This is a genomic window from Microbacterium sp. ARD32, assembly GCF_031844385.1.
In the GTDB taxonomy this organism is placed as follows: Bacteria; Actinomycetota; Actinomycetes; order Actinomycetales; family Microbacteriaceae; genus Microbacterium.
Map to the genome: position 1 here is coordinate 1,363,390 of NZ_JAUZVD010000001.1, position 56,804 is coordinate 1,420,193.

Genomic DNA, 56,804 nt, shown 5'->3' on the forward strand with positions numbered 1-56,804 from the left:
CCGCGCGCGAGGAGTACGCGCAAGAGATCGACGTGTCGCCGGGGCGTCTGGTTCCCGACCGGTCTCTGCTGGCCGCCGTGCTCGCCTCCCCGCAGAGCAGATCCGCGCTCGCTGCGCTGAAGGAGTTCAACGGCCGTGCCAGCCGCACTCAGCTGGATCGCTGGTGGACGGCGATCGAGCAGGGCCGCTCCACCGAGGACCTTCCCCGCGAGAGGGTTCCCAGCGACGCGCTGCCGCCGCCGCGCGCCTGGTCGGATCGCAACCCGGATGCCGACCTTCGGCTCAAGGCCGCGCGGCCCGTGGTGGAGGCGATCGCCGAGGACCTGCACATGCCCACGGAGAACCTGCTCACCCCCGAGTACCTGCGCCGGGTCGCCTGGCAGCCGCCGGCTCTGACCGCCGACGCCATCGGGGACGCACTCACCGCGCTCGGCGCACGCCCCTGGCAGGTTGAACACACCGCACAGAAGATCGCGGATGCCTTTGTAGAGGGACCGCAAAGCGATTCCGACGCACTGCAAACTGCTTCGTAGGTTCGAACCAACCGATTCCTGCGGCCTCCAGCGCCCTTCTAGGCTGGGGGCATCCCCAACCAATGGAGGCAGGAGTGGCCGAGATCTCGGACGTCTTCTTCGTCGATGGAGTGCGCACGCCGTTCGGGCGCGCCGGCGAAAAAGGAATGTATTGGAACACCCGCGCGGACGACCTCGCCGTCAAGGCGACGATCGGCTTGATGGAGCGCAACTCCGTCCCCGCGGACCGCATCGATGACGTCGCCATCGCCGCGACCTCCCAGACCGGCGACCAGGGGCTGACGCTCGGCCGTTCGGTGGCCATCCTCGCAGGGCTGCCGCAGACCGTTCCCGGTCTTGCGATCGAGCGCATGTGCGCCGGGGCGATGACCAGCGTGACGACGATGGGGGCTTCCATCGGCGTGGGCATGTACGACCTCGCCATCGCCGGCGGCGTGGAGCACATGGGCCACCATCCGATCGGCAGCAACGCCGACCCGAATCCGCGCTTCGTCGCCGAGAAGATGGTGGATCCGGGCGCGCTGAACATGGGCGTCACGGCGGAGCGCATCTTCGATCGGTTCCCGCACCTCACCAAGGAGCGCTCCGACCGCTTCGGGATGCTCAGCCAGCACAAGGTGCAGGCGGCGTACGACGCCGGAAAGATCCAGCCCGACCTCGTGCCCGTCGCCGTCAAGGACGCCGACGGCGCCTGGGGCCTGGCGACAGAGGATGAGGGCCGTCGCCCGCAGACGACGATGGAGGACCTCGCCGGGCTGAAGACGCCCTTCCGCCCGCACGGGCGCGTCACAGCGGGCACCTCGTCGCCGCTGACGGACGGAGCGACGATGTCGCTGCTGGCCGGCGGCGGCGCGGTCAAGGAGTTCGGGCTGACTCCGAAGATGCGGATGGTCTCCTTCGCGTTCGCGGGCGTGCAGCCCGAGATCATGGGCATCGGCCCGATCCCCTCCACCGAGAAGGCCCTCAGAAAGGCCGGCCTCACCATCGATGACATCGGACTGTTCGAGCTCAACGAGGCGTTCGCCATCCAGGTGATCTCGTTGCTCGACCACTTCGGCATCGCCGACGACGACCCGCGCGTCAACCAGTGGGGCGGCGCGATCGCCCTCGGGCATCCGCTCGCCGCCACCGGCGTGCGCCTGATGATCCAGCTCGCCGCCCAGTTCGCCGAGCGACCCGATGTCCGGTACGGGCTCACCGCGATGTGCGTGGGACTCGGCCAGGGCGGTTCCGTCATCTGGGAGAACCCCTTCTACGACGGCAAGAAGAAGCGCAAGTAAGGGCGGCGAGCAATGACGAACTACGACGAGATCGACTTCGCGCCCATCATGGCCGTCACCGAGGGGGAGGTCGTCACGCACTCCCCCGTGCGCGACATCCGCCTCGCCTCCGGCAAGGTGCTCGCGCTGATCACACTCGACAACGGACGCGACCACACCCGCCCCAACACGCTCGGCCCCGCAACCCTCGCCGAGCTCGGCGAGACTCTCGCCGAGCTGACGGCACGCGCTGCAGCGGGAGAGATCCACGCCGTCGGCATCACCGGCAAGCAGTACATCCTGGCCGCCGGCGCCGACCTGTCCGACATCAGCCGCGTCGGCTCGAAGGACAACGCGCGTCTGATCGCGCAGCTGGGCCACAAGGTGCTCGGCTCGCTGTCGGAGCTGGGCGTTCCCTCTTTCGCGTTCGTGAACGGTCTCGCGCTCGGCGGGGGCATGGAGATCGCGCTGAACTCCACCTACCGCACGGTGGACGCGTCGGCGGCGGCGCTGGCCCTCCCCGAGGTGTTCCTCGGCATCATCCCGGGCTGGGGAGGCGCGTATCTGGTTCCGAACCTGATCGGCATCGAGAACGCCCTCGAAGTGGTCATCTCCAATCCGCTGAAGCAGAACCGGATGCTGAAGCCCCAGCAGGCATTCGAACTCGGGCTCTTCGATGCCATCTATCCCGCTGCGAACTTCCTGGAGGATTCTCTCTCCTGGGCCGACGAGGTGCTCGGCGGCAGGAAGGTGGAGCGCAAGAACGCCCCGGGCAAGATCGAGCGCACGGTCAAGTGGCCCGTCGCCATCAAGATGGCCCGAGGCATGCTGGAATCCAAGATCGGCACCGTGCCGCGCTCGCCGTACGTTGCACTCGACCTGCTGGACAAGGCGCGCAGCGGCACGAAGGCCGAGGGATTCGCCCGCGAGGACGAGGCGCTGGCCGATCTCGTCACCGGCGACCAGTTCGCCGCGTCGATGTACGCGTTCGATCTGGTGCAGAAGCGCGCCAAGCGCCCGGTCGGGGCGCCCGACAAGGCGCTGGCGAAGAAGGTCACCAAGGTCGGCATCATCGGCGCAGGTCTCATGGCCAGCCAGTTCGCGCTGCTGTTCGTGCGCAAGCTGCAGGTTCCGGTCCTCATCACCGACGTCGACCAGGCGCGCGTCGACAAGGGCGTGGCGTACATCCACGAGGAGATCGGCAAGCTCGAGGCCAAGGGCCGACTGGACCGCGACACCGCCAACAAGCTCCGCAGTCTGGTCACCGGCACCACCGACAAGTCCCTGTACGCGGACTGCGACTTCGTGATCGAGGCCGTCTTCGAGGAGGTCGGCGTCAAGCAGCAGGTGTTCGGCGAGATCGAGCAGATCGTCGCCGAGGATGCGATTCTCGCGACCAACACCTCGTCGCTGTCGGTCGCCGAGATCGGCTCGAAGCTCGCCCACCCCGAGCGCCTGGTCGGTTTCCACTTCTTCAACCCGGTCGCGGTGATGCCGCTGATCGAGATCGTGAAGACGGATGCCACGACGGATGCCGCTCTCTCGACCGCCTTCGTGGTGGCGAAGGGCCTGGGCAAGAACGCGGTTCTCACGGCCGATGCGCCCGGCTTCGTCGTCAACCGTCTGCTTGCGAAGGTCATGGGCGAGGCGGCGCGTGCCGTGTACGAGGGCACGCCGGTCGCCGACGTCGAGACCGCGTTCGGTCCGCTGGGTCTGCCGATGGGACCGTTCCAGCTGATCGACCTGGTCGGATGGAAGGTGGCCGCGCACGTGCAGGACACCATGGTGCGCGCCTTCCCCGACCGCTTCTACGCGAACGACAACTTCCACGCGCTCGCCGAGCTGGATGCCGTGGTGGAGAAGGATAAGGGCGGCCGGGTGACCGGCTGGACCAAGGCCGCCGAGAAGGTGCTGAAGGGTCAGACGGGCACAACTCCGGCATCCGCCGACACGATCCTCCGCCGCGTCCAGGACGGCCTGGCGCAGGAGGTCAAGCTGATGCTCGACGAGGGCGTGGTGCCCGAGGTCGAGGACATCGATCTGTGCCTCATCCTCGGCGCCGGCTGGCCGTTCATCGACGGCGGCGCGTCGCCGTATCTGGATCGCGAGGGTGCTTCGGAGCGCGTGTTCGGCGACACGTTCCACCATCCGCCGATTCGCGGCATCGCGCACAGCTGATCCGCCTGCAGCGAGCGGGCCGCCTCCACTCCGGGGCGGCCCGCTCTGCCGCTCCTTGAGAGCGCGCTATCATTTGAACATGTTCAGTTCCGAGTTGACGCCGAAGGCCGAGCAGACGCGGGCCCGCATCCGGGATGCGGCGATGAGATCCTTCATGCAACGGGGCTACGCGGACACGACGATCCGTGAGATCGCGGCACAGGCCGGTGTCTCAGTGGGGAACGCGTACTACTACTTCCCCTCCAAGACCCACCTTGTTCAGGAGCTCTATCAGCAGGTGCAGCGGGACCACGCCCGCGCCGCCGTGCCGAAGCTGGCAGAGGGCACGGGGCTGATCGACCGGCTGCGCATCGTCTTCGAGACGGGACTGGATACCCTCGAGCCCTATCGCCGCGTGGCACCGGGCTTCCTCGCCGCCATGATCGCGCCGGACTCCCCCATCAACCCGCTCGCGCGCGAGTCGACCGCGGCCAGAGAGCAGACCCGCAGTCTGTTCCAGCGCGCCGTCGCAGGGGCCGAGCACCGACTTCCCGAGGACATCGCAGAGCGTCTGCCGGATGCACTTTTCGTCGCGTTTCTCGCGCTGGTGATGAGGTGGACCTACGACGCCGATGATCAGGAGCGCACGAGGCGGCTGCTGAGCACCGCCCTGAGACTGCTCGCGACGGCGCTGCCGTTCGTCCGGCTTCCGGGTGTCCGCAACGTGACGCGCGATCTGCTCGAGCAGATCGGCGAGGTGCGCGCGTGAGCGCGGATGACGATCGGAGGCCGAGCGCCGCGTCGCCGCGCACAGCCGATCAGCCGATGGCCTTCACACGGGAGGAGTTCCGGGTGGGCTCGCTGGCTGCGTGGGGCAGCTTCATCGGGCTCCTCCTCGCCGCGGAGATCATCCTGGCTGTCGTCACCGACATCCGCTCGGCAGGAATGGGGATGCCGTTCTTCGGACTGCTCCCTCTGATGCTGCTCGTCTCCCTGATCGTCGCCGCTCCGGTCTCCGGCCTCGCTCTGCTCCTCGCCGCGCCCCTGGTGCGGCGTCTGGCGTGGCGGCTGCGCACCATCCGCTCGATCTGGATCCACGTGGGCGTGTTCGCACTGCTGGGCGCTGTCGTCGGAGCGCTCACGATCACCGTGATGCAGATCGGCTTCGCGATCGCGGGCAGCGCCTCGGACCTGGCGCTGTTCGGCCGGTACTGCCTGCTCGCGGCTGCGTTCACCGCCGCATCCACCACGATCGGTTGGGGCACGGCGATGCGCGCCGCCCGCCGCTGGGATCGCCGCCGCCGGGTCGTCGCGAGCATGCGTGGATTCGAGGACGGCACCTCGGGAGAGCAGGCCGTCATCGAGCGGCCCGGCCTCCGCAATACCTGAGCGGACGCCTCGGCGGAGCAGCCGAGCTCAGCGACCCTCGTGAATCGGCAGCTCGATGGCTCCGGTTCCGCCCGCCTGCCGGGCGAACGGCACGCGCCTGCCGAGCACCTGGGCGACCACGTCCTGTGCGATCTTGGACGCGGTCAGCCCGGCATCCTGCAGCACCTCCTCGCGCGAGGCGTGGTCGATGAACTCGTCCGGCAGACCCAGCTCGTCGACGGCGGTGTCGATGCCGGCCTCGCGGAGCACCTGCCGCACGCGGGTGCCGACACCGCCGACGCGGATCCCGTCCTCGAGGGTGATGACCAGGCGATGACGCGCCGCCAGGTGCAGCACGGAGGGCTGCACGGGAATCGCCCAGCGAGGGTCGACGACCGTCGCGCCGATGCCCTGTGCTCGCAGCCGACCCGCCACGTCGAGGGCGAGCTCGGTGAAGGGTCCGATACCCACCAGCAGCACGTCCTCGGTCTCGTCACGGGAGAGGACGTCGACCCCGTCGGACAGACGCTCCAGCGCGGGGATGTCGTCGGGCACGGAGCCCTTCGGATAGCGGATGACCGTCGGGGCGTCATCGACCGCGACTGCTTCGTCGAGCAGCTCCTGCAACCGGGTCGCGTCGCGTGGCGCGGCGATGCGGATGCCGGGCACGAGCTGCAGCATGGCCAGGTCCCAGACGCCATGGTGACTGGGCCCGTCGGGCCCGGTCACACCGGCCCGGTCGAGCACGAAGGTGACGCCCGCCCTGTGCAGGGCGACGTCCATCAGCACCTGATCGAACGCACGGTTCATGAAGGTCGCGTAGATGGCGACCACCGGATGCAGACCGCCGAACGCCAGGCCCGCGGCAGAGGCGACCGCGTGCTGCTCGGCGATGCCGACGTCGTACACGCGGTCGGGATAGCGCTCCGCGAACGGCGCCAGGCCGGTCGGACGCAGCATCGCCGCCGTCATGGCGATCACCTTCTCGTCTCGAGTGCCCGCGTCGACGAGGGCGTCGGCGAACACCGACGTCCAGGATCGTCCCGCCGACGCGCCGAGGGCGCCACCGGTCTTCGGGTCTATGCGCCCGACGGCATGGAACTGGTCCGCCTCATCATCGCGAGCAGGCTGGTACCCCCGGCCCTTCTCCGTGATGGCGTGCACGATGACCGGTGCTCCATAGTCCTTGGCCAGGCGCAGTGTCTCCAGCAGGGCCGGGATGTCGTGGCCGTCGACGGGTCCGAGGTATTTGATGTCGAGATTGGAATACAGTGCGACATTGTTCGTGAAGCGCGACAGGAAACCGCGAGTCCCGCCGCGGACGCCGCGGAACAGCGCGCGCCCTAAGGGTCCGAACGCACGGAACAGCCGGTCCGACCTGCGGTGCAGATCGCGATAGGCGCCTGCCGTGCGCACGCGGTTGAGATAGCGGGACATGCCGCCGATCGTCGGCGCATAGGAGCGTCCGTTGTCGTTGACGACGATCACGAGGTTGCGCTCATTGTCGTCCGAGATGTTGTTCAGCGCTTCCCAGGTCATCCCCCCGGTGAGGGCACCGTCGCCCACCACGGCGATCACGTGCCGGTCGGCACGCCCCGTGGCGGTCAGCGCGCGCGAGACCCCGTCTGCCCAGCTCAGCGAACTGGACGCATGCGACGACTCCACTACATCGTGCGGGCTCTCCGAGCGCTGCGGGTAGCCGGCGAGACCGCCGCGCGAGCGCAGCTGCGAGAAGTCCTGGCGCCCGGTCAGCAGCTTGTGCACGTAGGACTGGTGGCCGGTGTCGAAGATGAACGGATCATCCGGCGACGAGAAGACCCGGTGCAGCGCGATCGTCAGCTCGACCACGCCGAGGTTCGGACCGAGATGGCCGCCCGTGCGTGCCACGTTCTCGACCAGGAAGGTGCGGATCTCGGCGGCCAGCTCGGTGAGCTGCTCCGGCGAGAGCCGGTCGAGGTCTCGGGGCCCGGTGATGCTCGGCAGGATCGGCATGGACGCTCCTCCGCGACTCGGCGACTGCGCGGCCGGTGGGCTCACGCGAACCCTCTCAGTCTATCTCCGGGTGAATGAGTGTTCGGTGTGCGGGACGATCGGCGGTCCGGACGGCGCAGCCGACTTGCCCCATGCATCGATGGACTTCAATATAGGTGGATGTCGAATCCCGCGATCACCGTTCCGGACTCGCGGGTCGATCATCTGGGTCGAGCAGCTCGCCGACCTCGTGCGCGACCGCGCCACGCAAGGAAGAATCTCCCCATGAACGAGAAGAAGCCGTCCGTCCTGTTCGTCTGCATCCACAACGCCGGACGCTCCCAGATGGCTGCCGGCTTCCTGCGCCACCTCGCCGCCGATCGCATCGAGGTGCGCTCGGCGGGGTCGATCCCCGCCGAGCAGATCAATCCGGTGGCCGTCGAAGCCATGGCGGAGGTCGGCATCGACATCGCCGCCGGGGAGCCCAAGGTCCTCACGGCCGCGGCCGTGCAGGATTCCGACGTCGTCATCACGATGGGCTGCGGCGATGCCTGCCCGTTCTTCCCGGGCACCCGCTACGAGGACTGGAAGCTCGATGACCCCGCCGGGCAGGGCATCGCAGCGGTGCGCCTGATCCGCGACGAGATCCGGATCCGCGTCGAGGAGCTTGTCGGCGAGCTGCTGAAACCGCGGGGAGCTTCGGGGTGACGCCATCGGGCGGCCGCGGTTCAGGCGCCGGACCTCATGCCGATCTGCACCACCTGCTGCGCGGGCGTGCAGCAGCCGCCGGAGGACGTCTGCTCCGGCGCGTCGAACAGGCCGGATCCGCCGCAGACGCCGGTGTCGGGCAGCTCGAGCTCCACGGAGGCGGCCGCCTCGTGATCGCCCGCGAGTTCGGCGACCACGCTGCGGACCTGCTCGAAGCCGGTCAACGCCAGGAACGTCGGCGCGCGACCGTAGGATTTCGCCCCGACGATGTAGAAGCGCGGCTCCGGGTGGGCCAGGTCGACCGCGCCCGTGGCCCGCACGGACCCGCAGGAGTGGACGTTCGGGTCGATCTCGGTGGCCAGCCTCACCGGGGCCTGCAGGCGCGCGTCGAGATCGAGACGGACCTCTGAGAGGAAGGACACGTCCGGGCGGAACCCGGTCGCGACGACCACCCGATCCGCCGGCTCGAGCTTCCGCCCGTCCTCGGCCACCAAGACGACCCGGCCGTCATCGACGAGGAGCTGCTCGGTACGGAAGCCGGTGACGAGGTCGACGAGGCCGTCCTCCACGGCTCTCTTCGCCCGCTGGCCGAGCGCCCCTCGCTCGGGCAGCTCGTCGGCGGCCCCGGCGCCGAAGACGCTGCCGGCAGCACCGCGGCGCAGCACCCAGCTCACCCGGGTGGTCTGGTCGCGGCGCACGACCATGGCGAGGTCGCCGATCGCGGTCGCTGCCGAGTGTCCGCTGCCGATGACCACGACGTGCTTCCCGGCCAGCGCGGCCGCCTCGTCGCGGCTCGGCGTGCGATGGTCCAGGAGCCCGGCCTCGACGGCGGCCGTTTCGCCGAGGGCGGGGAGCCCGTCGGCTCCCGCGGGGCTCGGCGTCCGCCAGGTGCCGGAGGCGTCGATGACGGCCGTCGCCTCGATCCTCTCCTCCTCGCCGTCAGCGCGGAGGATGTGCACGATGAACGGCTGCTCGGCCCTGCCTGCGTCGATTGTGAGATCACGCCCCTTCCTGCCGACGCCGACGACGCGCGAGCCGTACCGGACGCGGGCGCCCAGCGCCTCGGCCAGCGGTGCCAGGTAGCCCTCGATCCACTGTGCTCCGGTCGGATAGCCGGTCTCGGCCGCGCTCCAGCCGGTCAGCTCGAGCAGCCGTCGCGACGCCGAGTCGACGAGCTCGGACCACGGCGAGAACAGGCGGACGTGGCCCCATTCGGCCACAGCCGACGCCGGGCCCTCGCCCGATTCCAGGACCAGCGGATCCATCCCGCGCTCGAGCAGATGAGCGGCGGCGGCCAGGCCCTGCGGACCGGCTCCGATGACGACGACGGGATGCACTTCGACCTCCATGTATTGACATTCTTCGATGAGTTGAGCCTGCCTCACGCATCGACAGATGTCAATGAGTGAGGCACAATGGAGGCATGAACGCTGCTCCGGCCACCGAAGCGACGACCGACGTCGCCCCCTGCTGCGTTCTCGGCGAGGCGGTCGACGATGCGCTCGCGCAAGATCTGGCCCGGGTGTTCAAGGCCCTCGGTGACCCGACCAGGGTCAAGCTCATGTCGCTCATCGCACACAGCAGTGAGGGCGAGATGTGCGTCTGCGACCTCACCGCGCCGGTCGGGCTGTCCCAGCCGACGGTCTCCCACCACATGAAGCTGCTCGTCGAGGCCCGCCTCGTCGAGCGCGAGCAGCGGGGCCGCTGGGCCTACTACCGGCCCACCGTCGGCACCCTCGCGTCCGCCGCCAAGGCACTCATCGCCTGACGGCAGCGTGTCGCCGGCCGCTGGAGCCGGCGTCGTGTCGGACCGGCCCGTGGCCGAGGCGTCGTCAAGAGCACTCGTTCCGCGTCGACTCAGAGCTTGCGGACACCGGCACGGGCGCGCCCCGCCAGGCCGAAGCCTGACGGGGCGCGTGCATGGACCGCGACGCGAGACTCGCCGGGCGTGTCAGGCGCCCGTTCGCCTCGTATCCGAGCCGATCGATCGGCTCAACTGACGGCAAGCTGCCGCAGCACGTACTGCAGGATGCCGCCGTTGCGGTAGTAGTCCGCCTCGCCGGGGGTGTCGATGCGCACGATCGCGTCGAAGGTGACGGCCGCGTGGCCCTCGGGCGAGAACTCGCTCGGGGTGGCGGTGACCTTCACGGTCTTCGGCGTCGTGCCCTCGTTCAGCTCGGTCAGACCCTCGATCGAGATGATCTCCGTGCCGTCCAGTCCGAGCGACTCCCAGGACTCCCCCGCGGGGAACTGCAGCGGGACGACGCCCATGCCGATCAGGTTGGAGCGGTGGATTCGCTCGAAGCTCTCTGCGATCACGGCCTTGACGCCCAGCAGGTTGGTGCCCTTGGCGGCCCAGTCGCGCGACGATCCGGAGCCGTACTCCTTGCCGCCGAAGACCACCAGCGGGATGCCCTGCTCCTGGTAGTTCACGCATGCGTCGTAGATGAACGCCTGCGGGCCGCCGGGCTGGGTGAAGTCGCGGGTGTAGCCCCCCTCGATCTGCTGTCCGTCGTTGACCGCCTTGACCAGCGTGTTCTTGAGGCGGATGTTCGCGAACGTGCCGCGGATCATCACCTCGTGGTTGCCGCGGCGCGAACCGAAGGAGTTGAAGTCCTTGCGCTCGACACCGTGCTCCTGGAGGTACTGGGCAGCAGGGGTGCCCGGCTTGATGGCACCGGCCGGCGAGATGTGATCAGTGGTGACGGAGTCGCCGAGTGCCGCCATGACGCGAGCGCCGCTGATGTCGGCGACCGGGGTGAGCTCCATGGTCATCCCGTCGAAGTACGGCGCCTTGCGCACATAGGTCGACTCGTCGTCCCACTCGAAGATCGGGCCCGTCGGGGTCGGCAGGCCGGTCCACCGCTCGTCGCCGTCGAACACCGTCGCGTACTGCTTGATGAACTGCTCGCGCGAGATCGACGAGTCGATGATCTCCTGGACCTCCTCGGACGTCGGCCAGATGTCCTTCAGGAACACGTCGTTGCCCTCGGTGTCCTGACCCAGCGCGTCGCTGTCGAAGTCGAAGTGCATCGAGCCGGCGAGGGCGTAGGCGATGACCAGCGGCGGCGAGGCCAGGTAGTTCATCTTCACGTCGGGGCTGATGCGGCCCTCGAAGTTGCGGTTTCCGGAGAGCACCGCGGTGACGGCCAGGTCGTGCTCGTTGACGGCGGCCGAGACCTCGTCGATCAGCGGGCCGGAGTTTCCGATGCAGACCGTGCAGCCGTAGCCGACCGTGTAGAAGCCGAGGCCCTCGAGGTCCTCGTTCAGACCCGACTTCTCGTAGTAGTCGGTGACCACCTTAGATCCGGGCGCCAGCGTCGTCTTCACCCAGGGCTTCTGCTTCAGGCCCTTCTGCAGCGCCTTGCGCGCGACCAGACCGGCCGCGACCATGACGGAGGGGTTCGACGTGTTGGTGCACGAGGTGATCGCCGCCAGCGTGACGGCGCCGTTGTCGAGGATGTATCCCTCTCCGGCCGGCGTGGTCACCGGAACCGGAGTGGACACGTTCGCGGGGGCCCCGCTGCTGATGTGCACCGGACGCGTCGTCGGCTCCTCGTCACCGGGGACCTGGCCCGGGTCGGAAGCGGGGAAGGAGTGCTTCGACTCCAGGTCGACGATGTCGTCGCTGGTCCTCGGCGTGGCGTAGCTGAGGATGTCCTTCTCGAACTGCGTCTTCGCCTCGGAGAGCAGGATGCGGTCCTGCGGACGCTTCGGCCCGGCGATCGACGGCACCACCGTGCCCAGGTCGAGCTCGAGGTACTCGCTGTACACCGGCTCCTTGGCCGCGTCGTGCCACATGCCCTGCGTCTTGGCGTACGCCTCCACGAGGTCGATCGTCTCGGCGCTGCGGCCAGTGAGGCGCAGGTAGTCGAGCGTGACGTCGTCGACAGGGAAGATCGCGGCGGTCGAACCGAATTCCGGCGACATGTTGCCGATCGTGGCACGGTTGGCCAGCGGGACGGATGCCACGCCGGCGCCGTAGAACTCGACGAACTTGCCGACCACGCCGTGCTGGCGCAGCATGTCGGTGATCGTCAGCACGACATCCGTCGCGGTGACGCCCGCGGGGATCTCGCCGGTGAGCTTGAAGCCGACCACGCGAGGGATCAGCATGGAGACGGGCTGGCCCAGCATCGCGGCCTCCGCCTCGATGCCGCCGACACCCCAGCCCAGTACGCCGAGGCCGTTGACCATGGTGGTGTGCGAGTCGGTGCCGACGAGCGTGTCGGGGTACGCGCGAAGCACGCCGTCGACGGTGCGGTCGTAGACCACCTTGGCCAGGTGCTCGATGTTCACCTGGTGCACGATGCCGGTTCCCGGGGGCACCACCTTGAAGTCGTCGAAGGCCGTCTGGCCCCAGCGCAGGAACTGGTAGCGCTCGCCGTTGCGCTCGTACTCGATCTCGACGTTGCGCTGCAGCGCGTTCTCGGCGCCGAACAGGTCGGCGATCACCGAGTGGTCGATGACCATCTCCGCCGGCGACAGCGGGTTGATCCGATTGGGGTCGCCGCCGAGAGCGGTGACGGCCTCGCGCATCGTGGCGAGGTCGACGATGCAGGGCACGCCGGTGAAGTCCTGCATGAGCACGCGGGCGGGCGTGAACTGGATCTCGGTGCTGGGCTCGGCCGCGGCATCCCAGGATCCGAGCGCCTCGATCTGCGCCTTCGTGACGTTCTTGCCGTCCTCCGTGCGCAGCTGGTTCTCGAGAAGCACCTTCAGGCTGAAGGGGAGCTTCTCATGACCGGCGACCGTGTCGATCCGGAAGATCTCGTAGTCGGTACTGCCGACCGTCAGGGTGCTCTTCGCACCGAAGCTGTTCACCGTGGACACGGATCCGTCTCCTTCTGTTCGGATGGGAGCGACAGGCGACTCCATCTTGCTCGCCTTCGGATGTCCGCGGCTAGCAAGGTTCCCCTTACCAGTGTGCTCCGCGGATTCGCTGGGCAGAAGCCCGAGATTTATCTTGATGTCGAGATAAATCTACCAGAGCTCAGCGGTCCTCGCGCGATGCGCCGCTCGGGTAGAGCACCCTAACCACCAGCCAGGTGACGGCGACCATCGGAGCGAACAGCGGCAATCCCATCACGAGCTTCAGCGTGCCGAGCAGGGTGACCTGGTCGGCGAGGTAGAGCGGCAGCTGCACACCCAGTCGCACGAAGAACAGAACGCCCCACGCGACACCGAGCCACAGGAACGCGCGCCGCTTGCGCTTGTCGCTGCGCCAGGCGGTGCCCTCCCCCATCAGGAACCCCACCGCCAGGCCGATCAGCGACCAGCCGACCAGTGCCGAGACGAGCATCGCGGTGCCGTACAGCGCGTTGGTGATCAGCCCCGGTACGAAGTTGTCCGCCCCGCGTCCGGTCCACAGCGCCAGGGCGGCCGCCGCGCCGGCGGCGACGAGGCCCCCGATCGCGGCCGACGGCGGCGACTTCTGCAGCAGCCTGACGACCGTGAACACCGCGGCGAGTCCGACCGACACGCCGAGCGAGAGCAGCAGCGGGTCCGGACGCACCGTGAAGATCACGACGAAGGCCAGGCTGGGCAGCACCGACTCCAGGATGCCGCGCCAGCCGCCCATGGCCGTCCAGACCACCTTCTGCGTGCTCTGGCCGCTGTCGGCATCCAGCCCCGCACGACGTGCGGCTCCGCCGAGCGCTGCGCCGATCAGATCGGAGGCCGACGGCTCGGCATCCGGCATCGCCTGCTCGCCGCCGGCGCGCGGGTCGGCGCCGCGATCGCGTCCGGCGGGAACCTCGTCGCCGGTCCGGCTCACGCCGTTCCCGGGGTGGACGGCATCTTCAGCGGGATGAGGTCGCGCGGCGGCATCGGCGATCCACCGCGGACCACCACGATCGAGCGGAACAGGTCCTCGACCTGCTCGGCCGCGGCCGGATCGGATGCCGCGTCCCCGCCGATCACGCCGCGCAGGAACCAGCGCGGGCCGTCGACGCCGATGAAGCGCGCCAGACGCATCTCCGACCCCTCGGCCGCCGCGGCGGGCACCTCGGCGAGCAGCTCCTTGCCCAGCGGGCCCTCGCGCTCCTCGACGCGGCCGCCCTGCGTGCGGATCTGGTCGCGCAGCTGTACTCGCGTCTCATCCCACAGCCCGCGTGAGCGCGGTGCCGCGAAGGGCTGCACCTGCAGCGACGAGCCGGCGTAGTCCAGGCCGACGGCGACGATGCGCTTGGTCTGCTCCTCCACCTCCAGGCGCAGGTTCAGGCCTTCGCGCGGCAACACCTTGATGCCACCGAGGTCGATGTACGGCCGCACGGGGTTCGCCTCCGCGTCGTCGAACGGTCCCGCCGTCGCACGGTCGGCCGGCGCCGACTTCAGCGTGGGTTCGATCTCTTCAGTCATTCGCTCTTTCCCTGGGTATAGCCGGTCGAACCGAATCCGCCTTCGCCGCGCACGCTGCTGGGCAGCTCGTCCACGGGTTCGAAGCGGGCCCTGACGACCGGCATGACGATCAGCTGCGCGATCCGATCACCGACCGCCACATCGTACGCGTGCTCGCTGTCGGTGTTCAGCAGGCTCACCTTGATCTCGCCGCGATAGCCGGCATCCACCGTCCCGGGCGAGTTGACCACCGTGATCCCGTGCTTGGCCGCCAGGCCGCTGCGAGGCACCACGAACGCGGCGTACCCCTCCGGCAGGGCGATGCGCACGCCGGTGCCGATCAGAGCGCGCTCCCCCGGCTGAAGCCGCACCGCCTCGGTGGCCACCAGATCGGCACCGGCGTCTCCGGGATTCGCGTAGAACGGCGTGTGCGCGGCGATAATGGGAACGGCAACGGAATGAGTCACCCCATGAGGCTAATGCAGAACACGCCGGCGCGAACCCGGGACGGCTATCGCGAGCGGCTGTCGCCGAGCCTGTGGATGCTCGTCACCATCGCCCTGGTCGGGCCGATGGTCTCACTGGTGTTCGCACCCGTCGCCGCCGCGCTCGCCGTGATGATCGGCGCGGGGGTGTCGCTGGCGCTCGTCGCGCTGAGTGTCCTGCTCGCCCCGGTCGTGGCGGTCCGGGGCAGCGAGCTGCACGCCGGACGCGCGCACGTCGACGCCCGCTGGCTGGGCGAGCCGGAGCCGTTCAGCGGCCAGGAGGCCAGGGACCGTCGCGGCCGCGACATCGCCCGCGACGGGTGGCACCTGATCCGCGGCGGCATCGACGGACTGGTGGTCGTGCCGATCACGGATCCGGATGACCCGATGCGCAGCTGGACGATCTCCACGCGCACACCCGACCGACTCGCGGCAGCCATCCGCCTCGCCCGCTCGGGCGTCTGAGCGTCGCGCCCGCTCCCGGGACTGAGCGCAGACAGCAGAACGCGCCCCGAGCCGAACGGCTGGGGGCGCGCATGTCATGAGTTCGTCAGGCGGCGCACTCCTTGCAGATCGGGCCCTCAGGGCCCTGGTGGTCCAGCTGGGAGCGGTGCTTCACGAGGAAGCAGCTCATGCAGGTGAACTCGTCCTGCTGCGCGGGGAGGACGACGACATCGAGCTCCACGTCGGACAGGTCAGCGCCCGCGAGCTCGAATCCGGGGTTGTCGGAGTCCTCGACGTCGCCGGCGCCGGACTGCGTGCTCGGCACACGCTCCTTGAGTGCCTCGATCGACTCGGAGTCGTCTTCGCTCTTGCGGGGCGCGTCGTAGTCGGTTGCCATGTGGTGAATCTCCACTTCCGTGGTGCGAGTGGGTTTGGGGGAGCTGATTCGGGTGTTCAGCGGGCGTCAGTTTGCACGAACGCGGACAATTTCGCAAATGCTCTTCATCCGCACGGGGAAACTCGCGGCGCGCCCAGCGTATTCCCGGGAGCGAGGGGGTCGTCGTGACAGCATGAACGCACACCCATCCAGAGGGGCAATCGGTATGGAAAACGTCACCATCGTCGGAACAGAGGCGGGAGTTCTCGTCCTCGCCACGGAGTCCGGGCAGCGCTTCGCGCTCCCCATCGACGACGTGCTCCACCGCGAGGTCCGTCGAGCGACCAGGGAGACCGAGACCGCGACCGCGCGTCTGGCCGCCAGCCCTCGTGACATCCAGATGCAGATCCGCGCCGGGCTGTCGGCGGCCGAGGTCGCCGCCCTGCTGGGTGTGAGCGAGTCCGACGTCGCACGTTTCGAGGGCCCCGTGCTCGCCGAGCGCGAGCACATCGTGAACCAGGCGCTGGCGGTTCCGGTACTGATCGGCAGCGAGGTCGAGCCGGACGCGCAGCCGACGTTCGGTGTCGCCGTGCGGGCGAAGCTGGCCGACCTGCACGCGAGCGACGAGCGCTGGGTCAGCTGGAAGGACGAGTCGGGCTGGACGATCAAGCTCGAGTTCACAGCGGACGAGGTCGAGCACGATGCGCGCTGGGCCTTCGACCCGCGGCGCAGCTCGCTCTCACCCCTGAACGCGGACGCGACGCAGCTGTCCCGCCAGGGAGCCCTGCCGGAGGGGCTGATCCCGCGCCTGCGCGCGGTCGACTCCGAGCGGGTCTCGCCGTACAAGGACGACACGCGCTTCGACTCCGGCGCCTTCGGCCCGCGACTGCTTCCCCGCCCCGAGGCCGAGCCGGAGGAGTCCGTGACTGCTCCTGAGCACTCCAGCGCGGCTGTGCAGCAGGCGGCGGCGCGACGCGCGCCCGAGGAGAGTCATCCGAATGCCGAGACCGCCGACCTGCTCGAGGCGCTGCGCCGGCGTCGCGGCCAGCGAGAGCCGGCTCCGCAGCCGAGCGAGGCGGACTCGGGCGATGGCGCACCGATCGCGCTCTTCGACGCCCCCGAGGAAGGGCTCGAGTCCCCGCCGGAGGCCGAGCCGCAGCCCGAGCCGTCGGATCAGCAGTCCGGTCGCCGCAGGCGGCGAAACGCGATGCCCAGCTGGGACGAGATCGTCTTCGGCGCCCGCACCGACGAGTGAGTCGTCCCGGAGCCGCTGACCGGGGACCTTCCTCGCTGGGTCGCTGACCGGGGACCTTCCTCGCTGCATCGCTGAGCCTGTCGAAGCGCCCCCGCACCGACGGGTGGTCAGCGCGCGAACGCGCCCATCCGGATCAGCGGCACCCGCCACTCCTCGGCCGACAGCGCACCGTGCTGGCCGACCATGCTGCGGCCGCGCTGGTCGGCGGCCTCGCCGTCGTACAGGGCATGGTTGCCCCGTGCGATCACGAGCAGGTCCCCGATGCGCGCACGAGCGGCATCCGTGACCACCGGACCGAAGAATCCGGCGTCGACCGCCTCCACACGGCTGACGACGTCGGCGAGACCCTCCAGATCGCGCCGCCACCGGCTCAGGATCGCGGACTGATCCGCATCCGGCTCCGCGTAGACGTGCTGCATCCGCGGTTCCCCGCCGATGTGCCGGATGCCGTCGTGCCAGCCGCCCGCGGCGTCGAGCACCAGCTGGCGCTGCGATGGCACGTCGATCATGCCGTGGTCCGCCGTCACCAGCACTCCCACGCCGTCGGGGATCCGGGATGAGAGCGCGGCATCGATGTCCTCGAGGGCCGCGACCCACTCCGCCGAGTCCAGTCCGTGCTTGTGCCCGGCCTTGTCCGCCTCGGGCAGGTAGCAGTACACCAGCGCGCCCTCGTGGGCTTCCGCGAGGGCCCATGCGGCCTCGACGCGGTCGGCGGGCGTCGCGCCGCCACGGAACTCGGCGCCGCGCAGGACCGCCTGCGAGAGCCCGGTGCCGGCGTGCGCGGGCACCCCCACCGTGAAAGCGGGATGCCCGGACTGCGCTGCACGCTCGAACACGGTCGGCACGGGCTGCCAGGCACGCGGGTCGATGCCGTTCCACTCGGTCAGCTGATTCACGAGTACGTCGCGCTCGGGATGCCGCACGCGATAGCCCACCATGCCGTGCTCGCCGGGAGCGGCACCGGTGAGCAGGCTGGTCAGTGCGGCGGCGGTCGTCGTCGGGAACACCGATGCCGCGACATCCCGCTTCGCCATCGCGGTGCTCAGAGTGCGGGCATGACCGGCATGAGCGCGCAGCGGCAGCGCACCCAGCCCGTCGACGACGACCAGCACGGCCGAACGCGCCGACGGCAGCTCTCCGGTGCCGCCGTGCAGCGCAGCGAGCAGCTGAGACGCCACCCCGGTGATGCTCCGCGTCGAATCGGGGCTGGACGGTAGCATGAGAGGCATCCGGGCCAGTCTTCCACAGCGGCCCGTCGCGGTGCATCCGAGCGCTGCCGCGAGTCCGTCCCGAGCGTCCCGCAGGAAGTCCATGCCAAAGCCCTCGTCATCCGAGCCCGTCCAGGAGCGCATCCAGGACATCGACCTCTCGCAGGAGATGCAGGGCTCGTTCCTCGAGTACGCCTATTCCGTCATCTACTCGCGCGCCCTGCCGGATGCCCGCGACGGACTCAAGCCGGTGCAGCGCCGCATCCTGTATCAGATGGCGGAGATGGGGCTGCGCCCCGACCGCGGTCACGTCAAGAGCGCCCGCGTGGTCGGCGAGGTGATGGGAAAGCTGCACCCGCACGGCGACTCCGCGATCTACGACGCCCTGGTGCGGCTGGCGCAGGACTTCGCGCTGCGCGTGCCGCTGGTCGACGGACACGGCAACTTCGGCTCGCTGGACGACGGCCCGGCGGCGTCCCGCTACACCGAGGCGCGCCTGGCCGCATCCGCTCTGGCGATGACGGAGAGCCTGGACGAGGACGTCGTCGACTTCGTGCCCAACTACGACGGGCAGTTCCAGCAGCCCGCCGTGCTCTCCGCGGCGTTCCCGAACCTGCTCGTCAACGGCGCCAGCGGCATCGCCGTGGGCATGGCCACGAACATGGCCCCGCACAACCTGATCGAAGTGGTCGCTGCCGCAACGCATCTGCTCGAGAACCCGGACGCCACGACCGCTGAGCTCATGGAGTTCGTGCCCGGCCCCGACTTCCCGTCCGGCGGCATCCTGATGGGCCTGGACGGCGTCAAGGACGCGTACGAGACCGGTAGGGGCGCGTTCAAGCTGCGGGCGAAGACCTCGATCGAGCCCCTCGGGCCGCGCAGGACGGGCATCGTCGTCACGGAGCTGCCCTACCAGGTGGGTCCGGAGCGCGTGATCGAGAAGCTGAAGGACGCCGTGGGCGCCAAGAAGCTGCAGGGCATCAGCGATGTGCAGGACCTCACCGACCGCAAGAACGGACTGCGCCTGGTCATCACCGTCAAGACCGGGTTCGACCCGGCCGCGGTGCTGGAGCAGCTGTTCCGGTACACGCCGCTGGAGGACTCCTTCTCGATCAACAACGTGGCGCTCGTCGACGGTCAGCCGCGCACCCTGGGCCTGAAGGAGCTGCTGCGGGTGTACCTGCAGCACCGCATCGAGGTCGTCGAGCGCCGCAGCCGCTATCGGCTGGCCCGCCGCAACGAGCGTCTGCACCTGGTGCGCGGTCTGCTGCTGGCGATCCTCGACATCGACGAGGTCATCCAGGTCATCCGCTCCTCGGACGACTCCGAGACCGCCCGGAACCGCCTGCAGCAGGTGTTCGACCTGGATGAGGTGCAGGCCGAGTACATCCTGGAGCTGCGCCTGCGGCGCCTGACCAAGTTCTCCCGTCTGGAGCTGGAGACCGAGCGCGACAAGCTGCTCGCCGAGATCGCCGAGCTGGAGAAGCTGCTCGGCGACCCCGCGCTCGTGCGCGCGCAGGTGGCGTCCGAGCTGGATGCCGTGGCCGAGCAGTTCGGCACGCACCGGCGCACCCTGCTGCTGAATGCCGCTCCCCCGAAAGCGCGCACCACGAAGTCCGCAGCAGAGCTGCAGCTGGCCGACGCGCCGACCACCCTGCTGCTGTCGACGACGGGACGCGCCGTGCGCGTGGACCTGGAGCCGGGGGCGACGATCACGACGCCGGCCCGCCGCAGCAAGCACGATGCGATCCAGGCGCGCCTGGAGACGACCACGCGCAGCGAGATCGGCGCGGTCACGAGTGCGGGCCGGGTCGTGCGGTTCACGCCCATCGACATCCCGGCTGTGCCCTCCAGCTCGGTCGGACTCGGCGCCGGTGTGCGGATCGCGGACTACCTGGGCATCACTGATCGGAGCGAGCGCGTGCTCGCGCTGATCCGCTTCGACGACGACACTCCGCTGGCGCTGGGCACCAAGGACGGCGTCGTCAAGCGCGTCGTGCCATCGGCCCTGGCCGTGCGTCCTGAGCTGGAGATCATCGGCCTCAAGCCGAAGGACGTGGTCGTCGGCGCCGCGACCGCGCCGGATGAGACGGAGCTGGTGTTCGTCAGCTCGGATGCCCAGCTGCTGCATTTCCCCGCCTCGAACGTGCGACCGCAGGGCGCGCCCGCAGGCGGCATGGCCGGCATGAAGCTCGGTTCGGGTGCCGAGGTCGTCTCGTTCACCGTCGTCGCGTCCGCGGAGGAGGCCGTGGTCGTCACGGTCTCCGGCTCTGAGGGGATGCTGGCGGGGGCGGATGCCGGGCGCGCGAAGGTGTCGGACTTCGCGGAGTTCCCCGGCAAGGGCCGCGCCACGGGCGGTGTGCGCGCCCACGCGTTCCTGAAGGGTGAGGACCGTCTGCGGCTGGCCTGGGTCGGCGTGGAGCCCCGGGCGATCGGCTCGGATGGCACGGCGCGGCAGCTTCCGGCATCCGGCGCCAAGCGCGACGCCTCCGGTCATCCCCTGGATGCCGTGATCGGCTCCGTCGGCACCGCGATCGGCTGAGCGCGTCGAAGCGGCGCGGGTCGTTCATTTCTGGGTCGCTGAGCCTGTCGAAGCGCCGCCCGTCTCACCCCTGGGATGGACGAACCCGGAAGAGCGAGCCAGGAGTCGAGCCGGCGCCGCCGGCTCAGGCGTCGATGGCCTCGCGGCTCAGCCTGTCGCTGGAGGTCATGATGAACTCGCGACGCGGCGCGACCTCGCTGCCCATCAGCAGCTCGAAGGTGCGCACCGCGGCATCCGCCGCGGCATCCTCGATGGTGACGCGGCGCAGCAGACGGCCGCCCTTGTCCATGGTCGTGGTGGCGAGCTGATCGGCATCCATCTCACCCAGCCCTTTGTAGCGCTGGATCGGATCCTGCCACCGCTTGCCGGCCTTCTGCAGCTTCGCCAGAAGCGCATGCAGCTCGGCCTCGGAGTAGGTGTAGATGGTCTCGTTGGGCTTGGACCCGGGGTTCATCACGATCACGCGATGCAGCGGCGGCACCGCCGAGAACACCCGTCCGGCTTCCACGAGCGGCCGCATGTACCGGAAGAACAGCGTCAGCAGCAGCGTGCGGATGTGCGCGCCGTCGACGTCGGCGTCGCTCATCAGGATCACCTTGCCGTAGCGGGCCTGAGAGAGGTCGAACGTGCGGCCGGATCCCGCGCCGATCGTGGTGATGATCGCCGCGCACTCGGCGTTGCCCAGCATGTCGCTGATCGACGCCTTCTGCACATTCAGGATCTTCCCGCGGATCGGCAGCAGCGCCTGGAACTCGCTGTTGCGCGCGTGCCGGGCCGTGCCGAGCGCCGAATCGCCCTCCACGATGAACAGCTCGCTCTGCTCGAAGTCCTTCGAGCGGCAGTCGACCAGCTTCGCCGGCAGCGACGAGGACTCCAGCGCCGTCTTCCGGCGCTGGGTCTCCTTGTGCGCCCGCGCGGAGACGCGCGCCTTCATCTCGGAGACGATCTTGTCCAGCAGCTGGGCCGCCTGGCTCTTGTCGTCGCGCTTGGTCGAGGAGAACCGTGCTGCCAGCTCACTGCGAACGACCTTGGCGACGATCGCGCGCACGGCGGGAGTGCCGAGCACCTCCTTCGTCTGGCCTTCGAACTGCGGCTCGGGGACGGTGACGTTGAGCACGGCGGTGAGCCCGGCGAGCACGTCGTCCTTCTCGAGCTTGTCGTTGCCGACCTTCAAGCGACGCGCGTTCTGCTCGACCTGTCCGCGCAGCGACTTCAGCAGCTCCTGCTCGAAGCCCTGCTGGTGCGTGCCGCCCTTGGGCGTCGCGATGATGTTCACGAACGAGCGGGTGACCGTCTCGTAGCCGGTGCCCCAGCGCAACGCGATGTCCACCTGGCATTCGCGCTGCACCTCGGTGGCCTTCATGTGCCCGTCGGGCTGGAGCACGGGCACCGTCTCGGTGAAGCTCCCGCTGCCCTGGAAGCGCCACGTGTCGGTCACCGGCGGATCGGATGCCAGGTAGTCGACGAACTCGGAGATGCCGCCCTTGTAGAGGTAGGAGGCCTCTCGGGGTGCGCTGGCGTCGGGGTCGTCCGTGGGGCGCTCATCGCGCACGATCAGTTCCAGGCCGGGCACCAGGAACGCGGTCTGCCGGGCGCGCGTCTCCAGCTCTCCCAGCTGGAAGGCGGCATCCTTGGTGAAGATCTGGCGGTCCGCCCAGTAGCGCACTCGCGTGCCGGTCACACCCCGGGGCGCCTTGCCGATCACCCGCAGCTCGCTCTTCTTCTCGAACGGGGTGAAGGGAGCGTCCGGCCTGGGCTCGCCGTCATCAGCGAACACGCCGGGCTCGCCCCGCCGGAACGACATCGCGTACGTCTTGCCGGCGCGGTCCACCTCGACGTCGAGCCGCTCCGAGAGCGCGTTCACGACCGAGGCGCCCACGCCGTGCAGTCCGCCGGATGCCGCATACGAGCCGCCGCCGAACTTCCCGCCCGCGTGCAGCTTGGTGTACACGACCTCCACGCCGGTCAGACCGGTGCGCGGCTCGACATCGACCGGGACGCCGCGTCCGCGGTCGGCGACCTGCACGCTGCCGTCGGCGTGCAGCACGACGTCGATCTTCGACCCGTTGCCCGCCACCGCCTCGTCCACGGAGTTGTCGATGATCTCCCACAGGCAGTGCATCAGCCCCGGCGATCCGTTGGATCCGATGTACATGCCGGGACGCTTGCGGACGGCTTCGAGTCCCTCGAGCACCTGGAGATGATGGGCGGAATACTCGGCTGTCACAATGTTCGATTCTAATTCGCGTGCGCCCCGCCGAAGGCCGCGACACTCCCCTGCGGCGCACCCGCCGCGCTGCGCGTACGCGCTGAGCGAAACGCGCCGGGAACCGGGCATGCGCCCAGGCGCGCCGTGGTTGTATTGAGCACGATCTCGAATCGAACCGAACCCCTGAGGAGGCACCGAGATGAACGCTACGACAGAGCGAGAGACCGTCGAGTACCGCCTCACCGCGATGGACCGGTGCGACTCCTGTGGAGCGCAGGCCTACATCGCCGCCGAGGTCAACGGCACGGAGATGCTCTTCTGCGCGCACCACGGCCGCAAGTACGAGGAGAAGCTGCGCGCGGTCGCCAGCAGCTGGCACGACGAGACCGCCCGCCTCATCGAGGCCTGAGCCTCAATCCACGAGCTGACGCCGCACCGACGGCGTCAGCCGGGTGAGGATCTCCTCGCCGACGGTGTCGATGCGCTCGGCGAGAGCCGTGGCATCCGATTCCCCATCATCACCAGGGCCGAACACGACCACGCGGTCGCCGACCTTCACCCCCGGCCAGGAGGCGACACTGCTGCTGCCGCCGGCGATCGCCGTGAGCGGCCGAAGCCCCGCGGGCGTCGCGACCTCCACGCCGCGGAGAGTCGACGGGAGACCGTGGTACGAGCCGAGCCCCACGTGCACGACGTCACCGTCGACCGCGTCCACCGTCGCGACCAGACGCGAGATCAGCCGCAGCCCGTCGAGTGCGGGGCCGTCGGCGGAGCGGATGCCGTAGCAGAACGCGCCGACGCGGCTGAGCGTGCCCCGCAGCTCGGGCCGCCACCACGCCGCCGCCGAGGCGGTGAGATGCAGTACCTCCGGGGCGCCTCCGGCGGATTCCAGCTGACGGACGGCATCCAGGAACACGGCCTGCGCCGCGTCGTCCTCCGCGTCGCTGGCCTCGGCGAGATGACTCCAGACGCCGGCGATGCGCGCGCTCCCGTGCTCCTCCGCCCGCCGGGCGGCGGCGACCGCCGCGGGCCAGTCCTCCGGACGGAAGCCGTTGCGGTGCAGCCCGGTGTCGATCTTCAGATGCAGGGCGGCGCGGATGCCGAGCCGCTGCGCCGCCTCGATCGCCTCGCGCAGGTAGGAGGCCGAGCCGATGCCCAGGTCGATGCCGGCGCGCAGCGCCCGCTCGACCTCGTCGGGCGCGGAGGGCGCCCATGCGTAGACGCGCTGCGCGGTCAGCGCGCGGATGCGCAGCGCGGTGGGGATGTCGTAGCTGCCGAACCAGGTCACCCCGGCCCGCTCGGCCTCGGCGACCGCCCACTCCACGCCGTGCCCGTACGCGTCGTCCTTCATCACCAGCAGCAGCTGGGAGCCGCCCAGGCGCTCACGGACGGCGTCGAGGTTCGCGTGGAACGCGCGGCGGGAGATCTCCAGGACCGGGATGCTCATGCCTGCCAGCTCCGCTCGCCGTGCTGGCCGATCACGGCGGCCAGCTCCAGCGCCTCCAGGCCCGCCGCCGCCGACCAGTCGGCCAGAGCGCCGCGCACCGGCCCGTCACCGCCGAAGTAGACGACCGGCGTGCCGATCGCGGCATCCGCCCTTTCCAGATCGACCACGCAGACGTCCATCGCGATCCGACCGACGATCGGATGCGCGCGGCCGTCCACCTGCACCCGCACGCGATTGCCGAGAGCCCGCAGGATCCCCTGCGCGTATCCGCCGGACACCAGGGCGACCCTCGTGTCGGCCGCGGCGCGGTGCGTGTAGCCGTACGAGACGGCCTCCCCCGCCCGCAGCGGCTTCGTGGAGAGCACTCGTCCCTGCAGGCTCATCACCGGCTCCGTCTGCGCGGCACCGTCGACGGGGATGCCGAGCAGCAGCGGGATGTCCACGTCGGGCGCAGCGCTCGTCGACGCGGGCACGCCGGATGCCGTCAGCCGCCGCGCCTCGTCCTCCGACGACACGAGCACTCCCGACACGCCGGCCGCATGCAGGATGCGAGCCGTCTCGTCGACGCCGTGACCGTACGCGTCGTATCGCAGGTCGACGACGGCGCCGGCGGCGTGCTCCCGGGCGTTACGCGCGAGAGCCCCTGCGCTGAGGAGCACCCGGGGTGTCGCACTGCCTGACATCTGCCGCCTCCGCCTCAGAGCTGGATGGAGTTGAAGCCCTTGCCGTGCACGAGCGCCTCGATGGCCGAGCGCGCCCCCGCCGCGTACGCGTCGAGCGCCTCGGCATCCGCCGTCAGATCGATCTGCATGCCGCGGTTCGCCGCGGCGCCGGTGAGGATCTCGCGCGTCAGCGGAGGGTTCAGCGGCAGCAGCGGGCCCTGGACGTTCGTCGCGAAGGCGTTGCCGGTGCGGATGACCTCGCCGCGGGCGCGCTGGTCTGCTCCGCCGGAGAGGGCGAAGCTGCCCTGGCCGGACACCACGCGGCCGAACGCGTGCGAGGAATCCTCGAGGGACCACTCGCTGGCGTGGTCCTCGAACCCGATCACCCGGCCGCTCGCCGTGTCGGCCATGATGTAGCCGACCTTGCGCGTCTTCGTGCGCGCGACGGTCGCGCCGAACACGCCGACGCCCTCCAGGGTCTCGCCGTCCAACGCGGTCACGCCGCGGCTCAGCAGCTCGGCGCCCCCGCCGACGGCCAGCAGCGTGCCGCCGTCCGCCACGTGGGAGCGGATCCGCTCCGCGCGGGTCAGCAGGTCGGCGTGCACGCTGCGCATGGCGGAGAGCGGGCCATTGCCGATCACCAGGATGTCGAGGTCCTCCGGAAGGTCCTCGCCGACGCCGACGCGTGCGGTCACGCGGTTCGCACCGGCCAGGTCGACACGCGCCTCGAGCGCGCGGACGTTGCCGCGGTCGCCGGTGACCCCCAGGGTGTCGGGGTACAGCTGCGCGATCGTGAGCTGCGTCATCGGCGAGCCACCTCCTGATCACCATGGCCGAGGATCCTGCGACCGATCATCATCAGCTCGTAGTTGACGAACCAGGTCTGGCGTCCCGCCGACGTGCGCGGCAGTTCGCGCATCATCGCCACCGCCCGCTCCATGTCGGGTTCGACGGCGCCGATGCGCACTCCGGCGTGCTCCAGCGCCAGCGCGAGCTGGTACGCCTTCTCGCCGGTGACCACGTCGACGGACTCCAGTCCGTGGAAGTCCACGTCGTACAGCCACGACACATCGGGCGTTCCCTCGTCGATCGCCATCAGCGCGCGCTCGGGCGCGCCGTCAAGGGCATCCAGGTTCATCTGCAGGCTGGGGGCGTTCTTGAACATCACGAACTCGACCTGCTCGCCGGCGGGGTCGCGGCGCAGTGGGATCACCTCACCGCGTCCGTACGCCGGGGCCATGCGCGCGAAGCCGCGCGCGGCGGCATCCGTCGAGAACTCGTCGCCGAGCACGCGGGATGCCACGGCGAGGGCGGCAGCGGCGTCAGCCGCGTAGTGCAGGCCGCGCGCGGGCAGGCGCACCTCGGCATCCGCCTCGCCGATGCGGATCGTCACGTCACGGCCGCTGACCCGGCGCACCTCGGAGTACGCCGTGTGCTCGGCGGCTCCGGCATTCCCGCTGCGGGTGTCGGCGGCGTTGGCCAGGCCGTGCGCCGACGCGGCGATGATGCCAGGCTCGACGCCGAAGAACGACACCGGCGCCCGCATGGCCCCGACGTCGATCTTGCTCAGGTAGGGGTCGTCGCGGTTGACGACAACGTGACCGGATGCCCGGGTGGACGCGTCCAGCATCATGTCGGCGACCCGCTCGGTCTCGTAGAACCGGTACAGCTGATCGACCTGCACGTTCAGCGACAGGATCACCGACGGCGAGAGCCGGTCGGCCAGGTCGGCGGCGTAGCCCTCGTCGATCTCGAGCACGGCGACATCGGCCTTGACCCGGCCGGTGGGAGTGGCATCGGCCAGCAGCGCGCTGGTCACCCCCTGCGGCAGGTTGGCACCGGTCGGGTTCGTGAACACGGTGAGCCCGTGCGCACGCAGCACCTCGCTGACCATGTGCGTCGTCGTGGTCTTCCCGTTGGAGCCGAGCACGAACACCACGCCGTAGCGGAACTGATCCGCCAGCGTGGGCAGCAGCGAGGGCGCCAGACGATTGGTCAGGTAGCCGGGGAACGCGGATCCTCCGCCGCGCAGACGGGTCGCGAAGCGTGCGAGCTTGCCCGCCAGCACGGGGAAGACGTACCGCAGGCCGGCGGAGCGCGCCTGCGGCGCCTCAGGCGTCATTCGAGGTAGTCCCGCAGCGACTGCGAACGGCTCGGATGACGCAGCTTGGCCATGGTCTTCGACTCGATCTGACGGATCCGCTCACGCGTGACCCCGAAGGTGTCGCCGATCTGGTCGAGCGTCTTCGGCTGCCCGTCGCCCAGCCCGAAGCGCATGCGGATCACGCCCGCCTCGCGCTCGGACAGCGAGTCGAGCAGCTGCTCGAGCTGGCGCTGCAGCATCGTGAAGCCCACCGCGTCGGCGGGAACCACGGCCTCGGTGTCCTCGATCAGGTCACCGAACTCGCTGTCGCCGTCCTCGCCGAGCGGGGTGTGCAGCGAGATGGGCTCACGCCCGTACTTCTGCACCTCGACGACCTTCTCGGGCGTCATGTCCAGCTCGCGGGAGAGCTCCTCGGGCGTGGGCTCGCGACCCAGGTCCTGCAGCATCTGACGCTGCACGCGGGCGAGCTTGTTGATGACCTCGACCATGTGGACGGGGATGCGGATGGTCCGCGCCTGGTCGGCCATCGCGCGGGTGATCGCCTGACGGATCCACCAGGTGGCGTAGGTCGAGAACTTGAAGCCCTTGGTGTAGTCGAACTTCTCCACCGCGCGGATCAGGCCGAGGTTGCCCTCCTGGATCAGGTCGAGGAACTGCATGCCACGACCGGTGTACCGCTTGGCGAGCGAGACGACCAGACGCAGGTTGGCACCGAGCAGGTGGCTCTTGGCGCGCTGACCGTCGCGGGCGACCCACTGCAGGTCGAGTCCCAGCTGGCTGGACTTCTCGGCCGCGGACATCGCCGACAGCTTCTCCTCGGCGAAGAGGCCGGCCTCGATGCGCATCGCCAGCTCGACCTCTTCGGCCGCGTTCAGCAGCGCGACCTTTCCGATCTGCTTGAGGTAGTCCTTGACCGGATCGGCCGTGGCGCCGGTGATCTGCGTCGAGTAGACCGGCACGTCCTCCTCATCATTGGAGGAGATGACGATGGCGCCGGTGGGAAGCGGCTCGGTGAACGCCGGCTTCTTGTCGTTCTCATCGTCCTCGACGTCGGCGGCATCGACCGCCTCGTCGTCGACCTCGGTCGTCTCGTCCTTCTTCTTGGCGGCGCGCTTGGCGGGCGCCTTCTTGGCGGGCGCCTTGGCTGCGGCCTTCTTCGTCGCGGCCGCCTTCTTCTTCGCGGGAGCCTTCGCAGCAGCCGTCTCCGCGGTCTCCTCGGCCGCGGGGGCCTGCGCTTCGGCGGCGGCCGTCACTTCATCGGGCTCCGCTTGCTCAGTGCGGCGCTTGGTGGTCGTCGTCCGGGTCTTCTTGGTCGTGGCAGGAGTCACGTTTCGCCTTTCACGGAGCGGTGCACACGCTCCGGGCCATTTCGGACACTAGTAAGACCCTTGTCAACCCCGATCACTCGGATCGGTGGTTGACAACGGGTCGGACGTCCATTATCACACACCTCAGGGCGACCATCGTCCTCAGGTGCGAACTTCGTGGTGCGGACCGCTGCGCCCGCCGGTCAGCCCCGCTTCTCCTCGTCTCCGGGCCGCCGGTTCGCCAGGTAGCGCTCCAGCTCGGCGGCGAGCTCATCGGCACTGGGAAGATCGCGCTCATCGAAGACGTGCTCCGATTCGTCGCCCTCCTCGCGTCCGGCCATGTACGCGTCGTAGCGGTGCTCGAGCGTGCGCACCATCTGCGTCAGCTCCTCGTTGCCCTGCACCTGCTCCTGCACGCGTTCGAGATACTCTTCGCGCCGCGCCTGCACGGCATCCATCCCGAGCACGAGCCCGGTCCCGAGCATCAGCCGGTCAGCGCCCATGAGCACGGTGTCGGGGTACTCGGTGTCGGCCAGGTAATGCGGCACGAGCAGCACGAAGCCGGCCACGCGCACGTCATGCGCGACCAGCCGGTACTCCAGCTGGTGGCCGACCGTCGCCGGCACCTGGGTGCGCGGCTTCCATACCGAGTGCGCGGCGATCAGCTCACGGCGGTTGCCGCTCACCGTGGTGCCGATCGGACGGGTGTGCGGAACGGGCATCGCGATCGAGTGCAGCCAGTTGACCGTGGAGACCTGGAAGGCCTCGACGAAGCTGATCACGGCATCCGTGAAGGCGTTCCACGCGAAATCGGGCTCGTAACCGCTCAGCAGCAGGAAGGGCTGCCCGAGAGCGTCATGCGCGAGCGAGAGCTCGAGTCGCGCGGGACGGAACTCGGTCAGGTGATCCTGATCGAACACGATCACCGGGCGGCGCGCGCGATAGTCCAGCAGCACGTCGTTGTCGAAGACGATCAGCGGCTGCGGTGCTGCGGTCTCGTGCAGATGCTCGATCAGACCGGACACCGCGCTGCCCGCATCCGTGAAGCCGGTGAGGAGGATCACCAGCGGAAGGCCGGTCGGCACGTCGGGCGCGCCGGCGACGGACTCGTACAGCTCTGCGGAGAAGGGCATGAGTCAATGCTACGAGCCGGGCGGACGACCGGACGGGCGTCGCTGATGCTGACAGCGAACACGGCTCCGGCCCCGCGCACGCGGTCCGGGTGTCGATCCGTAGGATGGAGGGCATGACGCTACCCGCGATCTCCCATACGACCGATCCGTTCCCTGGAAGCGCTGCGGATGCCGCAGTGCTCGTCATCCCCGATCCGGCAGGCGCTCACGACGCGCTGGACGGATACGAGGGACTCGCCGCCGCACTCACCGGCATCGGGTACAAGGGCTCGGCCTCCGCCTGCGCACGTGTGCATCTCCCGGCCGTGAGCGAGCGCCCGCTCGCCGTGGTCAGCGCGGGTGCCGCGCCGACGGAGGAGACCGTGCGGGATGCGGTGGCCACCGCCGCCCGCTCGCTGACCGGGTACGCCACGGTGGCGGTCGGATTCGCTCCCGGCCTGGAGGGCTTCGCGGATGCCGCAGCCGAGGGCGCCGCGCTCGGCGGGTACCGCTTCGATGACTACCGGTCCGAGAAGAAGCCCGCGCGCGCCGAGAAGATCGTGCTGCACGCCCCCTCGATCGGTGACGGCGCCCTCGAGCACGCCCGCATCGTCGCAGAGGCCGTTGCGCTGGTGAAGGACCTCGTCTCCGTGCCCGCGGAGTGGCAGAGCCCCGCCCAGCTGGCGCAATCCGCCGTGGACGCGGTGGATGGCCTGCCCGTGGACGTCGAGGTGCTCGATGAGAGGCAGCTCGAGGATCAGGGCTACGGCGGCATCATCGGCGTCGGCCGCGGCTCGGACCGCCCGCCCCGACTGGTGCGGCTCAGCTACTCCCCCGAGGGCGCGGTCCGCCACATCGCCCTGGTCGGCAAGGGCATCACGTTCGACACCGGCGGCCTGTCGCTCAAGCCCGCAGCGAGCATGCTCGGCATGAAGTTCGACATGGCCGGGTCCGCGACGGTGCTCGCCGCGATCCGCGCGATCGCCGCCCTGGCGCTCCCCGTGCGCGTGACGGCGTGGATGTGCATCGCCGACAACATGCCGTCCGGGCGGGCGACCCGCCCCGGCGACGTGCTGCGGATGCTGGACGGTCAGACCGTCGAGGTGCTGAACACCGACGCGGAGGGCCGTCTGGTCATGGCCGACGGTCTGGTCGCCGCCAGCCGCGAGAACCCGGACGTCGTCTTCGACGTGGCGACGCTGACCGGCGCGATCATCACCGCGCTCGGCAAGCGCCACACCGGCGTCATGGGCCAGGATGCCGCGGTCGCCGAGTACCTCGCGGCCGCCGAGCAGGTCGGCGAGCCGGCCTGGCGGCTGCCGCTGCCGGACTACATGGAGGAGCTGCTCGAGTCCCCCATCGCCGACATGATCAACTCGAACATGTCCGACCGCTCCGGCGGATCGATGTTCGCGGGCCTGTTCCTGCAGCGCTTCGTCGGCCGCACCTCGGATGCCGAGGACGCGCCCCGCATCCCCTGGGTGCACCTCGACATCGCCGGCTCCGGTGAGCACGCCGGAGCGCCGTACGGGTTCACCGACAAGGGCCCCACCGGCGCCACCGTCCGCTCGCTCATCGCGTTCGCCCGCGCATCGGTCGAGGAGGCCTGATGGCCGTCCACGAGTTCGACCTCGTCGTCCTCGGCGGCGGCAGCGGCGGCTACGCCGCGGCGCTGCGCGCCGCCGAGCTGGGAAAGAAGGTGGCGCTGATCGAGAAGGACAAGGTCGGCGGCACCTGCCTGCATCGCGGGTGCATCCCGACCAAGGCCCTGCTGCACGCCGCCGAGGTCGCCGATCACGTGCGCAGCGCGGCGTCGGTCGGGGTGACCGCCACGCTCGGCGGCATCGACGCGGCCGGGGTGACCGCCTACCGCGAGGGGATCGTCGCGAAGAAGTTCAAAGGCCTGGAGGGTCTGATCAAGGCGCGCGGCATCACCATGATCGCCGGTGAGGGCCACCTGCAGAAGGATCGCTCGGTGCGCGTCGGAGACGACCGCTACGTCGGCGCCGACGTGGTGCTGGCCACCGGCTCGTACAGCCGCACCCTGCCCGGTCTGGAGATCGGCGGCCGGATCCTCACCAGCGAGCAGGCGCTCGCGCTCGATGAGGTCCCCGCCAAGGTCATCGTGCTCGGCGGCGGCGTGATCGGCGTCGAGTTCGCCAGCGTCTGGCACTCCTTCGGCGCGGAGGTCACCATCGTCGAGGCTCTGCCGCACCTGGTCCCCAACGAGGACATCGCGCTCAGCAAGGGCCTGGAGCGCGCGTTCCGCCGCAAGGGCATCGCCTACAACCTGGGCGTGCGCTTCCAGAAGGCCGAGCAGGACGAGCACGAGGTCACGGTCACGCTGGAGGACGGCAAGACGTTCTCGGCCGACTACCTGCTCGTCGCCGTGGGCCGCGGGCCCGCCACCGCGGGTCTCGGCTTCGAAGAGGCCGGTGCCACGGTGGATCGCGGCTTCGTGGTCGTCGACGAGCAGCTGCGCACCGGCGTGCCGGGCCTGTGGGCGGTCGGCGACATCGTCCCCGGCCTGCAGCTCGCGCACCGCGGCTTCCTGCAGGGCATCGCGGTCGCCGAGCGCATCGCCGGCATGGAGGTCGCCGCCGTTCCCGACACCCAGATCCCTCGCGTGACCTACTGCAGCCCCGAGGTCGCCTCGGTGGGCATCACGGAGGAGGCCGCGATCGCGGCCCACGGCGCGGATGCCGTCGTCGCCTACGAGTACAACCTGGCCGGCAACGGCAAGAGCGAGATCATCGGCACCGGTGGCACGGTCAAGGTCGTGCGCCAGAAGGACGGTCCCATCCTGGGCGTGCACCTGCTCGGCGACCGCGTCGGCGAGCTCATCACCGAGGGTCAGCTGGCCGTCGCGTGGGAGGCCCACCCGGAGGACATCGCACCCCTGATCCACGCGCATCCCACGCAGAGCGAGGCACTGGGCGAGGCTTTCCTCGCTCTGGCCGGAAAACCGCTCCACGCACTCTGAACCGCACCAACAGGGCGCCCGGGTCACTAAGCTTGGGGCGTCACAGATTTCTGAAGGAGACTCCGTCATGAGCACACCCGTGGTCCTTCCCGCACTCGGGGAGAGCGTCACCGAGGGTACTGTCACTCGCTGGCTGAAGCAGGTCGGCGACACGGTGCAGGCGGATGAGGGCCTGCTCGAGATCTCGACCGACAAGGTCGACACCGAGATCCCCTCTCCCGTCAGCGGCGTGATCGAGGAGATCCTCGTCGCCGAGGATGAGACCGTCGAGGTGGGTGCACTGCTCGCTCGGATCGGCGACGGCAGCGGCGCAGACTCCAGCGGTGACGCGCCAGCCGCACAGGAGGCGCCCGCAGCCGAAGCGCCCGCCGCAGAGGCATCCGCTCCGGCTGAGGCCGAGGCACCGGCGCCGGCCGAGGCATCCGCTCCGGCCGAGCCCGCAGCTGAGCCGGAGACCGCCGCCGCACCGGCCGCGTCCGGTGACGCGACCGACGTGGTCCTGCCCGAACTGGGCGAGTCCGTCACCGAGGGCACCGTCACGCGCTGGCTCAAGGCCGTCGGCGACGACGTCGAGGTGGACGAGGCCCTGCTGGAGATCTCGACCGACAAGGTCGACACCGAGATCCCCTCGCCGGTGGCCGGCACGCTGCAGGAGATCCTCGCCGCCGAGGACGAGACGGTGGCCGTCGGCGCCGTCCTCGCCCGCATCGGCTCCGGCGCGGCGCCTGCCGCCGAGAAGGCGCAGAGTCCCGCTGCAGAGCCCGCACAGGAACCCGAGCCCGCCAAGCCGGCAGAGCCCGCCAAGCCGGCGGAGCCGGCCAAGCCGGCAGAGCCCGAGCCCGCCAAGCCGGCGGAGCCGGCACCCGCGGCTGAGGCCTCTGACACCGACGCCTCCGACTCGCTGTACGTCACGCCGCTCGTGCGTCGCCTGGCCTCCCAGCAGGGCATCGACCTGACCACGGTCAAGGGCACCGGCGTCGGCGGCCGCATCCGCAAGGAGGACGTGCTGAAGGCTGCCGAGGCCAAGTCGCAGGCGCCTGCCGCGGCCCCTGCTGCTCCGGCACCGGCTCCGCTCGAGGTCTCGCCGCTGCGCGGCACGACCCAGAAGATGTCCCGCCTGCGCAAGGTCGTCGCCGAGCGCGCGGTCGCCTCGATGCAGCAGACCGCTCAGCTGACGACGTTCGTCGAGGTCGATGTGACGGCTCTGGCCGCCTACCGCTCCGCCAAGAAGGACGAGTTCCTGCAGAAGACGGGTGACAAGCTCTCCTTCCTGCCGTTCTTCACCCTGGCCGCCGCCGAGGCGCTCCAGGCGCACCCGATCATCAACGCGACGGTCGACGGCGACAGCATCGTCTACCCCGCCGCCGAGAACATCTCGATCGCCGTGGACACCGAACGCGGCCTGCTCACCCCGGTGGTGCGGGATGCGGGAACGAAGAACATCGCGCAGATCGCGCACGAGATCGCCGATCTCGCCGCGCGCACGCGTGACAACAAGCTGAAGCCGGACGAGCTGGCCGGCGGCACCTTCACGGTCACCAACACGGGCTCGCGCGGCGCGGTGTTCGACACCCCGCTGGTGTTCCTGCCCCAGTCGGCGATCCTCGGCACCGGCGTCGTGTTCAAGCGGCCCGGCGTGGTGACCGTCGACGGCGTCGACGCGATCGCCGTGCGCTCGTACGTGTGGCTGGCCATCTCGTACGACCACCGCATCATCGACGGCGCCGATGCGGCCCGCTTCCTCTCGGCGATCAAGAACCGCCTCGAGGCCGCGGACTTCGCGGGGGCACTCGGCATCTGATCTGAGCAGGAGGCTGAGCCCGTTCAGCTCGCACCGGATGGCTGGTCTGCGACGTCGTACACGTCGCGGACCAGCCATCCGTCTTTCTCGCGCACCATCACGAGCATCTGCTCACCGCTCCGATCCGTGCTCGCCAGGCGCAGCACGGCGATGTCGCCGTAGTCCTCGATCAGGGTCGCGCTCCTGCCCGCGGCATCCGACCCCAGCCGCTCGAGCACGACCTTCGCGCTCCCGGCCGCGACGGCATCCGAGCAGGCGCGATCGCTTTCGCCGGTGCAGCGGGCGATCGTCTTCAGCAGGATCCCGGCTGCCTGCTCCACGCCGCCGGCCGCGCCCTCCCCGTCCGCGTTCTGTCCCGGCGCGCCCGGATCCGCGGACGGGGACGGCCCGGCGTCGTGCGGGGAGCCGCTCGGGTTCGGCGGCGAGGCCGAGGGCTCCGGGAAAGACCCGCGATCGGCCGTGGCAGCACGCGCTGCGGGCGGCTCCTCCTCCCCGCCGGGCCAGAGCATGCCACCGAGCAGGACGAGCCCCGCGACTCCGGCTCCGACGAGCAGCATCCTCGTCCGCGGCTGTCGAGCGCTGTCCGCGGCATCCGACCGCGCGCTGCGTGCGGATCCACGGATCGCTCCGGGTCGCCGCACTGATCGGGGCGGTCGCGTCGCCCCAGGCGGCGGGGGCGACGCCGCTCGTGCGGTCATGCGGCTGCGGATCCGCTCCCGCAGCGACTCCGCCGCGGTGAGGATCCGATTGCGCAGCGCGTGCTGTCGGCGAGGCATCCCCGGCACCTCGTCGAGCGCCGCACGGTGGAACGGCACGGCCCGCACGCGCTCGGGCGCGAGAGCAGCAACCGCATCGTCCATCACAGCCCTCTGCGGAGCACCCGGCTGCAGAGCACCCGGGTGGAGTGCATCGCGCTGCAGAGCACGGGGGGCGGCGAGCTCGGTCAGCTCCCGCTCCCAGGCATCTAGTGAGCGTCGCACCATCCGGTGATCGCCCATCCCGGCGCCGATCCGCGCCAGCACCCGCTGCAGCGCGCGGTCGGTGCACATCTCCCGCACGCGTTCGACGATCGCGGCAGCGGATGCCGCGCAGGTGGCCCCGTCTCCTGGGACGAACAGCGGCCGCCCCTGCTCGTCCACCCACCAGCATCCCATCAACCCGGCGTCCGCGACCTCGACGACCCCGCGCATCAGGCTCCCCACCAGCGTCACCGTCTCGCCGGCGGTCAGCGGCGCCCCCGCCGCCGCGCGTCGCGAGATCAGCACATCCACCGACTCGACGCACCAGGGCAGCAGCGCACCGTGCCCGCTCGCGCTGCGCACCAGATCCCGCACGCCGGCGACGTGCTCGCCGTCCGCGAACTCCCACAGGGCGGTGTCGACCCCGGCGGCATCCACCAGCACCCGGCGGCGCTCACCGTCCGCGACCAGGTCTCCGGGATAGGGATGCTCGGCGCCGTCCAGGCGCCGGAAGGGGCGGTGCGCGCCCGGCACCAGTGCCGTCCGATCATCCGTCTGCTCGTTGTCCATCGCTCCATGAGAACGCATCCGCGATGCGCGAGGGCGCCGAATGCCGCGATTGTGGACAACTCGTGCCGGAAGGCGACCTGTGCAGGGAGAACGACACGGCGCCGACTCGGTAGGCTGGTACGCATGGCAAAGCGTGCTCCCGAAGCTGAGAAGCGTCCCGGCTTCTTCTCCCAGATCCGTTCCCTGTTCCGGTTCACCCGGGAGGTCTACGGCTGGCTTCCGTGGGCGCAGCTGGCCATTCTCATCGGCGGCGTGCTCATCGGACTCATCGTCGGCTACCTCGTCGGCGGCGCCGCGGTGCTGTCGCTGGTCATGTGGGGCGTGACCGGTCTGATGTTCGGCATCCTCGGCGCGATGTTCCTGATGACTCGCCTGTCGACCAAGGCCATGTACGCCAAGATCGACGGCATGCCGGGGGCGGCCGGACACGTGCTGAGCACCAGCCTGGGCCGCAGCTGGCAGGCATCCGACACTCCGGCCGGCATCAACCCGAAGACGCAGGAGGCCGTCTACCGCGCGATCGGCCGCGGCGGGATCGTCATCGTGGGAGAGGGCACCCGCGGGCGCCTGACCCGGCTGGTGAACGAGGAGCGGCAGAAGGCCCAGCGCGTCGCGAACGGCGTGCCCGTGACGGTGCTCTACGTGGGCCACGGAGACGATGACGTAGCCATCTCCGACCTCGCCAAGACCATCAAGAAGACGCCGAAGGCGATCGACAAGGCCACCATGGCCGCCGTGATCCGGCGCATCGACTCGGTGTCGCAGTCGCTGTCGTCGCTGCCGATCCCGAAGGGCATCGACCCCACCAAGGTGCGGGCCCAGCGTCCGCGCTGATCACTCCCCCAGCGGCACCTTCGGCAGCCGGCGCACCCGCGGGCGGCGACGGCGCTTCTCGGGGATCATCGAGCGCATCTCCTCGAGCTTCCCGAAGCACAGCAGGCGATCCTCCGCCTCGAGCACGACGTGCTTGCGCGGGTTGGGGATGACGCTCACGCCCCGGTGCAGGGTGAGCACGGTGATGTCACGGTCCCACAGGCCCAGATCGCCGAGCTCCATGCCCACCTGCTCCGCCCCGGAGTGCACCATCAGCTCGGCCACGCCGTAGCCGGTCGACACGCTCAGCCGCTGTCGGATGTCGATGTCGGGGAAGGCCACCTGGTTCGCGATGTAGTCGATGATCGCACCGGCGACATCCAGCTTGGTGGCCGCCTCGATCCCCTGCAGACCCGGCGAGGAGTTCACCTCCATGACCAGTGGGCCCTCGTCGCTCTCCAGCATGTCGACCCCGGCGACGCGCAGCCCCATGATCTGGGCGGAGCGGACCGCGGTCTGCTCGTAGACCGGGTCGAGCGTCACCGGCTCCACGCGTCCGCCGCGGTGCACGTTCGAGCGGAACTCGTCGCCGTCGGCGACGCGCCGCATCGCCGCGACCACTCGGTCGCCGACGACGAGCGCCCGGATGTCGCGACCGCGGCTCTCGGCGATGAACTTCTGGATCAGCACGTTCTGCTTGGTGGAGTGCAGCGTCTCGATGATCGCCTCGGCGACCTTCACCTGCGGCGCGAGGATGACGCCGATGCCCTGCGTGCCCTCCAGCAGCTTGATGACGACCGGGGCACCGCCGACCCGCTCGATGGCGGGGCGGACGTCAGCGCGGTTGCGCACGAACGCCGTGGGCGGCATGGCGATGTTGTGCCGGGAGAGGATCTGGTTGGCACGCAGCTTGTCGCGCGCGCTGGAGATGCCGTTGGCGGTGTTCGGCGTGTAGACGTCCATCTGCTCGAACTGGCGCACCACGGCGGTGCCGAAGTAGGTGATGGAATTGCCGATGCGGGGCAGGATCGCGTCGTAGTCGCTGAGCTGCTTGCCGCGGAAGAAGAGGTCGGGGGCGTCGGCGGTGAGGTCGATCGCGAACCGCAGCGTGTTCAGCACCTTGACCGTGTGTCCGCGCTGCTGAGCGGCGGCTCGCAGCCGTTGCGTGGAGTACGACTGCGGTGCCCGCGAGAGGACGGCGATCTTCACAGATGTTTCCTGCCAGGATGAAGGGGTGAATCGGTCTTCTCATTCAAACACGTCCACGGGGTGGCGCGAATGGGTCGGCCTGCCCGATCTCGGTGTCGACTGGATCAAGGCCAAGATCGACACCGGCGCGCGCACCTCGTCGCTGCACGCCTTCGACGTGGTCGAGTTCGAGCGCGACGGCGGGGACTGGGTGCGGTTCGCCGTGCATCCCTGGCAGGAGAGCCGGGCGGATGCCGTGGTGCACGAGAGCCCGGTGCACGATCGCCGCGCGGTGCGCAGCTCCTCCGGACACGCCGAGGAGCGACTGGTCGTGCAGCTGCGGATGCGGCTGGTCGGGCAGATCGTGGAGGGCGAGGTGACGCTGACCAACCGTGACGAGATGGGCTTTCGGATGCTGATCGGCCGTCAGGTGCTGCGTCGCGGCTTCATCGTCGACCCCGCGAAGTCGTTCCTGGGTGGGCATGCCCCGCGCGAGACGCGGCGCCGCAATCGGGGACGCGCCTGAGCGGGCGTCAGGCCCGGATCAGCACGGTGCCGGCCAGCTTGTCGTGCAGCCCGCGCTGATCGGCATCCCAGATCACGGCGGGGATGACGACCACCAGCAGCACGGTGCGCACGATCGGCCGCCAGAGCCCGACCCACCCGCCGCCGATGCGCACCACCCGCATGCCGAGGATGCGGTGCCCTGGGCTGCCCCCGGCAGTGGGGATGAACAGGATCTGCAGCACCGCGAAGACCATCATGGGCGCGAACTGGCGCCAGCCGGCTTCGCTCGGCAGCGCGAGCGGGTCGTACCCGAGGAACCCGATCGCGATGATCGTCGCGGCGACGTAATCGATGGCCAGAGCCGCGATCCGCCGTCCGGGACGGGCGATGCTGCGGGGTCCGGTGGCAGGCAGACCGAGGCGCTGACCGGGATAGTCGTTCACTCCCCCAGCCTACCGAGCACGCGTAACATGCCCGAAACACGACCGACACGGCTGAGAAACTCCCCTTGCATAACCTGCGTAAGGTTGATGCAACCGATACCCGATCAGGAGTCGTACATGTTCACAGAGCCCGCAGACGTCCTTGCATACATCGAGGAGAACGACGTCAAGTTCCTCGACATCCGCTTCACCGATCTTCCGGGCGTGCAGCAGCACTTCAACATCCCGGCTTCGACGGTCGACGAGGACTTCTTCCGCGACGGGCAGCTCTTCGACGGATCCTCGATCCGCGGCTTCGCCTCGATCCATGAGTCGGACATGCAGCTGATCCCGGATGTGACGACCGCATACCTGGATCCGTTCCGTGAGGCGAAGACGCTGGTGATGGTCTTCGACATCTACAACCCGCGCACCGGCGAGATCTACTCGAAGGACCCGCGTCAGGTGGCCAAGAAGGCCGAGAAGTATCTCGCCTCCACGGGCATCGCCGACACCGCGTACTTCGCGCCCGAGGCGGAGTTCTACATCTTCGACGACGTGCGCTACTCGGTCACCTCGGGCGAGAGCTTCTACAAGGTCGACTCCGAAGAGGCGGCGTGGAACTCGGGCCGCGAGGAGGAGGGCGGAAACCTCGGCAACAAGACGCCGTTCAAGGGCGGCTACTTCCCGGTCTCGCCCGTGGACAAGACCGCCGACCTGCGCGACGACATCACCCTGCGCCTGATCGACGCAGGATTCCAGCTGGAGCGCTCGCACCACGAGGTCGGCACAGCGGGCCAGCAGGAGATCAACTACCGCTTCGACACCATGGTCAGCGCGGCCGACGACATCCTGAAATTCAAGTACATCGTCAAGAACACCGCCCAGGAGTGGGGCAAGACCGTCACGTTCATGCCCAAGCCCCTGTTCGGAGACAACGGCTCGGGCATGCACACGCACCAGTCGCTCTGGCTCGACGGCAAGCCGCTGTTCTTCGACGAGGCCGGGTACGGCCAGCTCAGCGATATCGCGCGCTGGTACATCGGCGGCCTGCTCAAGCACGCGCACGCCGTGCTGGCCTTCACCAACCCGACGCTGAACAGCTACCACCGACTGGTGAAGCACTTCGAGGCGCCGGTGAACCTGGCCTATTCCGCCGGCAACCGCTCCGCGGCGATCCGCATTCCACTCACCGGCTCCAACCCGAAGGCCAAGCGCATCGAGTTCCGTGTGCCGGATGCCTCGGGCAACCCCTATCTGGCCTTCGCAGCGCAGCTGATGGCGGGCCTGGACGGCATCAAGAACCGCATCGAGCCGATGGAGCCCATCGACAAGGACCTCTACGAGCTCCCCCCGGAGGAGGCCAAGAACATCCCCCAGGTGCCGAACTCGCTGCTGGATTCGCTGGATGCGCTCCGCAACGACCACGAGTTCCTTCTCGAGGGCGGCGTCTTCACGCAGGAGCTCATCGACACCTGGATCGCCTACAAGTACGACAACGAGATCCTGCCGATCGCGCAGCGCCCGCACCCGTACGAGTTCGAGCTCTACTACGGAGTCTGACCGCGTCTCGGCGCCTCGCCCGCCCGCGGTGGGTCAGGCGCCGAGATAGCCGCTCAGGCGGCCGTGGAAGCGCTCGCTGCGGTCATCCAGGCCGACGATCGCGATCTTCGCGCCGTGGCGCTCGTAGCGGGTGGCGATCGCGTCCAGCGCGGCCACGGTCGAGGCGTCCCAGATCTGCGCCGCGCTGAGATCGATGATCACGGATGCCGGATCCTCGGCGTACCGGAAGTGCTCGACCAGGTCGTTGCTGCTGCCGAAGAAGAGCGGCCCCCGCACGGCGTAGCGCACGATCTCGCCGTCCTCGTCGAGTTCGCGCCGGACGCTGATCACGTGCGCCACCCGGCGCGCGAACAGGATCATCGCCAGGATCACTCCGGCGATCACGCCGTAGGCGAGGTTGCTGGTGAGCACCACCGTGCCGATCGTCACGACCATCACGGTCGTCTCCGACAACGGCATCCGCCGCAGCGTCGACGGTCGCACGCTGTGCCAGTCGACCGTCGTCACGGCCACCACCATCATCACCGCCGCCAGCGCCACCATCGGGATCTGCCCCATCACCGTGCTCAGTCCGGTGACCAGCGCCAGCATGAACACGCCGGCCACGAAGGTGGAGATCCGGGTGCGCGCGCCGCTGGTCTTCACGTTGAGCACGGTCTGGCCGATCATCGCGCACCCGGCGACTCCGCCGTAGCAGCCCGCGGCGATGTTCGCGACGCCGAGCGCCCACGACTCCCGTCCCTTGTGTGAGGGCGTCTCGGTGATCTCGTCCACGAGCTTCGCCGTCAGCAGCGACTCCATCAGCCCGACCAGCGCCACGCTCAGCGCGGTCGGCAGGATCAGCTGCAGCGTCTGCAGATCGAGCGGAACGCCGAGCGGTGTCAGACCGGGCAGGCCCCCGCCCACGGTGCCCTCATCGGCGACGTCAGGAACGGTCATCCTCCCGACGATGACGATGGCGGTCACGACCACGACCGCGACGAGCGGCGAGGGCACCGCCTTCGTCACCAGCGGGAGCAGGATGACGATGGCCAGCGTCAGCGCGAACAGGCCCCACACCGGCAGCGCGGCACCCAGGATGTGCGGCAGCTGCGCGACGAAGATCAGGATGCCGAGCGCGTTGACGAACCCGAGCATGACCGATCTGGGCACGTACCTCATCAGGCGCGACAGGCCGAGCAGGCCGAAGGCGATCTGCAGCACCCCGGCCAGGACGACCGTCGGCAGCACGTACTGCACGCCGTGCTCGTGCACGAGCGGTGCGATCACCAGCGCAACCGAGCCTGCCGCCGCGGTGATCACCCCGGGGCGGCCGCCCAGGAACGTCATCGTCAGGCAGAGCACGATCGAAGCCACCAGGCTGGTCATCGGATCGACACCCGCGACCACGGAGAACGAGATCACCTCGGGCACCAGCGCCAGGGTCGTCACCAGGCCGGCGAACACCTCCCGGGTCAGCTGCCGGGGGCTGCGCAGTGCGGCGCGCACGCCGAACGCCGGGTTCGATGAGGGCATGGGGGCTCCTGTTCACGCGGACGCCCGATTCTATCGGCGCCCGCCCGATCAGCAGAGCACGCGCAGCGCGCCCGGCTGCACGCGCACCTCCAGGCCCGTGATGTCCCCCGCCTCCTCGCCGTCGATCTCGAAGGCGGTCGGCGTCGAGAGCCACGCGCGGATCCGCTCGCCCGTCAGGTGCCGCGCGGCGTCCGTGTCGACGGTCTCGTCGTCGCCGCCGATGAGCCGGCGGATGCCGTTGTCCCACACGATCGCGCGCAGGGTGCGGGCCCACTGCGCGGCGCTCTCGGCGCTGACCAGCAGCAGGTCGAGCCGCCCGTCGTCGGGGACGGCGTCCGGCAGCAGCGTCACTCCGCCCTGGATCGCACCGCAGTTGCCGATCAGCAGGGTGTGCCCGCTGACCGCCTGCTCCTCGCCCTCATCGACGCGCAGCGAGATGTCCATGGTCTCCGCCGCCGTCAGCGCGCGCCCCATCGCCTCGACGTACGCCAGCCAGCCGGCGCGATCCTTCAGGTCGTCGTCGGTCTCGGCCAGCATGTGCGCGTCCAGCCCGACGCCGATCATCACCAGGAAGCCGGTCTCGGCCGCGCCGCCGTCGGCGCGCACCCAGCCCATGTCGATCTCCCGATCGTGGCCGGCCGCGATCAGGGCCAGTGCCTTGGGGATGCTCCCGAGCGGGATGCCCAGATTGCGCGCGAGCAGGTTGCCGGTGCCCCGCGGGACGATGCCCAGCCTCGGGGCGTCGTCACCGACGCTCGCGAGCGCCTCGGCGACAACGCGCACGGTGCCGTCGCCGCCCACCGCGACGACGACATCGCATCCCGCCTCGACGGCGGCCTCCGCCATCGAGCGCCCCGGATCATCCTGCGAGGTCTGCCACCACTGCACTTCGGCGTCGTCCGCGAATGCCGCGCCCACGGCATCCCGCAGCGCCGACTCGTCGACCTTGGTCGGATTCCACACGATCCCGATGCGCTCCGCCATGACTCCCCCTGGCTCTCGATGACGCCTGGCCCGCCGCTGTGCCGGCGAACCGCACGGCTCAGCCGTAGAACTGCTTCTCGAACACGCGCCGTGCGCGGCGCGTGACCCGAAGATACTCCTCCTCCAGCATGGCCGCTCCGCGATCCGGGTAACCGAGAAGTCGCCCCACGCCATCGAGCTCCCGGTGCTCGGCGGGCAGCAGGTCCCTGGTCTGGCCGGTCAGCAGCGTCATCGCCGAGCGCAGCCGGCTGGCGAGCACCCAGGCGCTGCGCAGCTGCTCGGCCCCGGCGGCCGGCAGCAGGTCGGCCAGCACAGCCCCGTCCAGCGCCTGCAGCGTGGACGTGGTGCGCAGGTCGGGAACGCGATACCCGTGCTGCAGCTGCAGCACCTGCACCATCCACTCCACATCGCTGAGCGTGCCGGGGCCGAGCTTCAGATGCCGGCGCGGGTCGACGCCCTGCGGCAGCCGTTCGCCCTCCACCCGCGCCTTGATGCGCTTGATCTCGCGCACGTCCTGCAGGGAGACCTGCTCGGGGAAGCGGATGCTGTCGGCGAGCTCCATGAAGCGGCCGATCAGCTTCTGGCTGCCAGCGACGCCGCGAGCGCGCAGCAGCGCCTGGGCCTCCCAGGACAGCGACCAGCGCCGGTAGTACTGCGTGTACGCCTCCAGCGTGCGCACGATCGGCCCGTTGCGCCCCTCGGGCCGCAGATCGGCATCCAGGTCCAGCGGCAGACGGTGATCGGTCAGATGCTCGCGCAGCCCGGCGACGATCTTCGCCGCCAGCTGCTGCGCGCGCTGCGGGTCGATGCCGTTGGGCTCGTAGACGTACAGCACGTCGGCATCCGACCCGAATCCGAGCTCCGCGCCGCCGAAGCGGCCCATGGCGATGATGGAGAAATCCAGCGCGTCGTCCTCGGGCGGCACCACCTCGCGGCGCACGGCGCGCAGGGCCGCCTGGATAGTGACCTCGGTGATCTCGGTGATCGCGCGCGCCATCTCGTCCACGCCGATGTGGTCGAGCACGGCGCCGATGGCGGTGCGCAGCAGTTCGCGGCGGCGCAGCGCCCGCACCGCCTGCAGCGCGGCGGCGATCGTGGAGTGCCGCGTCTGGATGGCCCGCGCCTCCTCGTCGAGCGCCGCGCCCCCGCGCGGCTGCAGCAGGCTGGGCGTGTCCAGCCAGGCGACAGACTCGGGGATCCACTCCATCAGCTCGCCGACGTAGCGCGAGCTGGAGAGCACCCGCGTGAGGCGCTCGGCCGCTCCTGATGAATCGCGCAGCATCCGCAGGAACCAGTGCGTGTCGCCGAGTCGCTCGCTGATTCTCCGGAAGGCGACCAGGCCGTAGTCCGGATCGGTGCCGTCGGCGAACCAGCGCAGCATGACCGGCATCAGATACCGCTGGATGCTGGCCTTGCGGCTGAGCCCCGAGGTGAGCGCCGCGATGTGCCGCAGGGCGCCCGAGGGGTCGCGGAACCCGATGGCCGCCAGGCGGTCCGCGGCCTGCCCCGTGGTGAGGGCGCGCTCCTCGGCCGGCAGCGACGCCACGGCCGCGAGCAGCGGCCGGTAGAACAGCCGCACGTGCTGCTCGCGCACCTCGCGACGCACACCGTCCCAGAGCCGCCGCAGCCCGGCCGCCGAGTCGGCCAGTCCGGTGGCCCTGGCGAGGCGGCGCATGCCCTCGTCGTCGCGGGGCATCAGATGCGTGCGCGTGAGCTCGTGCAGCTGCAGGCGGTGCTCCAGCAGCCGCAGGATGCGGTACTGCTGGGCGAACGCCGCGCTCTCGACCCGGCCGATGTAGCCGCCGTCGGCCAGCGCCTGCAGCGATTCCAGGGTGCCGCGGGTGCGCAGGCTCTCGTCGCTGAGCCCGTGCACCAGCTGCAGCAGCTGCACCGTGAACTCGATGTCGCGCAGGCCGCCCGGGCCGAGCTTGAGCTGGTAGGGCATGTCCTCCGGGGGGATGTTGTCGGTGACGCGCTCGCGCATGCGCTGCACGCTCTCCACGAAGTCCTCCTGCTCGGCACTGGACCACACCCGCGGCTGCAGCGCGGCGATGTAGTCGGCGCCGAGCTCGGCATCGCCGGCCAGCGGACGCGCCTTCAGCAGCGCCTGGAACTCCCAGCTCTTCGCCCAGCGGTCGTAGTAGGCGATGTGCGAGGCCAGCGAACGCACCAGCGCCCCGTGCCTGCCCTCGGGGCGCAGCGCCGCATCCACCTCCCACAGCGCCGGCTCGGCCTCGATGCCGGAGAGCACGCGCATGGTCTCCCTCGCGAGCCGCGTGGCGATGTCGATCGCTCTGGCCTCGCCCAGCAGCTGCTCGTCGGCCGTGCCGCCAACGAAGATCACGTCGACGTCGCTGAGGTAATTCAGCTCCCGTGCACCCGCTTTGCCCATCCCGATGACGGCGAGCCTGGTCGCGGCGACCTCCGCGCGATCGAGCCCGTCATCGACGACCGACGCGCGGGCGACGGCCAGCGCCGCCTCCAGGGCGGCCGCCGCGGCGTCTGCGAGTGCGGCGGAGACACCGGCGATCGCCTCGACGGGGTCAGCGGATGCCGTGTCCGCGGCGACGATCTCGACGAGCGCGCCCCGGTAGGCCACCCGCAGGGCGTGCTCGCCATGCGCGTCTGCAGCGAACCCGTCCACAGCGGCCACCGCCGCCAGCATCCGCTCGGTCAGCTCCTCACCCGTGGGCAGGTCCGTGCGCAGCAGTGCGGCCGGGTCCAGCTGCTCGGGCCGGCGGACGAAGAAGTCCGCCACGCCGGTGGAGACGCCGAACACCCGCCACGCCGCGGCGCGTGCCCGAGGATCCCGCAGCACGGCGGCGGCACGTCCGGCGTCGCGGCGGGCGATCCGCAGCGCGCCGGCGACCGCATCGTCCGGGTCGGCGGCGATCAGCCCGTCCACCAGATCGGTGCGCTCCAGCCCGGTCAGCTCGGACAGCTCCGTCAGCGCCTCCGAAGCCGCGGCGAGACCGACGAAGCCGAGCCGGGCCAGCGCGGACAGCGCCACGGACGCATCAGGTCGTGCCATGACGGCCGCTCAGAGCAGACCGAGGTTGTTCTGCAGCTCGAACGGCGTGACCTGCCCGCGATAGGACTCCCAGTCCCGGCGCTTGTTCAGCAGCACGTAGTTGAAGACCTGCTCCCCCAGGGTCTCCGCGACCAGCTCGGAGTCCTGCATGTACTCCAGCGCGTGGTCCAGGCTGGCCGGCAGCGGCGCATAGCCGAGCGCACGGCGCTCGGCGTCGCTCAGCGACCACACGTTGTCCTCGGCCTCCGGCGGCAGCTCGTACTCCTCCTCGATGCCCTTCAGCCCGGCCGCGAGGATGAGCGCGTACGCCAGATACGGGTTGGCCGCCGAGTCCAGTGCGCGGTACTCCACCCGGGTGGACTGGCCCTTGTTGGGCTTGTACATCGGCACGCGGATCAGCGCGGACCGGTTGGCGTGGCCCCAGGTGACGAAGCTCGGGGCCTCGTCGCCGCCCCACAGTCGCTTGTACGAGTTGACGAACTGGTTGGTCACCGCCGCGATCTCGTTGGCGTGCCGCAGCAGCCCGGCGATGAAGCGCCGGCCCGTCAGGGACAGCTGGTACTCGGCGCCGGCCTGGTAGAACGCGTTCACATCGCCCTCGAACAGCGACAGGTGCGTGTGCATCCCGCTGCCCGGGTGATTGTTCAGCGGCTTCGGCATGAACGTGGCGTAGACGCCCTGCTCGATCGCCACCTCCTTGACCACCGTGCGGAACGTCATGATGTTGTCCGCGGTGGTCAGCGCGTCGGCGTACCGCAGGTCGATCTCGTTCTGCCCCGGCCCGGCCTCGTGATGGCTGAACTCCACCGAGATGCCGAGATCCTCCAGCATCCGCACCGCACTGCGGCGGAAGTCGTGCGCGGTGCCGCCGGGCACGTTGTCGAAGTAGCCCGCCGAGTCGGCCGGAACGGGTCCGTCCGGCCCGATCTGGGACGACTTCAGCAGGTAGAACTCGATCTCGGGATGCGTGTAGAAGGTGAAGCCGGCATCCGCGGCCTTCGCGAGCGACCGCCGCAGCACGTGCCGGGGGTCGGACACAGCTGGACGGCCGTCGGGTGCGGTCAGGTCGCAGAACATGCGGGCCGTGGGGTCCACATCGCCGCGCCAGGGCAGGATCTGGAACGTCGACGGGTCGGGCTGTGCCAGCAGATCGGACTCGAACGTGCGCGTGAGGCCCTCGATCGCCGAGCCGTCGAAGCCGATGCCCTCGGCGAAGGCGCCCTCCACCTCGGCGGGTGCGATCGCCACGGACTTCAGCGTGCCGATCACGTCGGTGAACCACAGGCGCACGAACTTCACGCCGCGCTCCTCGATGGTGCGCAGCACGAAGTCGCGCTGCTTGTCCATGCTCACTCGTCGTCGCCCGGGTCGGACAGCGAGCTGCGGCCCCAGGAGTCCTCGGCGGCATCGTCCTCCGCCCAGGCACGGGATCGCTCGCGCAGCTTCTCCGGCGCCAGGGCGGCCTCGTCGGCCGTGTCGAACGGTCCCACCCGGTCGACGGCGGCCGACAGCATGCCGAACTCCACCTCGCCGGTGCTCAGGTTGTACCAGTACTTCTCGTCGCCGTCGGACATCGCAGCTCCTTCGTCGGGATCTGTCACGATCCTAATCGTGCGGGCATACCTGGCTAGGCTATTTCGCATGGCACAGCAGGCAATCGGCGTCGACATCGGCGGCACCGGCATCAAGGCAGGAATCGTCAACCTCGAGCACGGCACGCTCGACTCGGATCGCGTGCGCATCCCGACGCCGAAGGGCGGCCACCCCGCCGACGTGCTGGAGACGGTCAGCAAGGTGCTGCATCAGCTCGGTGCGGCGGATTCGACGCTCCCGCTGGGCGTCGCCTTCCCGGCGATCGTCAAGCGCGGCAGGACGCTGTCGGCGGCCAACGTCGCCAAGGACTGGGTCGGCTTCGAGGCCGAGAAGTTCTTCGAGGACGGGCTGGGCAGGCACATCACCTTCGTCAACGACGCGGATGCCGCCGGCGTCGCCGAGGCGCGCCACGGAGCGGCACGCGACGTGGACGGCCTCACGATCATGACCACGCTCGGCACCGGCATCGGCTCGGCCTTCCTGTACGACGGGGTACTGATCCCCAACACCGAACTCGGGCACCTCGACCGCGGCGGCGAGTCCATCGAGCGGTGGGCCGCGTCCTCGGCGATGGAGCGCGAGGAGCTCTCGTGGGAGGACTGGGCGGCGCGCCTGCAGGAGTTCTACACGCACGTGGAGTTCCTGTTCAGCCCCGACCTGTTCGTGGTCGGCGGCGGCGTCTCCAAGAATCCCGAGAAGTTCCTTCCCCTGCTCGAGCTGAACACGCCGATCATCAACGCGGTGCACCGCAACAACTCCGGCATCATCGGCGCCGCCTCGCTGGCATCCGACTGACGCCCCGAGCACGACGAAGGCTCCGATCTCTGCGATCGGAGCCTTCTGTCGTGCTGAGGCGAGCGGGCCGGCCTGTACGCCGGGTTCTGTTCAGGAGCTCTCGCTCCCTTGACGGCCATCTCTCTCGGCGACACGTTGCCGTGCCGCTCCAGCAACCTACCCGAGGACTCGGCGGGCCGCGTCGACGTCCTCTGTCTGGTCTTGCTCCGGGCGAGGTTTACCTGGCGGGACATGTCACCATGTCCCCCGGTGGTCTCTTACACCACCCTTTCACCCTTACCGACACCCGAGGGCGACGGCGGTCTTCTCTCTGTGGCACTGTCTCGCGGATCACTCCGGGTGGGTGTTACCCACCGCCCTGCCCTGCGGAGCCCGGACGTTCCTCGGTGCGCTCTCGCGCCACGCGACCGTCCGGCCGACCCGCTCGCTCTCCGATTCTACGGGCTCTCACTTGCCGGCGTCGTCGCTGACGTGCAGGTCCAGGGGCACGTCGATCTCGAAGCCGGGGAACAGCCGTGCGGTGGCCGCCTGCGCCGCGTCGCGCACGGCGTCGGCCACGGCATCCGCCTGGTCGGCCGGGCAGTGCACGATCACCTCGTCGTGCAGGAAGAACGCCAGGTGGGCCCGCGCGGCGAACACCGGCCCCGAAGCCGCGGCCGGAACGGATGCCGTCGGCAGCGCCATCAGGCGATGCCTGATCTCGGCGAGCCAGAGCAGCGCCCATTCCGCGGCTGTGCCCTGCACGATGAAGTTGCGCGTGAAGCGCCCGCGGTCCCGTGCACGTCCCCGGGCCCGGGATTCATCCGCCGCCGCCGCGCCGGGATCGCCGGCCTGCGACTGCGCGCGGCGCCAGGAGGCATCCGGGCGCGGCGAGGTGCGGCCCAGCAGCGTGGACACCACCCCGCCCTCCTCGCCGGTGCGCGCGGCGGCGTCGACCAGGCCCATCGCGCGCGGGTACACCGCGCGCAACCGCGGCACGAGTCGGCCGCTCTCCCCCGTCGTCGCCCCGTACATGGCACCCAGCACGGCGTACTTCGCCTCCTGGCGCGTGGCGACCGCCCCAGAGCGCACGACGCCGTCGTACAGATCGGTTCCGCGCGCGGCCTCGGCCATGGCGGCGTCGTGGGACATCGCCGCCAGCACCCGCGGCTCCAGCTGCGCCACGTCCGCCGCGACGAACGTCCACCCCGGATCCGCGCGCACGGCCGACCGCAGCTGCCGCGGGATCTGCAGCGCGCCTCCACCCGATGACGCCCACCTGCCGGTGACCACGCCGCCGGTGAGGTACACCGGCCGGAATCTGTCGTCGTGCACCCACTCGTCCAGCCAGGCCCAGCCGTTCGCGGCGAACAGCCGGGACAGTCGCTTGTACTCCAGAAGCGGCTCGACCACGGGATGCTCGACGCGCGACAGCTCCCACTTGGAGGTGGACTCGATGAACACGCCCACGCGGTGCAGTGCCCGCAGCAGTCGCGGCGGACTGTCCGGGTTGAGCTCGGGATCGTTGAGACGCTCGCAGATCTGCGAGGCCAGTGCCGCCATCCGCGCCGGACGCGCTCCGCTCATCGGCCGCGGGCCCAGTGCCGACTGCAGGATCCGCTCGTGGATCGCCCTGCTCCACGGCAGCCCGGCCGCGGTCATCTCCTCGGCCACGAGCGCTCCGGTCGACTCCGCAGCGCACAGCAGCGGAAGCCGGCCGTCGGCTGCGCCACGCAGTGCGGACAGCTGCGCGCGCCACTGGGTCAGCACCTCGTCGAACCCGTCCGAGCGCGCCACGTGCGGCAGGTCGACGTCGAACAGTCCGGGTTGAGTGATTCGCCCGGCCGTTCCGTCGTCCCCGTCCGTGCGCAGCCAGCGGGGCGAGCCCGGCAGCGGTTCGGCGAGTGAGGCCGTGTCACGCAGGATGGCGTGGCAGAGCGTCAGGTCGCGCGCCCGGCGCAACCGGATGCCGGCGGCCAGCAGCGGCGGGTAGAACGAGCGCAGTGAACGCACGGTCCAGCGGGGCGAGCCCTGCTCCTCCAGCTCGCGCACCCGCTCCGGCAGGCCCTGCTCGGAGATCACCTCGACCGCCGGCGCGTCGAAGGGGTCGGCGAACAGCGCCACCCTCCAGTCGCGACCGTCGGCGCCGCGACCCACCACGGCGTGCGGCGGCGTAGGCTGCGGGCTCGGCGGAGTCACGACATCCGGTCCCTCACCGGCATACGACCTCGCCTCGTCACGCATCTGCAGCGCGACGCCGCAGGGACATCACAGCCCGGACTCCTCCGTGCGCACCAGAATCGCTCCGCACTCGGGGCACGAGAGCACGTCATCCGGCGCGGCCCTGCGCACCTCCGTCAGGTCGGTGCCGGAGAGCACCATGCGGCATCCTTCGCAGACGCCGCGTCGCAGCAGTCCCACGCCGATCCCGTCGCGTTCTGCCCGGCGCTCGAATTCGGCGAGCAGGTCCGGGGCGACGGTGCCGGCGAGAGCGGCGCGGTCGCGACGCAGCTGCTCGCCCTCGGTCGCCGCTGCCGCCATGCCGCTCTTCGCGGCAGCGGTCAGCGCGGCGCCCTCCGCCTGCGTCTGGTCGATCAGCGCCTGCTGCGCGTCGACGGCGGCCTGTGCCTCCTCCACGCGTCCCATCACCTCGAGCTCGGCGTCCTCGAGCATGGCGATCCGACGGGTCAGACTCTCGATCTCGTTCTCCAGCGCCTGCGCCTGCTTCGGGTCGGTCGCCGCCGTCAGGCGCTCTGCGTCCCGATCGCGCCGCTGCGTCGCCAGCGACACATCCGACTCCAGCCGGCTCAGCTCGGTGCGGGCGTCCTCCAGGGCGCCGGCCAGCGATGTCAGCTCCGCCGTCTGCTGCCTGCGGACGCCGGCGAGCTCGTTGATGCGCGCCCCCTGCGCCGGCTGCGTGCGAGCGCGTTCGGCCTGCTGGATGCGGCGGTCCAGGTCGGCGATCTCGAGCAGGGTGCGCTGGTTCTCGGGTGTGGCCTTCACACAGTCAAATCTAGGGCATCCGCCGCGCTCAGCGCGGGGCGCGTAGGCTGACGGAACGTCGACCCGGAGGAGAGTCATGACCGTCATCCCCACCTTCACCGCTCACAACGGCTTCGCGCTGCCGGCGGTGGGACTCGGAACGTATCGGCTGAACGGACAGGCGGGAGCGGATGCCGTGGCCGCCGCCCTGCAGGCGGGCTACCGGCTGGTCGACTCGGCCTTCAACTACGAGAACGAGGGAGCAGTGGGCGCCGGAGTGGCCGCTTCGGGCGTCGATCGCTCCGAGATCATCGTGACCACCAAGCTGCCCGGTCGGCACCACGAGGCCGCAAAGGCCCGAACGAGCCTCGAGGAGAGCCGCTTCCGCCTGGGGCTGGATGCCACCGACCTGCACCTGATCCACTGGCCGAACCCCAGCACGGGCCGGTACGGCGAGGCGTGGCAGGCTCTCGTCGACGCTCAGCAGCGCGGCACGGTGCGCCAGATCGGTGTCTCGAACTTCCTGCCCGAGCACCTGGACCGCATCGAGAGCGAGAGCGGACAGCGACCGGTCGCGAACCAGATCGAAGTGCATCCCTATTTCCCGCAGAGCGACGCCCTCGCACTGCACGCCGAGCGCGGCATCCTCACAGTGGCGTGGAGTCCGCTCGGGCGCGGAGCCGAGTTGCTCGCCGAGCCCGTGATCGTCGAGGTCGCACGGGCGCACGGCATCAGCCCGGCGCAGGTCGTCATCGCGTGGCACGTCGCGCGCGGCACGGTGTCGATTCCGAAGGCCTCCTCGCTCGAGCACCAGCGCGCCAACCTCGACGCCGCATCCGTCTCCCTGGATGCCGCGGAGGTCGACGCCATCACGGCACTCGGTCGCCCCGATGGACGCCTCTTCGGCGCAGACCCGGCCAGCCACGAGGAGATGTGACCCTCGCCGCGCGCCTGGACGCCCGTGCGGGCCGCGCGTACTTCGCCGTCCAGGCCGCCGCGGGCGCTCTCTGGTGGGTCGCGGTGGCGCTGGACCCCGGCATCCGGACGCTGACGCTGGGTGATCTTCCGGCCGGACCGGTCGCGATCGCGGACGTCCCCCTGTTCGTCTTCGCCTCCGTGCTCGCCGCCATCGGCATCCGCTTCGCGGCTCCGGTCGTGACGGGCTGGACGATGCTCGTCGCGGTGATGATGGCCGGGTACGCCACCATCACCGGCCTCGCAGGATGGGGTGCGCTGCTCATGATCGCGGCGATGATCGGCTCCCTCGGTGCGACGCTGCTGGTGCAGCTGAACAGGATCCCGTCGGAGTGGCTGCTGATCGGCCCGTTCCGCGCAAGGGAGGCGGAGTCCGCGCCCGCGCGCGTGCACCTGCTGCGCACAGGCGCGCAGATCGTCATCTTCTGGGGCACGTGCCTTGTCGTCGTCCCCGCTGTCATCGCGATCGTCGAGTGGCGGTGGGGGCTGCGGGTGGCGCTTCCTGTTGCCGTGCCCGCGCTCGGCGGAGTGCTGCTGGCAGCCGCATCGGCGCTCGGCGTGTGGTCGGCGGTGACGATGGCGGGGCGCGGCGACGGCACGCCGCTGCCCATCGCGACCGCACGTCGTCTGATCGTCAGCGGACCGTACCGCTTCGTGCGCAATCCGATGGCGGTGGCGGGGATCACGCAGGGCGTCGCCGTGGGGATGCTGTGCGGATCGTGGCTGGTGGTCGTCTACACGCTGTGCGGATCGCTGGTGTGGAACGATCTCATCCGACCCTGGGAGGAACGCGACCTGGTCGACCGGTTCGGCGCGCCGTACGAGGCGTACCGCGATCGCGTCTCCTGCTGGATCCCGCGACGGCCCCGCCGAGCATCCGGAACGGCACGGCGCCCTCTCGTATACTGACCCGGATGTCCGAGCACACCGAACCCGCGCCGCCTCCGTACACCCGGGCCGAGGCCCGTCGCCGGAGCGAGCGCTCAGGCGCGGACATCAGCCGCGCCCTGGACCGGCACGACCGCCGCATCGGCTGGATGGACCTGCTGCGCGGGCTGTCGATCCTGCTCGTGATCCTGCACCACAGCACGCAGATCACCGTCTACCGGATCGGCGAGGTCCCCGGGTTCTTCGAGTTCCTGAGCGCGTTCTTCGCGCCGTTCCGGATGCCGATGCTGATGTTCCTGTCCGGCCTGCTGGTGGCCGGCTCCCTGCACGCCCCGACCGGCAAGTACGTGTGGGGCAAGGTGCGCCGCATCCTGTGGCCGATCTTCGTCTGGACGATCGTGTACGCGGCGATGGAGTTCGTCGCCGACCCCTCGCAGGCGAAGTACATGCCGTGGGAGCTGGGCTTCTGGAACACCTACCTGTGGTTCATGCAGTTCATCTTCGCGTACTACATCATCGCCCTTCTGATGAGGTGGCTGCCGATCTGGGTGCTGTTCGCCGTGCCGTTCGTGCTGATGTTCGTGATCCCGGGTGAGCTGGAGCTGCTGCGGCGGTTCTTCTACCTGATGCCGTTCTTCTTCCTGGGCGCTTTCATCGAGAAGCACTGGGACGAGTACGCGCGCCGGCTGAGCGTGCCGCTCGCCGCCGCGCTCGCGATCATCCCGATCGGAGTCGGGCTGTACTCCGGGTTCGTCGACGCGCTCTGGTACGAGCCGCTGTCGGCTGTGCCGGCGATGCTCGGCATCATGATCCTCGTCCGGCTCACCGCCATCGCACCGGATGCACGATGGCTGGCCCCTGTGCGGTTCGTCGGCCGGTACTCGCTGATCTACTACGTCTCGCACTACCCGGTGTTCGCGGCGCTCGGCTGGCTGGCGCTGAAGGCCGGGTTCGACAGCCCGACCCTCGGGCTGGTGGCGATCTTCGCCGTGACGGTCGCGATCTCGACGGGATTCGCCCTGCTGGGCCGCAGGATGCCGGTGAGCCTGCTGTTCGAGCTGCCGCGGCGCGTGTGGCCGTCGCGGACAGGACGGCGCTCCCCCGTCACCGGCTGAGCGCGCCTCACTACCCCGGCGGGCTGAGTCCGGTCAAGACCCTGCCACGGCGCGGTGCGAGCGAGCAGAGTGGTGGTCACCGACGACGGGAGACCCTCCATGACGCAGATCGCTCACGCCTCCGCTCGCGGCACCGCGCACCCGCGTGGTCCGCTCAGTGACGCGCTCCTGGCCGCTCTGACCTCGTCGTCCGAGGCCGATGCGGACACGCTGATGCGGCTGTCGGAGTCCGCCGTGCGGGCGTGTGATGACCCGAGGGTCGACGGCGATCTGCAGCTGTCGCTGTTCCTGCTGTACGCATCCGCGTACGGCACGCTCGACGAGCTGGACCCCGGACGGGAATGGGATCCCGCGCTCGTCGCTGCGCGTCGGATGCTGGAGACCGCCTTCGAACAGGCGCTCCGCGAGCGCATCGTCGTTCCCGCGCTGCCCGAGCCCACCGCCGGCGCCGTGTCGCGGGCGCTGTTCGCCCTGGTCGCGGACGACGACGGTCCCAGTCTGTCCCGGCATCTGGCCAGGCGCGCCACTGCCGATCAGGCGCGCGAGTTCCTCATCCAGCGCTCGATCTACACGCTGCGGGAGGCCGATCCGCACTCCTGGGCCATCCCGCGGCTGAGCGGAGCGCCGAAGGCCGCACTCGTGGAGATCCAGTCCGACGAGTACGGCGGCGGACGCCCCGATCGGGTGCACGCCGAGCTGTTCGCGAAGGCGATGCGCGGTGCAGGGCTCGATGACCGCTACGGCGCCTACGTCGATCACGTTCCCGCCATCACGCTCGCCTCGCTGAACATGATGTCGATGTTCGGAGTGAACAGGCGGCTGATCGGTGCGATCGTCGGGCATCTCGCGGCGTTCGAGATGACCTCGTCGATCCCGAACCGCCTCTACGCCGACGGGCTCAGGCGACTCGGGTTCGGGGAGGACGTCACCGACTACTTCGACGAGCACGTCGAGGCGGATGCCGTCCACGAGCAGATCGCCGCCCGCGATCTGGCCGGTGCCCTGGCATCCGAGCGACCGGAGCTTCTGCCCGACATCATGTTCGGCGCAGCCGCGTGCCTCGCCGTGGACGGCGCGGTCGCCGCCCACATGCTCGACTGCTGGACCGGCGCGGAGTCGTCGCTGCGCACGGCGGCGCCGGCATGAGCGCGGCCGAACGGCATCCCACCATCACGCCCTACCCGGACGGGCCGCTGCTCGTGCGCGGCGACGTCGAGCTGCAGACCGCCGACGGCGAGACCATCCCGCGCAGGCGCCGCACGGTGGCGCTGTGCCGGTGCGGGCTCTCCACCATCAAGCCGTTCTGCGACGGAACGCACAAGGCCGCGGGCTTCCGCACCGACGACTGAGCAGGAGGAACGGGGACGGTGGGCCCTGCCGGGATCGAACCGACGACATCCACGGTGTAAACGTGGCGCTCTACCAGCTGAGCTAAAGGCCCTCAGCGCCCCATCCTAGCGGGCGCCGATTGCGGCACCGGGCTCGCGAACGGATATAGGCTGGGCACAGCACGTGCTGTGCAGAGCCGACAACGCTCCCCCACGCTGCTTCCCGTTTCCTTGGCACAACCTGCCAGTAAGACGAAAGGCTCCACGTGACTGTTCACGACCAGGATCCGTACTCCCAGGGCCCCCTCGACAGCGATCCGGAGGAGACCGGCGAGTGGCAGCAGTCGCTCGATGAGCTGGTGGATGCGAAGGGCCACGGCCGCGGGCGTGAGATCATGCTCAGCCTGCTCAAGCGCTCCAAGGACCTTCACCTGGGCGTGCCCATGGTGCCCACCACCGACTACATCAACACGATCGCGCCGGAGAACGAGCCCGAGTTCGGCGGCGATGAGGAGATCGAGCGGCGCTACCGCCACTGGATCCGCTGGAACGCCGCCATCACGGTGCACCGCGCACAGCGCCCCGGCATCGGCGTGGGGGGTCACATCTCCACCTACGCCGGCGCGGCCTCGCTGTACGAGGTCGGCTTCAACCACTTCTTCCGCGGCCAGAACCACCCCGGCGGCGGAGACCAGATCTTCATCCAGGGCCATGCCTCCCCCGGCATCTACGCCCGCTCGTTCCTGGAGGGCCGCCTGAGCGAGGCGGACATGGACGGGTTCCGTCAGGAGAAGTCGCACGAGGGCCACGCCCTGCCCTCCTACCCGCACCCGCGGTCGATGCCGGACTACTGGCAGTTCCCGACCGTGTCGATGGGCCTGGGCCCGATCAACGCGATCTATCAGGCGCAGGCCAACAAGTACCTCACCAATCGCGGCATCAAGGACACGTCCGACCAGCATGTCTGGGCCTTCCTCGGCGACGGCGAGATGGACGAGGTCGAGTCCCGCGGCCAGCTGCAGGTCGCCGCCAACGAAGGTCTGGACAACCTCACCTTCGTGATCAACTGCAACCTGCAGCGCCTGGACGGTCCGGTGCGAGGCAACGGCAAGATCATCCAGGAGCTGGAGTCGTTCTTCCGCGGCGCCGGCTGGAACGTGATCAAGGTCGTCTGGGGCCGGGAGTGGGACGACCTGCTCGCCCGCGACACCGACAACGCGCTGCTGAACATCATGAACGCCACTCCGGACGGCGACTACCAGACCTACAAGGCCGAGTCGGGCGCATACATCCGTGAGCACTTCTTCGGCAAGGACGAGCGCGCCGC

The 56,804-nt window shown here is 70.0% G+C and carries 49 protein-coding genes, 1 tRNA gene and 1 other RNA gene (2 of these 51 only partly in view); 24 read left to right on the plus strand and 27 right to left on the minus strand.

Annotated elements, in window-relative coordinates:
- From Q9R19_RS06470 to Q9R19_RS06490, 5 genes are all read left to right on the plus strand, one after another.
- Positions 1–533: the 3' end of an HRDC domain-containing protein gene (locus Q9R19_RS06470; protein ID WP_311255496.1), read on the plus strand. 661 nt of this gene lie to the left of the window's left edge; 533 of the gene's 1,194 nt are visible here — the last part of the coding sequence; its start codon lies off the left edge, out of view; its stop codon occupies positions 531–533.
- A gap of 74 nt (positions 534–607) precedes the next feature.
- Positions 608–1,813, plus strand: coding sequence for a thiolase family protein (locus Q9R19_RS06475; protein WP_311255497.1), 1,206 nt, complete (start codon positions 608–610; stop codon positions 1,811–1,813).
- Positions 1,814–1,825: 12 nt separating this feature from the next.
- Positions 1,826–3,970 carry a 3-hydroxyacyl-CoA dehydrogenase NAD-binding domain-containing protein gene (locus Q9R19_RS06480; RefSeq protein ID WP_311255498.1) on the plus strand — a complete coding sequence of 715 codons (2,145 nt, stop codon included), beginning with the start codon at positions 1,826–1,828 and terminating at the stop codon, positions 3,968–3,970.
- Positions 3,971–4,049: 79 nt separating this feature from the next.
- On the plus strand, positions 4,050–4,718 hold the full coding sequence (locus tag Q9R19_RS06485) for a TetR/AcrR family transcriptional regulator (protein WP_311255499.1): 669 nt from the start codon (positions 4,050–4,052) through the stop codon (positions 4,716–4,718).
- Between the two features lie 56 nt (positions 4,719–4,774).
- Positions 4,775–5,338: a hypothetical protein gene (locus Q9R19_RS06490; RefSeq protein ID WP_311255500.1), complete on the plus strand. Its 564-nt coding sequence runs from the start codon at positions 4,775–4,777 to the stop codon at positions 5,336–5,338.
- Between the two features lie 27 nt (positions 5,339–5,365).
- Here Q9R19_RS06490 and dxs read toward each other — a convergent pair whose 3' ends face one another.
- Positions 5,366–7,309, minus strand: coding sequence for a 1-deoxy-D-xylulose-5-phosphate synthase (gene dxs / locus Q9R19_RS06495; RefSeq protein ID WP_311255501.1), 1,944 nt, complete (start codon positions 7,307–7,309; stop codon positions 5,366–5,368).
- Between the two features lie 264 nt (positions 7,310–7,573).
- Between dxs and Q9R19_RS06500 the strand changes: the two genes are divergently transcribed.
- On the plus strand, positions 7,574–7,996 hold the full coding sequence (locus Q9R19_RS06500; protein ID WP_311255502.1) for an arsenate reductase ArsC: 423 nt from the start codon (positions 7,574–7,576) through the stop codon (positions 7,994–7,996).
- Positions 7,997–8,016: 20 nt separating this feature from the next.
- Here the strand turns inward: Q9R19_RS06500 and Q9R19_RS06505 are convergent, their stop codons facing one another.
- Positions 8,017–9,345 carry an FAD-dependent oxidoreductase gene (locus tag Q9R19_RS06505; RefSeq protein ID WP_311255503.1) on the minus strand — a complete coding sequence of 443 codons (1,329 nt, stop codon included), beginning with the start codon at positions 9,343–9,345 and terminating at the stop codon, positions 8,017–8,019.
- Positions 9,346–9,419: 74 nt separating this feature from the next.
- Here Q9R19_RS06505 and Q9R19_RS06510 point away from each other — a divergent pair, with 74 nt between their 5' ends.
- Positions 9,420–9,764 carry a metalloregulator ArsR/SmtB family transcription factor gene (locus tag Q9R19_RS06510; RefSeq protein ID WP_311255504.1) on the plus strand — a complete coding sequence of 115 codons (345 nt, stop codon included), beginning with the start codon at positions 9,420–9,422 and terminating at the stop codon, positions 9,762–9,764.
- 224 nt (positions 9,765–9,988) lie between these two features.
- Here the strand turns inward: Q9R19_RS06510 and Q9R19_RS06515 are convergent, their stop codons facing one another.
- The 4 genes from Q9R19_RS06515 to dut form a co-directional block, all read right to left on the minus strand.
- Positions 9,989–12,874, minus strand: a complete 2,886-nt coding sequence (locus tag Q9R19_RS06515; protein ID WP_311255505.1) for an aconitate hydratase — start codon at positions 12,872–12,874, stop codon at positions 9,989–9,991.
- A gap of 115 nt (positions 12,875–12,989) precedes the next feature.
- Entirely contained in the window at positions 12,990–13,697 is a 708-nt protein-coding gene (locus Q9R19_RS06520; protein ID WP_311255889.1) for a DUF3159 domain-containing protein, read from the minus strand.
- A gap of 71 nt (positions 13,698–13,768) precedes the next feature.
- Positions 13,769–14,356, minus strand: a complete 588-nt coding sequence (locus Q9R19_RS06525; RefSeq protein WP_311255506.1) for a DUF3710 domain-containing protein — start codon at positions 14,354–14,356, stop codon at positions 13,769–13,771.
- Positions 14,353–14,802: a dUTP diphosphatase gene (gene dut, locus Q9R19_RS06530; RefSeq protein WP_311255507.1), complete on the minus strand. Its 450-nt coding sequence runs from the start codon at positions 14,800–14,802 to the stop codon at positions 14,353–14,355. Before dut ends, Q9R19_RS06525 begins: the two co-directional genes overlap by 4 nt.
- Before the next feature lie 3 nt (positions 14,803–14,805).
- Here dut and Q9R19_RS06535 point away from each other — a divergent pair, with 3 nt between their 5' ends.
- Complete coding sequence (locus tag Q9R19_RS06535) at positions 14,806–15,285, plus strand: DUF3093 family protein (RefSeq protein ID WP_311255508.1); 480 nt, start codon at positions 14,806–14,808, stop codon at positions 15,283–15,285.
- Between the two features lie 85 nt (positions 15,286–15,370).
- On the opposite strand, the gene Q9R19_RS06540 is transcribed toward Q9R19_RS06535, so the two are convergent.
- A complete protein-coding gene (locus Q9R19_RS06540; RefSeq protein ID WP_311255509.1) occupies positions 15,371–15,661 on the minus strand; it encodes a DUF4193 domain-containing protein in 291 nt (96 codons plus the stop codon).
- 205 nt (positions 15,662–15,866) lie between these two features.
- Here Q9R19_RS06540 and sepH point away from each other — a divergent pair, with 205 nt between their 5' ends.
- Positions 15,867–16,895, plus strand: a complete 1,029-nt coding sequence (sepH, locus tag Q9R19_RS06545) for a septation protein SepH (RefSeq protein WP_311255510.1) — start codon at positions 15,867–15,869, stop codon at positions 16,893–16,895.
- Positions 16,896–17,002: 107 nt separating this feature from the next.
- Here the strand turns inward: sepH and Q9R19_RS06550 are convergent, their stop codons facing one another.
- A complete protein-coding gene (locus tag Q9R19_RS06550) occupies positions 17,003–18,124 on the minus strand; it encodes an alkaline phosphatase family protein (protein WP_311255511.1) in 1,122 nt (373 codons plus the stop codon).
- Positions 18,125–18,206: 82 nt separating this feature from the next.
- On the opposite strand from Q9R19_RS06550, the gene Q9R19_RS06555 reads away from it, so the two are divergent.
- Positions 18,207–20,645 carry a DNA topoisomerase IV subunit A gene (locus tag Q9R19_RS06555; protein WP_311255512.1) on the plus strand — a complete coding sequence of 813 codons (2,439 nt, stop codon included), beginning with the start codon at positions 18,207–18,209 and terminating at the stop codon, positions 20,643–20,645.
- Between the two features lie 124 nt (positions 20,646–20,769).
- Here Q9R19_RS06555 and Q9R19_RS06560 read toward each other — a convergent pair whose 3' ends face one another.
- Positions 20,770–22,872, minus strand: a complete 2,103-nt coding sequence (locus Q9R19_RS06560; protein ID WP_311255513.1) for a DNA topoisomerase IV subunit B — start codon at positions 22,870–22,872, stop codon at positions 20,770–20,772.
- Positions 22,873–23,053: 181 nt separating this feature from the next.
- On the opposite strand from Q9R19_RS06560, the gene Q9R19_RS06565 reads away from it, so the two are divergent.
- Positions 23,054–23,263, plus strand: coding sequence for a hypothetical protein (locus Q9R19_RS06565; RefSeq protein ID WP_311255514.1), 210 nt, complete (start codon positions 23,054–23,056; stop codon positions 23,261–23,263).
- A gap of 3 nt (positions 23,264–23,266) precedes the next feature.
- On the opposite strand, the gene Q9R19_RS06570 is transcribed toward Q9R19_RS06565, so the two are convergent.
- The 6 genes from Q9R19_RS06570 to Q9R19_RS06595 form a co-directional block, all read right to left on the minus strand.
- The gene (locus Q9R19_RS06570) at positions 23,267–24,301 is read right to left on the minus strand and encodes an alanine racemase (RefSeq protein ID WP_311255515.1); all 1,035 of its coding nucleotides are present in this window, start codon (positions 24,299–24,301) and stop codon (positions 23,267–23,269) included.
- Positions 24,298–24,984 carry an alanine racemase C-terminal domain-containing protein gene (locus tag Q9R19_RS06575; RefSeq protein WP_311255516.1) on the minus strand — a complete coding sequence of 229 codons (687 nt, stop codon included), beginning with the start codon at positions 24,982–24,984 and terminating at the stop codon, positions 24,298–24,300. Before Q9R19_RS06575 ends, Q9R19_RS06570 begins: the two co-directional genes overlap by 4 nt.
- Positions 24,985–24,998: 14 nt before the next feature.
- Positions 24,999–25,769 carry a hypothetical protein gene (locus tag Q9R19_RS06580; protein WP_311255517.1) on the minus strand — a complete coding sequence of 257 codons (771 nt, stop codon included), beginning with the start codon at positions 25,767–25,769 and terminating at the stop codon, positions 24,999–25,001.
- Positions 25,766–27,085, minus strand: a complete 1,320-nt coding sequence (locus Q9R19_RS06585) for a MurT ligase domain-containing protein (protein ID WP_311255518.1) — start codon at positions 27,083–27,085, stop codon at positions 25,766–25,768. The genes Q9R19_RS06580 and Q9R19_RS06585 overlap by 4 nt, the downstream gene beginning before the upstream one ends.
- Entirely contained in the window at positions 27,082–28,395 is a 1,314-nt protein-coding gene (locus Q9R19_RS06590) for an RNA polymerase sigma factor (protein ID WP_311255519.1), read from the minus strand. The genes Q9R19_RS06585 and Q9R19_RS06590 overlap by 4 nt, the downstream gene beginning before the upstream one ends.
- 182 nt (positions 28,396–28,577) lie before the next feature.
- Entirely contained in the window at positions 28,578–29,507 is a 930-nt protein-coding gene (locus Q9R19_RS06595; protein WP_311255520.1) for a PAC2 family protein, read from the minus strand.
- Positions 29,508–29,620: 113 nt separating this feature from the next.
- Here Q9R19_RS06595 and Q9R19_RS06600 point away from each other — a divergent pair, with 113 nt between their 5' ends.
- The 3 genes from Q9R19_RS06600 (at position 29,621) to sucB (ending at position 34,270) form a co-directional block, all read left to right on the plus strand.
- Positions 29,621–31,096: a leucyl aminopeptidase gene (locus tag Q9R19_RS06600; RefSeq protein ID WP_311255521.1), complete on the plus strand. Its 1,476-nt coding sequence runs from the start codon at positions 29,621–29,623 to the stop codon at positions 31,094–31,096.
- Complete coding sequence (lpdA, locus tag Q9R19_RS06605; protein WP_311255522.1) at positions 31,096–32,469, plus strand: dihydrolipoyl dehydrogenase; 1,374 nt, start codon at positions 31,096–31,098, stop codon at positions 32,467–32,469. Before Q9R19_RS06600 ends, lpdA begins: the two co-directional genes overlap by 1 nt.
- Positions 32,470–32,536: 67 nt before the next feature.
- Positions 32,537–34,270 (plus strand): 2-oxoglutarate dehydrogenase, E2 component, dihydrolipoamide succinyltransferase, encoded by a 1,734-nt coding sequence (sucB, locus tag Q9R19_RS06610; RefSeq protein WP_311255523.1) that lies wholly within the window; start codon positions 32,537–32,539, stop codon positions 34,268–34,270.
- Between the two features lie 23 nt (positions 34,271–34,293).
- Here the strand turns inward: sucB and Q9R19_RS06615 are convergent, their stop codons facing one another.
- On the minus strand, positions 34,294–35,799 hold the full coding sequence (locus tag Q9R19_RS06615; RefSeq protein WP_311255524.1) for a hypothetical protein: 1,506 nt from the start codon (positions 35,797–35,799) through the stop codon (positions 34,294–34,296).
- Positions 35,800–35,922: 123 nt separating this feature from the next.
- On the opposite strand from Q9R19_RS06615, the gene Q9R19_RS06620 reads away from it, so the two are divergent.
- Positions 35,923–36,633, plus strand: coding sequence for a DUF4191 domain-containing protein (locus tag Q9R19_RS06620; RefSeq protein WP_311255525.1), 711 nt, complete (start codon positions 35,923–35,925; stop codon positions 36,631–36,633).
- On the opposite strand, the gene Q9R19_RS06625 is transcribed toward Q9R19_RS06620, so the two are convergent.
- The gene (locus Q9R19_RS06625) at positions 36,634–37,821 is read right to left on the minus strand and encodes a RimK family alpha-L-glutamate ligase (protein ID WP_311255526.1); all 1,188 of its coding nucleotides are present in this window, start codon (positions 37,819–37,821) and stop codon (positions 36,634–36,636) included.
- 25 nt (positions 37,822–37,846) lie between these two features.
- Here Q9R19_RS06625 and Q9R19_RS06630 point away from each other — a divergent pair, with 25 nt between their 5' ends.
- Positions 37,847–38,326, plus strand: a complete 480-nt coding sequence (locus tag Q9R19_RS06630; RefSeq protein ID WP_311255527.1) for an ATP-dependent zinc protease — start codon at positions 37,847–37,849, stop codon at positions 38,324–38,326.
- A gap of 7 nt (positions 38,327–38,333) precedes the next feature.
- On the opposite strand, the gene Q9R19_RS06635 is transcribed toward Q9R19_RS06630, so the two are convergent.
- Positions 38,334–38,750, minus strand: coding sequence for an RDD family protein (locus Q9R19_RS06635; RefSeq protein WP_311255528.1), 417 nt, complete (start codon positions 38,748–38,750; stop codon positions 38,334–38,336).
- A 117-nt stretch (positions 38,751–38,867) separates the two neighbouring features.
- Here Q9R19_RS06635 and glnA point away from each other — a divergent pair, with 117 nt between their 5' ends.
- Positions 38,868–40,292, plus strand: a complete 1,425-nt coding sequence (gene glnA, locus Q9R19_RS06640) for a type I glutamate--ammonia ligase (RefSeq protein ID WP_311255529.1) — start codon at positions 38,868–38,870, stop codon at positions 40,290–40,292.
- 33 nt (positions 40,293–40,325) lie between these two features.
- On the opposite strand, the gene Q9R19_RS06645 is transcribed toward glnA, so the two are convergent.
- Genes Q9R19_RS06645 through Q9R19_RS06665 form a run of 5 tightly spaced genes read right to left on the minus strand, consistent with a single transcriptional unit; the run spans position 40,326 to position 47,423 of the window.
- Positions 40,326–41,807 (minus strand): SulP family inorganic anion transporter, encoded by a 1,482-nt coding sequence (locus Q9R19_RS06645; RefSeq protein ID WP_311255530.1) that lies wholly within the window; start codon positions 41,805–41,807, stop codon positions 40,326–40,328.
- A 48-nt stretch (positions 41,808–41,855) separates the two neighbouring features.
- On the minus strand, positions 41,856–42,791 hold the full coding sequence (locus Q9R19_RS06650; protein WP_311255531.1) for a diacylglycerol kinase family protein: 936 nt from the start codon (positions 42,789–42,791) through the stop codon (positions 41,856–41,858).
- Positions 42,792–42,849: 58 nt separating this feature from the next.
- Positions 42,850–45,822, minus strand: a complete 2,973-nt coding sequence (locus Q9R19_RS06655) for a bifunctional [glutamine synthetase] adenylyltransferase/[glutamine synthetase]-adenylyl-L-tyrosine phosphorylase (RefSeq protein WP_311255532.1) — start codon at positions 45,820–45,822, stop codon at positions 42,850–42,852.
- Positions 45,823–45,831: 9 nt separating this feature from the next.
- Positions 45,832–47,169 (minus strand): glutamine synthetase family protein, encoded by a 1,338-nt coding sequence (locus Q9R19_RS06660; protein ID WP_311255533.1) that lies wholly within the window; start codon positions 47,167–47,169, stop codon positions 45,832–45,834.
- 2 nt (positions 47,170–47,171) lie between these two features.
- Positions 47,172–47,423, minus strand: a complete 252-nt coding sequence (locus Q9R19_RS06665; protein WP_311255534.1) for an SPOR domain-containing protein — start codon at positions 47,421–47,423, stop codon at positions 47,172–47,174.
- Between the two features lie 40 nt (positions 47,424–47,463).
- Between Q9R19_RS06665 and ppgK the strand changes: the two genes are divergently transcribed.
- The gene (ppgK, locus tag Q9R19_RS06670) at positions 47,464–48,210 is read left to right on the plus strand and encodes a polyphosphate--glucose phosphotransferase (protein ID WP_311255535.1); all 747 of its coding nucleotides are present in this window, start codon (positions 47,464–47,466) and stop codon (positions 48,208–48,210) included.
- A gap of 59 nt (positions 48,211–48,269) precedes the next feature.
- Here ppgK and rnpB read toward each other — a convergent pair.
- From rnpB to Q9R19_RS06685, 3 genes are all read right to left on the minus strand, one after another.
- An RNA gene (gene rnpB / locus Q9R19_RS06675) (RNase P RNA component class A) lies at positions 48,270–48,633 on the minus strand.
- A gap of 24 nt (positions 48,634–48,657) precedes the next feature.
- On the minus strand, positions 48,658–50,433 hold the full coding sequence (locus Q9R19_RS06680) for a bifunctional 3'-5' exonuclease/DNA polymerase (protein WP_396653450.1): 1,776 nt from the start codon (positions 50,431–50,433) through the stop codon (positions 48,658–48,660).
- Positions 50,434–50,457: 24 nt separating this feature from the next.
- Positions 50,458–51,192 carry a C4-type zinc ribbon domain-containing protein gene (locus Q9R19_RS06685; protein ID WP_311255537.1) on the minus strand — a complete coding sequence of 245 codons (735 nt, stop codon included), beginning with the start codon at positions 51,190–51,192 and terminating at the stop codon, positions 50,458–50,460.
- Between the two features lie 76 nt (positions 51,193–51,268).
- On the opposite strand from Q9R19_RS06685, the gene Q9R19_RS06690 reads away from it, so the two are divergent.
- From Q9R19_RS06690 to Q9R19_RS06710, 5 genes are all read left to right on the plus strand, one after another.
- Positions 51,269–52,108: an aldo/keto reductase gene (locus Q9R19_RS06690; protein WP_311255538.1), complete on the plus strand. Its 840-nt coding sequence runs from the start codon at positions 51,269–51,271 to the stop codon at positions 52,106–52,108.
- The gene (locus Q9R19_RS06695) at positions 52,105–53,055 is read left to right on the plus strand and encodes an isoprenylcysteine carboxylmethyltransferase family protein (protein ID WP_311255539.1); all 951 of its coding nucleotides are present in this window, start codon (positions 52,105–52,107) and stop codon (positions 53,053–53,055) included. The genes Q9R19_RS06690 and Q9R19_RS06695 overlap by 4 nt, the downstream gene beginning before the upstream one ends.
- Positions 53,056–53,060: 5 nt before the next feature.
- Positions 53,061–54,149: an acyltransferase gene (locus Q9R19_RS06700; protein ID WP_311255540.1), complete on the plus strand. Its 1,089-nt coding sequence runs from the start codon at positions 53,061–53,063 to the stop codon at positions 54,147–54,149.
- Positions 54,150–54,248: 99 nt separating this feature from the next.
- Complete coding sequence (locus tag Q9R19_RS06705; protein ID WP_311255541.1) at positions 54,249–55,295, plus strand: iron-containing redox enzyme family protein; 1,047 nt, start codon at positions 54,249–54,251, stop codon at positions 55,293–55,295.
- Positions 55,292–55,498 (plus strand): CDGSH iron-sulfur domain-containing protein, encoded by a 207-nt coding sequence (locus Q9R19_RS06710; RefSeq protein ID WP_311255542.1) that lies wholly within the window; start codon positions 55,292–55,294, stop codon positions 55,496–55,498. The genes Q9R19_RS06705 and Q9R19_RS06710 overlap by 4 nt, the downstream gene beginning before the upstream one ends.
- Positions 55,499–55,517: 19 nt before the next feature.
- Here the strand turns inward: Q9R19_RS06710 and Q9R19_RS06715 are convergent.
- Positions 55,518–55,590, minus strand: a tRNA-Val gene (locus Q9R19_RS06715).
- Between the two features lie 153 nt (positions 55,591–55,743).
- Here Q9R19_RS06715 and aceE point away from each other — a divergent pair.
- Positions 55,744–56,804: the start of a pyruvate dehydrogenase (acetyl-transferring), homodimeric type gene (aceE, locus tag Q9R19_RS06720; RefSeq protein WP_311255543.1), read on the plus strand. The gene runs 1,666 nt beyond the window's last position; only the first 1,061 of its 2,727 coding nucleotides appear in the window; it begins with the start codon at positions 55,744–55,746; its stop codon lies beyond the right edge, outside the window.

What these genes read in the sequence shown, in the direction of transcription:
- Q9R19_RS06480 (WP_311255498.1), top strand. Translation starts at nt 1,826, where the DNA reads ATGACGAACTACGACGAGATCGACTTCGCGCCCATCATGGCCGTCACC.
- Q9R19_RS06485 (WP_311255499.1), top strand. Translation starts at nt 4,050, where the DNA reads ATGTTCAGTTCCGAGTTGACGCCGAAGGCCGAGCAGACGCGGGCCCGC.
- Q9R19_RS06490 (WP_311255500.1), top strand. Translation starts at nt 4,775, where the DNA reads ATGGCCTTCACACGGGAGGAGTTCCGGGTGGGCTCGCTGGCTGCGTGG.
- dxs (WP_311255501.1), bottom strand. Translation starts at nt 7,309, where the DNA reads ATGCCGATCCTGCCGAGCATCACCGGGCCCCGAGACCTCGACCGGCTC.
- Q9R19_RS06500 (WP_311255502.1), top strand. Translation starts at nt 7,574, where the DNA reads ATGAACGAGAAGAAGCCGTCCGTCCTGTTCGTCTGCATCCACAACGCC.
- Q9R19_RS06505 (WP_311255503.1), bottom strand. Translation starts at nt 9,345, where the DNA reads ATGGAGGTCGAAGTGCATCCCGTCGTCGTCATCGGAGCCGGTCCGCAG.
- Q9R19_RS06510 (WP_311255504.1), top strand. Translation starts at nt 9,420, where the DNA reads ATGAACGCTGCTCCGGCCACCGAAGCGACGACCGACGTCGCCCCCTGC.
- Q9R19_RS06515 (WP_311255505.1), bottom strand. Translation starts at nt 12,874, where the DNA reads ATGGAGTCGCCTGTCGCTCCCATCCGAACAGAAGGAGACGGATCCGTG.
- Q9R19_RS06520 (WP_311255889.1), bottom strand. Translation starts at nt 13,697, where the DNA reads ATGCCGGATGCCGAGCCGTCGGCCTCCGATCTGATCGGCGCAGCGCTC.
- Q9R19_RS06525 (WP_311255506.1), bottom strand. Translation starts at nt 14,356, where the DNA reads ATGACTGAAGAGATCGAACCCACGCTGAAGTCGGCGCCGGCCGACCGT.
- Q9R19_RS06535 (WP_311255508.1), top strand. Translation starts at nt 14,806, where the DNA reads ATGAGGCTAATGCAGAACACGCCGGCGCGAACCCGGGACGGCTATCGC.
- Q9R19_RS06540 (WP_311255509.1), bottom strand. Translation starts at nt 15,661, where the DNA reads ATGGCAACCGACTACGACGCGCCCCGCAAGAGCGAAGACGACTCCGAG.
- sepH (WP_311255510.1), top strand. Translation starts at nt 15,867, where the DNA reads ATGGAAAACGTCACCATCGTCGGAACAGAGGCGGGAGTTCTCGTCCTC.
- Q9R19_RS06550 (WP_311255511.1), bottom strand. Translation starts at nt 18,124, where the DNA reads ATGCCTCTCATGCTACCGTCCAGCCCCGATTCGACGCGGAGCATCACC.
- Q9R19_RS06555 (WP_311255512.1), top strand. Translation starts at nt 18,207, where the DNA reads ATGCCAAAGCCCTCGTCATCCGAGCCCGTCCAGGAGCGCATCCAGGAC.
- Q9R19_RS06565 (WP_311255514.1), top strand. Translation starts at nt 23,054, where the DNA reads ATGAACGCTACGACAGAGCGAGAGACCGTCGAGTACCGCCTCACCGCG.
- Q9R19_RS06570 (WP_311255515.1), bottom strand. Translation starts at nt 24,301, where the DNA reads ATGAGCATCCCGGTCCTGGAGATCTCCCGCCGCGCGTTCCACGCGAAC.
- Q9R19_RS06575 (WP_311255516.1), bottom strand. Translation starts at nt 24,984, where the DNA reads ATGTCAGGCAGTGCGACACCCCGGGTGCTCCTCAGCGCAGGGGCTCTC.
- Q9R19_RS06580 (WP_311255517.1), bottom strand. Translation starts at nt 25,769, where the DNA reads ATGACGCAGCTCACGATCGCGCAGCTGTACCCCGACACCCTGGGGGTC.
- Q9R19_RS06585 (WP_311255518.1), bottom strand. Translation starts at nt 27,085, where the DNA reads ATGACGCCTGAGGCGCCGCAGGCGCGCTCCGCCGGCCTGCGGTACGTC.
- Q9R19_RS06595 (WP_311255520.1), bottom strand. Translation starts at nt 29,507, where the DNA reads ATGCCCTTCTCCGCAGAGCTGTACGAGTCCGTCGCCGGCGCGCCCGAC.
- Q9R19_RS06600 (WP_311255521.1), top strand. Translation starts at nt 29,621, where the DNA reads ATGACGCTACCCGCGATCTCCCATACGACCGATCCGTTCCCTGGAAGC.
- lpdA (WP_311255522.1), top strand. Translation starts at nt 31,096, where the DNA reads ATGGCCGTCCACGAGTTCGACCTCGTCGTCCTCGGCGGCGGCAGCGGC.
- sucB (WP_311255523.1), top strand. Translation starts at nt 32,537, where the DNA reads ATGAGCACACCCGTGGTCCTTCCCGCACTCGGGGAGAGCGTCACCGAG.
- Q9R19_RS06615 (WP_311255524.1), bottom strand. Translation starts at nt 35,799, where the DNA reads ATGGACAACGAGCAGACGGATGATCGGACGGCACTGGTGCCGGGCGCG.
- Q9R19_RS06620 (WP_311255525.1), top strand. Translation starts at nt 35,923, where the DNA reads ATGGCAAAGCGTGCTCCCGAAGCTGAGAAGCGTCCCGGCTTCTTCTCC.
- glnA (WP_311255529.1), top strand. Translation starts at nt 38,868, where the DNA reads ATGTTCACAGAGCCCGCAGACGTCCTTGCATACATCGAGGAGAACGAC.
- Q9R19_RS06645 (WP_311255530.1), bottom strand. Translation starts at nt 41,807, where the DNA reads ATGCCCTCATCGAACCCGGCGTTCGGCGTGCGCGCCGCACTGCGCAGC.
- Q9R19_RS06650 (WP_311255531.1), bottom strand. Translation starts at nt 42,791, where the DNA reads ATGGCGGAGCGCATCGGGATCGTGTGGAATCCGACCAAGGTCGACGAG.
- Q9R19_RS06655 (WP_311255532.1), bottom strand. Translation starts at nt 45,822, where the DNA reads ATGGCACGACCTGATGCGTCCGTGGCGCTGTCCGCGCTGGCCCGGCTC.
- Q9R19_RS06660 (WP_311255533.1), bottom strand. Translation starts at nt 47,169, where the DNA reads ATGGACAAGCAGCGCGACTTCGTGCTGCGCACCATCGAGGAGCGCGGC.
- ppgK (WP_311255535.1), top strand. Translation starts at nt 47,464, where the DNA reads ATGGCACAGCAGGCAATCGGCGTCGACATCGGCGGCACCGGCATCAAG.
- Q9R19_RS06680 (WP_396653450.1), bottom strand. Translation starts at nt 50,433, where the DNA reads ATGCGTGACGAGGCGAGGTCGTATGCCGGTGAGGGACCGGATGTCGTG.
- Q9R19_RS06690 (WP_311255538.1), top strand. Translation starts at nt 51,269, where the DNA reads ATGACCGTCATCCCCACCTTCACCGCTCACAACGGCTTCGCGCTGCCG.
- Q9R19_RS06700 (WP_311255540.1), top strand. Translation starts at nt 53,061, where the DNA reads ATGTCCGAGCACACCGAACCCGCGCCGCCTCCGTACACCCGGGCCGAG.
- Q9R19_RS06705 (WP_311255541.1), top strand. Translation starts at nt 54,249, where the DNA reads ATGACGCAGATCGCTCACGCCTCCGCTCGCGGCACCGCGCACCCGCGT.
- Q9R19_RS06710 (WP_311255542.1), top strand. Translation starts at nt 55,292, where the DNA reads ATGAGCGCGGCCGAACGGCATCCCACCATCACGCCCTACCCGGACGGG.